This window comes from Sphingomonas sp. 28-62-11 (genome assembly GCF_002278865.1).
In the GTDB taxonomy this organism is placed as follows: Bacteria; Pseudomonadota; Alphaproteobacteria; order Sphingomonadales; family Sphingomonadaceae; genus Sphingomonas.
Genome location: NZ_NCGB01000010.1, coordinates 1 through 55,092, shown reverse-complemented (window position 1 = coordinate 55,092; position 55,092 = coordinate 1). Strand labels below are relative to the sequence as shown.

Annotated in this window: 60 protein-coding genes, 1 tRNA gene and 1 pseudogene (1 of these 62 only partly in view); 29 read left to right on the top strand and 33 right to left on the bottom strand. The window is 63.4% G+C overall.

From position 1 onward, the window contains the following. The 15 genes in view from fliR to B7Y49_RS04640 are tightly spaced (at most 36 nt apart) and all read right to left on the bottom strand, a layout consistent with a single transcriptional unit that may run on beyond the window. A protein-coding gene (gene fliR, locus B7Y49_RS04710) for a flagellar biosynthetic protein FliR (protein ID WP_374126419.1) crosses the window boundary here: on the bottom strand, nucleotides 1-35 show its start. Its footprint begins 739 nt before the window's first position; only the first 35 of its 774 coding nucleotides appear in the window; its start codon is at nucleotides 33-35; the stop codon falls past the left edge of the window. A gap of 4 nt (nucleotides 36-39) precedes the next feature. Then, nucleotides 40-309: a flagellar biosynthetic protein FliQ gene (gene fliQ, locus B7Y49_RS04705; RefSeq protein ID WP_374126418.1), complete on the bottom strand. Its 270-nt coding sequence runs from the start codon at nucleotides 307-309 to the stop codon at nucleotides 40-42. Between the two features lie 7 nt (nucleotides 310-316). Then, nucleotides 317-1,204, bottom strand: coding sequence for a flagellar type III secretion system pore protein FliP (gene fliP, locus B7Y49_RS04700; protein WP_374126417.1), 888 nt, complete (start codon nucleotides 1,202-1,204; stop codon nucleotides 317-319). Further along, a complete protein-coding gene (locus B7Y49_RS04695; RefSeq protein WP_374126416.1) occupies nucleotides 1,201-1,455 on the bottom strand; it encodes a flagellar biosynthetic protein FliO in 255 nt (84 codons plus the stop codon). Before B7Y49_RS04695 ends, fliP begins: the two co-directional genes overlap by 4 nt. Next, a complete protein-coding gene (gene fliN / locus B7Y49_RS04690) occupies nucleotides 1,455-1,751 on the bottom strand; it encodes a flagellar motor switch protein FliN (RefSeq protein WP_374126415.1) in 297 nt (98 codons plus the stop codon). The genes B7Y49_RS04695 and fliN overlap by 1 nt, the downstream gene beginning before the upstream one ends. Further along, the gene (locus B7Y49_RS04685; RefSeq protein ID WP_374126414.1) at nucleotides 1,748-2,704 is read right to left on the bottom strand and encodes a flagellar motor switch protein FliM; all 957 of its coding nucleotides are present in this window, start codon (nucleotides 2,702-2,704) and stop codon (nucleotides 1,748-1,750) included. Before B7Y49_RS04685 ends, fliN begins: the two co-directional genes overlap by 4 nt. Before the next feature lie 3 nt (nucleotides 2,705-2,707). Then, the gene (gene fliL / locus B7Y49_RS04680; protein ID WP_374126413.1) at nucleotides 2,708-3,322 is read right to left on the bottom strand and encodes a flagellar basal body-associated protein FliL; all 615 of its coding nucleotides are present in this window, start codon (nucleotides 3,320-3,322) and stop codon (nucleotides 2,708-2,710) included. A gap of 17 nt (nucleotides 3,323-3,339) precedes the next feature. After that, nucleotides 3,340-5,307 (bottom strand): flagellar hook-length control protein FliK, encoded by a 1,968-nt coding sequence (locus B7Y49_RS04675; RefSeq protein WP_374126412.1) that lies wholly within the window; start codon nucleotides 5,305-5,307, stop codon nucleotides 3,340-3,342. A 36-nt stretch (nucleotides 5,308-5,343) separates the two neighbouring features. After that, nucleotides 5,344-5,766 (bottom strand): hypothetical protein, encoded by a 423-nt coding sequence (locus tag B7Y49_RS04670; protein ID WP_374126411.1) that lies wholly within the window; start codon nucleotides 5,764-5,766, stop codon nucleotides 5,344-5,346. Then, a complete protein-coding gene (locus tag B7Y49_RS04665; RefSeq protein WP_374126410.1) occupies nucleotides 5,759-7,087 on the bottom strand; it encodes a FliI/YscN family ATPase in 1,329 nt (442 codons plus the stop codon). Before B7Y49_RS04665 ends, B7Y49_RS04670 begins: the two co-directional genes overlap by 8 nt. Further along, nucleotides 7,081-7,815 carry a FliH/SctL family protein gene (locus B7Y49_RS04660; RefSeq protein WP_374126409.1) on the bottom strand — a complete coding sequence of 245 codons (735 nt, stop codon included), beginning with the start codon at nucleotides 7,813-7,815 and terminating at the stop codon, nucleotides 7,081-7,083. The genes B7Y49_RS04665 and B7Y49_RS04660 overlap by 7 nt, the downstream gene beginning before the upstream one ends. Further along, on the bottom strand, nucleotides 7,808-8,815 hold the full coding sequence (gene fliG / locus B7Y49_RS04655) for a flagellar motor switch protein FliG (RefSeq protein WP_374126408.1): 1,008 nt from the start codon (nucleotides 8,813-8,815) through the stop codon (nucleotides 7,808-7,810). The genes B7Y49_RS04660 and fliG overlap by 8 nt, the downstream gene beginning before the upstream one ends. Next, nucleotides 8,815-10,524 carry a flagellar M-ring protein FliF gene (gene fliF / locus B7Y49_RS04650; RefSeq protein WP_374126407.1) on the bottom strand — a complete coding sequence of 570 codons (1,710 nt, stop codon included), beginning with the start codon at nucleotides 10,522-10,524 and terminating at the stop codon, nucleotides 8,815-8,817. Before fliF ends, fliG begins: the two co-directional genes overlap by 1 nt. 3 nt (nucleotides 10,525-10,527) lie before the next feature. After that, nucleotides 10,528-10,890, bottom strand: a complete 363-nt coding sequence (fliE, locus tag B7Y49_RS04645) for a flagellar hook-basal body complex protein FliE (protein WP_374126406.1) — start codon at nucleotides 10,888-10,890, stop codon at nucleotides 10,528-10,530. After that, on the bottom strand, nucleotides 10,887-12,182 hold the full coding sequence (locus B7Y49_RS04640; protein WP_374126405.1) for a sigma-54-dependent Fis family transcriptional regulator: 1,296 nt from the start codon (nucleotides 12,180-12,182) through the stop codon (nucleotides 10,887-10,889). Before B7Y49_RS04640 ends, fliE begins: the two co-directional genes overlap by 4 nt. 299 nt (nucleotides 12,183-12,481) lie before the next feature. Between B7Y49_RS04640 and B7Y49_RS04635 the strand changes: the two genes are divergently transcribed. After that, nucleotides 12,482-13,291, top strand: a complete 810-nt coding sequence (locus B7Y49_RS04635; RefSeq protein ID WP_374126404.1) for a flagellin — start codon at nucleotides 12,482-12,484, stop codon at nucleotides 13,289-13,291. 123 nt (nucleotides 13,292-13,414) lie between these two features. Here the strand turns inward: B7Y49_RS04635 and B7Y49_RS04630 are convergent, their stop codons facing one another. Together B7Y49_RS04630 and B7Y49_RS04625 are read right to left on the bottom strand one after the other, a co-directional pair. After that, nucleotides 13,415-14,914 (bottom strand): acetyl-CoA acetyltransferase, encoded by a 1,500-nt coding sequence (locus B7Y49_RS04630; protein ID WP_374126403.1) that lies wholly within the window; start codon nucleotides 14,912-14,914, stop codon nucleotides 13,415-13,417. Nucleotides 14,915-14,925: 11 nt separating this feature from the next. Then, nucleotides 14,926-16,185, bottom strand: a complete 1,260-nt coding sequence (locus B7Y49_RS04625; protein WP_374126402.1) for a CaiB/BaiF CoA transferase family protein — start codon at nucleotides 16,183-16,185, stop codon at nucleotides 14,926-14,928. A 94-nt stretch (nucleotides 16,186-16,279) separates the two neighbouring features. On the opposite strand from B7Y49_RS04625, the gene B7Y49_RS04620 reads away from it, so the two are divergent. Beyond that, nucleotides 16,280-17,218 (top strand): nitronate monooxygenase family protein, encoded by a 939-nt coding sequence (locus tag B7Y49_RS04620; protein WP_374126401.1) that lies wholly within the window; start codon nucleotides 16,280-16,282, stop codon nucleotides 17,216-17,218. Nucleotide 17,219: 1 nt separating this feature from the next. On the opposite strand, the gene B7Y49_RS04615 is transcribed toward B7Y49_RS04620, so the two are convergent. From B7Y49_RS04615 to B7Y49_RS04580, 8 genes are all read right to left on the bottom strand, one after another. Further along, nucleotides 17,220-17,972 (bottom strand): sigma-70 family RNA polymerase sigma factor, encoded by a 753-nt coding sequence (locus B7Y49_RS04615; RefSeq protein WP_374126400.1) that lies wholly within the window; start codon nucleotides 17,970-17,972, stop codon nucleotides 17,220-17,222. Beyond that, nucleotides 17,969-20,053: a flagellar biosynthesis protein FlhA gene (flhA, locus tag B7Y49_RS04610; RefSeq protein WP_374126399.1), complete on the bottom strand. Its 2,085-nt coding sequence runs from the start codon at nucleotides 20,051-20,053 to the stop codon at nucleotides 17,969-17,971. Before flhA ends, B7Y49_RS04615 begins: the two co-directional genes overlap by 4 nt. A gap of 3 nt (nucleotides 20,054-20,056) precedes the next feature. Next, nucleotides 20,057-20,905: a lytic transglycosylase domain-containing protein gene (locus B7Y49_RS04605; protein ID WP_374126398.1), complete on the bottom strand. Its 849-nt coding sequence runs from the start codon at nucleotides 20,903-20,905 to the stop codon at nucleotides 20,057-20,059. A gap of 73 nt (nucleotides 20,906-20,978) precedes the next feature. Further along, on the bottom strand, nucleotides 20,979-21,308 hold the full coding sequence (locus tag B7Y49_RS04600; protein WP_374126397.1) for a flagellar protein FlgN: 330 nt from the start codon (nucleotides 21,306-21,308) through the stop codon (nucleotides 20,979-20,981). Continuing rightward, nucleotides 21,305-21,592, bottom strand: coding sequence for a flagellar biosynthesis anti-sigma factor FlgM (locus tag B7Y49_RS04595; RefSeq protein WP_374126396.1), 288 nt, complete (start codon nucleotides 21,590-21,592; stop codon nucleotides 21,305-21,307). Before B7Y49_RS04595 ends, B7Y49_RS04600 begins: the two co-directional genes overlap by 4 nt. Nucleotides 21,593-21,679: 87 nt before the next feature. Next, complete coding sequence (locus B7Y49_RS04590) at nucleotides 21,680-22,204, bottom strand: flagella basal body P-ring formation protein FlgA (protein WP_374126395.1); 525 nt, start codon at nucleotides 22,202-22,204, stop codon at nucleotides 21,680-21,682. A 56-nt stretch (nucleotides 22,205-22,260) separates the two neighbouring features. Continuing rightward, nucleotides 22,261-22,779 (bottom strand): OmpA family protein, encoded by a 519-nt coding sequence (locus B7Y49_RS04585; RefSeq protein WP_374126394.1) that lies wholly within the window; start codon nucleotides 22,777-22,779, stop codon nucleotides 22,261-22,263. After that, nucleotides 22,776-23,477, bottom strand: a complete 702-nt coding sequence (locus B7Y49_RS04580; protein WP_374126393.1) for a motility protein A — start codon at nucleotides 23,475-23,477, stop codon at nucleotides 22,776-22,778. Before B7Y49_RS04580 ends, B7Y49_RS04585 begins: the two co-directional genes overlap by 4 nt. Nucleotides 23,478-23,724: 247 nt before the next feature. Here B7Y49_RS04580 and flgB point away from each other — a divergent pair, with 247 nt between their 5' ends. From flgB to B7Y49_RS04505, 15 genes are all read left to right on the top strand, one after another. Beyond that, on the top strand, nucleotides 23,725-24,078 hold the full coding sequence (gene flgB / locus B7Y49_RS04575) for a flagellar basal body rod protein FlgB (protein WP_374126392.1): 354 nt from the start codon (nucleotides 23,725-23,727) through the stop codon (nucleotides 24,076-24,078). A gap of 1 nt (nucleotide 24,079) precedes the next feature. Continuing rightward, nucleotides 24,080-24,490 carry a flagellar basal body rod protein FlgC gene (gene flgC / locus B7Y49_RS04570; protein WP_374126391.1) on the top strand — a complete coding sequence of 137 codons (411 nt, stop codon included), beginning with the start codon at nucleotides 24,080-24,082 and terminating at the stop codon, nucleotides 24,488-24,490. A gap of 2 nt (nucleotides 24,491-24,492) precedes the next feature. Beyond that, nucleotides 24,493-25,179, top strand: coding sequence for a flagellar hook assembly protein FlgD (locus tag B7Y49_RS04565; protein WP_374126390.1), 687 nt, complete (start codon nucleotides 24,493-24,495; stop codon nucleotides 25,177-25,179). 39 nt (nucleotides 25,180-25,218) lie between these two features. Continuing rightward, nucleotides 25,219-26,484, top strand: coding sequence for a flagellar hook protein FlgE (locus tag B7Y49_RS04560; RefSeq protein ID WP_374126389.1), 1,266 nt, complete (start codon nucleotides 25,219-25,221; stop codon nucleotides 26,482-26,484). A 24-nt stretch (nucleotides 26,485-26,508) separates the two neighbouring features. Then, on the top strand, nucleotides 26,509-27,255 hold the full coding sequence (locus B7Y49_RS04555; RefSeq protein WP_374126388.1) for a flagellar basal body rod protein FlgF: 747 nt from the start codon (nucleotides 26,509-26,511) through the stop codon (nucleotides 27,253-27,255). Between the two features lie 14 nt (nucleotides 27,256-27,269). Beyond that, nucleotides 27,270-28,058, top strand: a complete 789-nt coding sequence (gene flgG / locus B7Y49_RS04550) for a flagellar basal-body rod protein FlgG (RefSeq protein ID WP_374126387.1) — start codon at nucleotides 27,270-27,272, stop codon at nucleotides 28,056-28,058. Next, nucleotides 28,039-28,782, top strand: coding sequence for a flagellar basal body L-ring protein FlgH (locus B7Y49_RS04545; RefSeq protein ID WP_374126386.1), 744 nt, complete (start codon nucleotides 28,039-28,041; stop codon nucleotides 28,780-28,782). The genes flgG and B7Y49_RS04545 overlap by 20 nt, the downstream gene beginning before the upstream one ends. A gap of 11 nt (nucleotides 28,783-28,793) precedes the next feature. Beyond that, nucleotides 28,794-29,888 (top strand): flagellar basal body P-ring protein FlgI, encoded by a 1,095-nt coding sequence (locus tag B7Y49_RS04540; RefSeq protein ID WP_374126385.1) that lies wholly within the window; start codon nucleotides 28,794-28,796, stop codon nucleotides 29,886-29,888. 7 nt (nucleotides 29,889-29,895) lie between these two features. After that, entirely contained in the window at nucleotides 29,896-30,270 is a 375-nt protein-coding gene (locus B7Y49_RS04535) for a rod-binding protein (protein ID WP_374126384.1), read from the top strand. Beyond that, nucleotides 30,267-31,616, top strand: coding sequence for a flagellar hook-associated protein FlgK (gene flgK, locus B7Y49_RS04530; RefSeq protein ID WP_374126383.1), 1,350 nt, complete (start codon nucleotides 30,267-30,269; stop codon nucleotides 31,614-31,616). Before B7Y49_RS04535 ends, flgK begins: the two co-directional genes overlap by 4 nt. Nucleotides 31,617-31,624: 8 nt before the next feature. Beyond that, a complete protein-coding gene (locus B7Y49_RS04525; protein ID WP_374126382.1) occupies nucleotides 31,625-32,539 on the top strand; it encodes a flagellin in 915 nt (304 codons plus the stop codon). 107 nt (nucleotides 32,540-32,646) lie between these two features. Beyond that, nucleotides 32,647-33,510, top strand: a complete 864-nt coding sequence (gene motA, locus B7Y49_RS04520; protein WP_374126381.1) for a flagellar motor stator protein MotA — start codon at nucleotides 32,647-32,649, stop codon at nucleotides 33,508-33,510. Further along, nucleotides 33,510-34,415, top strand: coding sequence for a flagellar motor protein MotB (locus B7Y49_RS04515; protein ID WP_374126380.1), 906 nt, complete (start codon nucleotides 33,510-33,512; stop codon nucleotides 34,413-34,415). The genes motA and B7Y49_RS04515 overlap by 1 nt, the downstream gene beginning before the upstream one ends. A 118-nt stretch (nucleotides 34,416-34,533) precedes the next feature. Next, nucleotides 34,534-34,935 (top strand): hypothetical protein, encoded by a 402-nt coding sequence (locus B7Y49_RS04510; protein WP_374126379.1) that lies wholly within the window; start codon nucleotides 34,534-34,536, stop codon nucleotides 34,933-34,935. A gap of 30 nt (nucleotides 34,936-34,965) precedes the next feature. Then, on the top strand, nucleotides 34,966-36,195 hold the full coding sequence (locus tag B7Y49_RS04505) for a hypothetical protein (RefSeq protein ID WP_374126378.1): 1,230 nt from the start codon (nucleotides 34,966-34,968) through the stop codon (nucleotides 36,193-36,195). Here B7Y49_RS04505 and B7Y49_RS04500 read toward each other — a convergent pair. Continuing rightward, entirely contained in the window at nucleotides 36,192-36,818 is a 627-nt protein-coding gene (locus B7Y49_RS04500; RefSeq protein ID WP_374126377.1) for a TetR/AcrR family transcriptional regulator, read from the bottom strand. The genes B7Y49_RS04505 and B7Y49_RS04500 overlap by 4 nt on opposite strands. Before the next feature lie 179 nt (nucleotides 36,819-36,997). Here B7Y49_RS04500 and B7Y49_RS04495 point away from each other — a divergent pair, with 179 nt between their 5' ends. Both B7Y49_RS04495 and B7Y49_RS04490 read left to right on the top strand, forming a co-directional pair. After that, nucleotides 36,998-38,317, top strand: a complete 1,320-nt coding sequence (locus B7Y49_RS04495) for a 2-hydroxychromene-2-carboxylate isomerase (RefSeq protein ID WP_374126376.1) — start codon at nucleotides 36,998-37,000, stop codon at nucleotides 38,315-38,317. After that, entirely contained in the window at nucleotides 38,314-39,387 is a 1,074-nt protein-coding gene (locus tag B7Y49_RS04490; protein WP_374126375.1) for an MBL fold metallo-hydrolase, read from the top strand. The genes B7Y49_RS04495 and B7Y49_RS04490 overlap by 4 nt, the downstream gene beginning before the upstream one ends. Nucleotides 39,388-39,507: 120 nt before the next feature. On the opposite strand, the gene B7Y49_RS04485 is transcribed toward B7Y49_RS04490, so the two are convergent. After that, nucleotides 39,508-41,916, bottom strand: coding sequence for an arylsulfatase (locus B7Y49_RS04485; RefSeq protein WP_374126374.1), 2,409 nt, complete (start codon nucleotides 41,914-41,916; stop codon nucleotides 39,508-39,510). 14 nt (nucleotides 41,917-41,930) lie between these two features. Beyond that, nucleotides 41,931-42,233 (bottom strand): SCP2 sterol-binding domain-containing protein, encoded by a 303-nt coding sequence (locus tag B7Y49_RS04480; RefSeq protein WP_374126373.1) that lies wholly within the window; start codon nucleotides 42,231-42,233, stop codon nucleotides 41,931-41,933. Nucleotides 42,234-42,334: 101 nt separating this feature from the next. Between B7Y49_RS04480 and B7Y49_RS04475 the strand changes: the two genes are divergently transcribed. From B7Y49_RS04475 to B7Y49_RS04455, 5 genes are read left to right on the top strand one after another with little or no spacing between them, the layout of a single operon-like run. Then, nucleotides 42,335-43,363 (top strand): glutathione S-transferase N-terminal domain-containing protein, encoded by a 1,029-nt coding sequence (locus tag B7Y49_RS04475; protein ID WP_374126372.1) that lies wholly within the window; start codon nucleotides 42,335-42,337, stop codon nucleotides 43,361-43,363. Beyond that, nucleotides 43,356-44,180 (top strand): formylglycine-generating enzyme family protein, encoded by an 825-nt coding sequence (locus tag B7Y49_RS04470; RefSeq protein ID WP_374126371.1) that lies wholly within the window; start codon nucleotides 43,356-43,358, stop codon nucleotides 44,178-44,180. The genes B7Y49_RS04475 and B7Y49_RS04470 overlap by 8 nt, the downstream gene beginning before the upstream one ends. A gap of 54 nt (nucleotides 44,181-44,234) precedes the next feature. Beyond that, entirely contained in the window at nucleotides 44,235-44,861 is a 627-nt protein-coding gene (locus tag B7Y49_RS04465; protein ID WP_374126370.1) for a hypothetical protein, read from the top strand. Next, nucleotides 44,858-45,292, top strand: a complete 435-nt coding sequence (locus tag B7Y49_RS04460) for a hypothetical protein (RefSeq protein ID WP_374126369.1) — start codon at nucleotides 44,858-44,860, stop codon at nucleotides 45,290-45,292. The genes B7Y49_RS04465 and B7Y49_RS04460 overlap by 4 nt, the downstream gene beginning before the upstream one ends. A 13-nt stretch (nucleotides 45,293-45,305) precedes the next feature. Continuing rightward, a complete protein-coding gene (locus B7Y49_RS04455; RefSeq protein WP_374126368.1) occupies nucleotides 45,306-46,379 on the top strand; it encodes a DUF2855 family protein in 1,074 nt (357 codons plus the stop codon). Here B7Y49_RS04455 and B7Y49_RS04450 read toward each other — a convergent pair. Continuing rightward, complete coding sequence (locus B7Y49_RS04450; RefSeq protein ID WP_374126367.1) at nucleotides 46,376-46,747, bottom strand: hypothetical protein; 372 nt, start codon at nucleotides 46,745-46,747, stop codon at nucleotides 46,376-46,378. The genes B7Y49_RS04455 and B7Y49_RS04450 overlap by 4 nt on opposite strands. Before the next feature lie 100 nt (nucleotides 46,748-46,847). Between B7Y49_RS04450 and B7Y49_RS04445 the strand changes: the two genes are divergently transcribed. Beyond that, nucleotides 46,848-48,503: a sulfatase-like hydrolase/transferase gene (locus tag B7Y49_RS04445; RefSeq protein WP_374126366.1), complete on the top strand. Its 1,656-nt coding sequence runs from the start codon at nucleotides 46,848-46,850 to the stop codon at nucleotides 48,501-48,503. Between the two features lie 103 nt (nucleotides 48,504-48,606). Here the strand turns inward: B7Y49_RS04445 and B7Y49_RS04440 are convergent, their stop codons facing one another. The 4 genes from B7Y49_RS04440 to B7Y49_RS04425 all read right to left on the bottom strand — a co-directional run bounded on the left by B7Y49_RS04440 (nucleotide 48,607) and on the right by B7Y49_RS04425 (nucleotide 51,013). After that, nucleotides 48,607-49,155: a hypothetical protein gene (locus B7Y49_RS04440; RefSeq protein ID WP_374126365.1), complete on the bottom strand. Its 549-nt coding sequence runs from the start codon at nucleotides 49,153-49,155 to the stop codon at nucleotides 48,607-48,609. A 94-nt stretch (nucleotides 49,156-49,249) separates the two neighbouring features. Further along, complete coding sequence (locus B7Y49_RS04435; protein WP_374126364.1) at nucleotides 49,250-50,254, bottom strand: hypothetical protein; 1,005 nt, start codon at nucleotides 50,252-50,254, stop codon at nucleotides 49,250-49,252. Next, nucleotides 50,251-50,805, bottom strand: a complete 555-nt coding sequence (locus tag B7Y49_RS04430) for a sigma-70 family RNA polymerase sigma factor (protein ID WP_374126363.1) — start codon at nucleotides 50,803-50,805, stop codon at nucleotides 50,251-50,253. The genes B7Y49_RS04435 and B7Y49_RS04430 overlap by 4 nt, the downstream gene beginning before the upstream one ends. Nucleotides 50,806-50,926: 121 nt before the next feature. Next, a tRNA-Leu gene (locus B7Y49_RS04425) sits at nucleotides 50,927-51,013 on the bottom strand. 168 nt (nucleotides 51,014-51,181) lie between these two features. Here B7Y49_RS04425 and B7Y49_RS04420 point away from each other — a divergent pair. The 4 genes and pseudogenes from B7Y49_RS04420 to B7Y49_RS04405 form a co-directional block, all read left to right on the top strand. After that, complete coding sequence (locus B7Y49_RS04420; protein ID WP_374126362.1) at nucleotides 51,182-52,117, top strand: complex I NDUFA9 subunit family protein; 936 nt, start codon at nucleotides 51,182-51,184, stop codon at nucleotides 52,115-52,117. 59 nt (nucleotides 52,118-52,176) lie between these two features. Then, nucleotides 52,177-52,986: an undecaprenyl-diphosphate phosphatase gene (locus B7Y49_RS04415; protein ID WP_374126361.1), complete on the top strand. Its 810-nt coding sequence runs from the start codon at nucleotides 52,177-52,179 to the stop codon at nucleotides 52,984-52,986. A gap of 160 nt (nucleotides 52,987-53,146) precedes the next feature. Further along, complete coding sequence (locus tag B7Y49_RS04410) at nucleotides 53,147-54,589, top strand: NAD(P)-dependent oxidoreductase (protein ID WP_374126360.1); 1,443 nt, start codon at nucleotides 53,147-53,149, stop codon at nucleotides 54,587-54,589. Next, nucleotides 54,586-55,092: pseudogene (locus B7Y49_RS04405) on the top strand (glutamate synthase large subunit); the annotation flags it as partial. The gene B7Y49_RS04410 and the pseudogene B7Y49_RS04405, both read left to right, overlap by 4 nt.

Genomic DNA, 55,092 nt, shown 5'->3' with positions numbered 1-55,092 from the left:
AGCTGCGGCTCGATCGACAGGCCAAAGCCCAACATCGCGCTATTTCACCAGATCGGGAATGCGCTCGAAGATCGATACGGTGAAGTCGCTCAGCAACCCCAGGATCAGCCCGCCGAAAATCACCAGCGAAACGGCAACAACCACCAGCTTGGGCACAAACGTTAGCGTCTGTTCGTTGATCGAGGTGGCTGCCTGGACCATGCCGAGGATGAGGCCGGAGAGCAGCGCCGGGATCAGGATCGGGGCGGACGCAAGTGCAAGCACCCACAGCGCCTCGTTCGCGATCGTCAGGAAATATTGCGTGTCCATCGCGACGCTACCTCATGAAACTATTGGCAAGCGACCCCATCGTCAGTGCCCAGCCATCGACCAGCACGAACAGGAGCAGCTTGAAGGGTAACGAGATGATTGTCGGTGAGACCATCATCATGCCGAGTGACATCAGCACCGAGGCGACGATCAGATCGATGACGATAAACGGCAGGAAGATCAGAAAACCGATCTGAAACGCCGTTTTCAGCTCGCTCGTCACATAGGATGGCAGCAGCACCGAATAGGGCACATCGGCAGGCTTTGCATAAGGGCCCGACTTGGCGATCTTGGAGAACATCGTGATGTCCTTCATCCGCGTCTGCTTGAGCATGAAGGCGTGGAGCGGTTTACCTGCGGTTTCGATCATCTGCGTCGCACCGATCTTGCCCGCGGCATAGGGCTGGATCGCGGTGACGTTCATGTCGTTGAGCACCGGGGCCATCACGAAAAAGCTGAGGAACAGCGACAGACCGACCAGCACCTGGTTGGGGGGCGTCTGCTGCAGGCCAAGCGCCTGGCGCAGGATCGACAGCACGATGATGATGCGGGTGAAGCTGGTCATCATCAGCAGGATGCCGGGCAGAACCGACAGCAGCCCCATGATGATGAGCACCTGGAGCGACAGCGACAGCGGCGCGTTGCCGCCCCCCAGATCGCCCAGTGCACGGTCGATCGCGTCGCCCGTTCCCGGCGGGGCGGGCAAGCTCGGCGGTGTTGGGGCGGCCTGGGCGAAGGCCGGTGCCGCCACCATCAGACAGAAGATGAGCGCAAGGACGATCAGCGCGATCCGGCCGGCCCAACCGCCACGGGCGACGCTTTCGCCAGCGGCAGGCGCGGTGCGGAACAGGCTGGGGCCCTTTGCCGTCACACGGCGGACGACAGGCGAGGTCATTTGTCGCCCCGATCGATCAGCGTCACCCCGCCACGCCCGACCGAGACGAGCAACTTACGCCCTTCAAAATCGAGCACGGCAAGCTTCAGGCCCGGCGACAGCATCATCGTTTCTTTAACGGTCAGCATGCGCTCGCCCTGGGTCGCCTGCAGCCGCGTTTCCAGTCGACGCCACAGATACAGGCAGCCGATCATCAGCCCGCAGACCAGCGGCAGCAGCACCGTCACCTTCAGGATATATTCCCACATCATCAGCGTGCGGCCCGCTTGTCGGGGGACACCAGCTCGGTCATCCGTACGCCGAACCGGTCACCCACGGTCACCACTTCGCCGCGCCCGATCAGCGTGCCGTTGACGAACACGTCGAGCAATTCGTTCGCCGCCCGGTCGAGCTCGATCACGCTCGCTTCACCAAGCGCAAGCAGCTCGCGCAAGGTGAGCGAGGTCGATCCGATCTCGACGGTCAGTTTGACGTCGACGTCCTGCAACAGCCGGAAATTGGCCGCCACTGCCCCGTCGACGGGGAAACCCCCGGTCATGTCGTTCATCGGTAATCCTCTTCATCTTTGCGTTCGATCATGGTCAGCCGAATCGCGGCCTTCCCGTTGGAGGTGCCGACGGTGCCCGTTCCGAGCCGATCACCGCCCACCATCACCGGCACATCCGCGCCGAAGCTGATCGGGATCACGTCGCCGGCCTTCAGGTCCATCAGCTTTTCAAGCGAGATCATTGGTTCGGCGAGCACCGAGCGCACCGGAAAGCGCACCCCCATAACGGCACGCGTCAGCCCGTTGCGCCATGCCGGATCAGGCGCGGCGGTGCGGCCGTGCACCTTGCCGGTCAGCGATGGCGCATGCGGCTTCAGCGCGGTGACCGGATAAATGATATCGATAAAGGTCGGCTTGGCCGTGCCGGTCGCGATCCCGAACCGGGTGACGACCACGGCATCCTCGGCATCGACATCGGCCAGCAGCGCGGGGCTGGATTCCATATGGCCGGGCCGGAAGTCGATCCGGGCCAGCGGTTCCCACGCGCTTTTCAGTGGCGCGGCCATCATCGTGCCGAGCCGTTCGACCATCGCAATGGCGGCAGGCGAAAATTCGGCAGGCATCGGATGGGGGGCATCGCCCGTCCCACCAAAAAACTGATCGAGCAGTTCGAGTACGAACTTGCCGTCAAACAACATCAATGCTGTGCCGCCTGCGGGCGCCATGACCATTGGCAGCCAGGCGGTGAGGATTTCAGGACGTTCGGCCCGGTAGTCGGCAAAGCGCTGCACCACCAACGGCTCGGCCCAGATCCGCGCCTCACACCGCAGCAACGGCTCAAACACGACGCGCATCGATCGGGCCAATAGCGCCGACAAATGCTGCAGCGTGTGCAGATCGCCAAAGGGATTAAGGTTGGCTACCCCCAGCGCAGCAGCATGCTCAGCGGGTGGGCGCGATCGTTGCCGATCGCGCCGCTCGCCTGCTGCCGTTGGTGAAGGCTCGTTAACCATGCCTCACTGAACAACAAAATTGGTAAAGTAGACGTTACCAACGCCGCCGAATCCTTCTTTTTGCTTCAAAACAGCGTTAACTGCCTTCACCAGCTGCGCCTGCATCTGGCGTTTGCCCTCCACCGCGAACACCTGCTCCTCGGTTGCCTCGCCCAGCGTGAGCAGCACGGCCGAGCGTACGGCGATCTCATGCGTCTTCAGATTTTCGATGACGCGTTCGTCATAGGGCGTCGAGATGGCGATGCCGACCTGGATGAAATGCACGCTTTCTCGCAGGTTCGACGTGAATTCCTTTTCCATCGCGTAGTAATTGGACGCGTATTTATCGCCGCCCTTACCCATCGGCTTGTGGCTCCCGCCACCACCACCGCCGCCATGGCCGCCTTCATCGTCGCCTCCACGCTTTTCCTCGCTTTTGGGTACCAGATGCGGTTTTTCGATTTCCGCCGCTTCGCCATGCCCGCCGCCGCCGATCAGGCCGGCCTGCATCGCATAAAGGCCGCCACCGACGCCCCCGCCGATCACGATCAGCGTGACGACGATGATGATCACCCATTTCATTGCCCCGCCCTTTTTCTTGGGCGCTTTTTCTGCGTCTTTATCGTCATGCTTAGCCATGATGTTTCCCCTTCATCTCAAGCGATACGGTCTTCGGAATCCGCCCGGGCTTGGGCAGAATTGGTCGAGCTTTTGCCATTGGCCGGATTGGCCGATGACTGCGGTGCTCCGCGCCGATGATCGGCGGACTGGCCAAAGCTGGTCCCCGAACCATTGCTCGCGCTGGTGCTTGCGGCGGTAGGAGCATTGCTGGCGGTGCTAGAGCTTGCCGCTGCGGCGGTCTGATCCGGGGCCGCGGCGATGATCGTATCGCCGAGCCGAAGCCCTCGCGCGTCCGCCAGTTCGGCAAGGCGCGGCTGTGCTTCGGCGAGCATCATGCGCGTCGTGGCGACGTCAGCGGCGAACTGGACATGGATCGTCTCGCCCACCTGGCGCAGCGCCACCTCAATCTTGCCGAGTGCATCGGGCACAAGCGTGATCCGGGTGTCTCGTGCATTGGCGACGTCGTGCACGGCATCGATCCGGTCGATCAGCGCGCGCGTCCAATCCTGGCGACGCATGTCAACAGGGACAGGCAGCGGAGCGGTCGAGTCTGCGCGTAACGCCGCCGGTTCAGAGGCGATTGCACCCGTTATCGGCGCAGTGACGACGGCCTCATCACGCCCGATGCGGTCCGGTCGTTCAGCCGTTGCAGCAATCGCTGCGGCAAAAGCGCGAAGCGCTGGAACGGCAACCCCGATCACCGGCGCTTCTGGCAAGGGCGCGGCGACCGCAACGATTGACGCGGGCGACTTCGGCGTCGGTGCCGCCGATTTAGCGATCACTGAATCGACGCGATTGAAAGCAATCGGTTCGGCCGACGAGACCTGCTCCAGCCGACCGCCTAGCAGAGGAACATGCACGGGCGCTGTCAACGATGCCAGGGGCACCGGCGCGAGCGGGCCTGAGGGTGCGGGTGGCGGCGCGGGAATAGCCTGAGCGACGGTCGATTGACCGGCAAGTGCCGCGATTACCTGCGAGATCGGACGCGGAATCCTGATTTCCGTCACTGCTACCGCACTGATCGGGCCCGAAGAGTCGCGCGATTCAACTGGGGGACCATTTTCCAGCGGAACGCCAACTTCTGGATCGATTGGCGATGGCGGCAATGCTGTCGCCCATTCTGCAGCAACACTCGGTATCGCCGGGAAAGCGGCCTTCGGCGCTGGTGTTGCCGATCGCAGAACTGGATCGCCTAACTCAGTGCGGCCCTCAACGGGTCGTTCAACGCGCTCTGGGATGACTGCCGAGGCGATTGGCGAAGCGATTAATGGCTCAAGCGCAGATCGTTCCGAGGGAGCCGGTGCCACCTGCTTTTCTGCCATCACCAACACAGAGGGTGGCCCGATGACCACATTGGGAACCACAGGCTGTTGCTCGGCAACAGGCGCGTTACCGGCTGGCGCTTCCCGATCAGAACCGGCTTCGGCAATCCTGACGCGTGCCGCTGGCAGGTCCGGCGCAAGCGCCGCGTTCGCATCGGCAGGATGCGCCGATCCGGCCCGCTGAACTGGCACGATCCGCGACTGGCGATCGGACCTTTGTGTCGACAATTGCGCCGAAGGATCGGCATCGACCGATTCAGATCCTGCCGGATCGGCCAGCGCCAACGAAATGATCGCTTGCCGAGGCGCAACGCCGTGATCGGGCACCACCACTGGCAAGGCCAAGGGGACATCATCCGTCGTGCGCAAGGGGCTGGGTTCCAACCGATCCGATAGCGGCGGCTGCAGCACGACAGCATCATCGTGCAACGCCTCATCAAGCAAGGCGGTATCAGGGACGGTGCGACCGGAGACCGGTGGATTGCCGGGGGCGGCAAGCGCTTGCCGGATCAGCGGCAAGGAAATGGCGGGGAGGGTCGGCGCCATCGGGTCGGGTTCTTCTTCCGCGGCCGCCCCGGCCAGCACAAGTGCACGCGCGAAATCACCCGTACCGACGGCAGATACCGTGAGGATCGGGGCGATCGCGGACGCATTGGCTGGGGAGAGCGAAAGCTGAATCATGCACGAATCCCGAGGGCACGATTGCCCAACAGACATTCAGCAAGGATCGTGCCGGTTTCGGCGGGTTGGCGGCGCTTCTTCCAGCGCGCGCATCGCCTTGATGACCGCGGCTTGGTCTTCACGTGCGATCAGCTTTTCGATCGCCGATTGATCGCGTCGCGCTTCGCGGGTTGCCTCGCTGGCCTGATGCAGCCGATCGGTCGCCATCTTCACGCGCTGTTCGGCCGCCGCCGCTGATTGATGCAGGCGATCGCGAAAATGCGCAGCCGCGATGAACGAAAAGGCATGCTCCGCCGCTTCTTCGGGCGCGACGTTGGCCACAAGCTGGGCGATCCGATATCGGAGCGCATCCTCGCTCGCCACTTTTTCGTGCGCTTGCATTTCGGCTGCCTGGACCAGCCCGAGCTGAAGCGTGCGCACGCGCAGAATCCGGTCGAGCGAGATCCCGCGCTTAGCCATCGCCGAACACGCCCGTCAGCTCGGCAATGGCATCATCGAGCGAGACGACATCGTCCGATCCCTGACGAATATATTCGGTGATCGCGCCGTGGCAGGCGATCGCCTGGTCGATTGCTGGGTCAGCCCCAGAACGATAGGCCCCCATCAGCACCAGATCGCGATTTTCCTCATAGGTGGCCAAATGGCCGCGCAGGATGCGTGCGGCGCGCTGGTGCGGTTTAGTGGTGATGTCCGTCATCACCCGGCTGACCGAGGGACCGATATCGATGGCAGGATAAATGCCGCGCTCGGCCAGCTGGCGCGACAGCACGATATGGCCGTCAAGGATCGAGCGGGCGCTGTCGACGACCGGATCATTGCCGTCATCGCCGTCTGCGAGCACGGTATAGATCGCAGTGATCGACCCGCCCGACGACACATCGGTGCCCGCGCGCTCGATCAGGTTTGGCAGCATCGCGATCGCCGACGGTGGGTAACCCCGCGCGCTGGCGGGTTCACCCAGCGCCAGGCCAATCTCGCGCCCGGCATGCGCGACGCGGGTGAGCGAGTCCATGATCAGCAGCACATTTTTGCCCTCGGCGCGAAAGGCCTCCGCAATTGCGGTGGCGCGCAACGCGCCGCGAATCCGCAGCACCGGCGAATGATTGGCAGGTACCGCGACGACCACGGCGCGCTGCCGCGCGTCGCCTGCCACCTTGGTTTCGAGGAAATCGGCGACTTCCCGGCTCCGCTCACCGATCAGACCGATCACGATCACTTCGGCTTCGGCCGCGCGCACGATCATCCCGAGCAGCACCGATTTACCGACGCCGGATCCGGCCATGATGCCGATCCGCTGACCCTGCCCGATCGTCAACAAGCCGTTGATCGCACGCACGCCAACATCCATCGGCTTCAGCACACGCCCGCGATCGAGCGGGTTTTGGTGCTTGCCGGCGATCGGCCAATGGCCAGCGCCGCGAATGGGGCCGAGCCCGTCGATGGGCTTGCCTGCGCCGTCGACAACGCGACCAAGTAATGCCGCGCCAACTTCGGCTTCGCCGGGCGCCCCCAAGGGGCGCACCGGGGCTTGCGGCAACAGCGGCGCAGGACCGCCCAAGTTCATCAGCAGCGTGCGACCGCTGCGAAAACCGATCACCTCGGCCTCGACGCGCGCCTTGCCGGTGCCGATCGAACAGATCGTGCCGACCGGCAGCGACAGCCCGGTTGCCTCCATGAGCAAGCCGTCAAACGAGGCGAGCCTGCCCGACACGCGCGGGCGTGGGGCGAAATCAGCGGCGGCGACGCCTTCGAGATAATCGGCCGTAAAGCGGTTCAGCATGACGGTACGGCCACCCGGTCAATCGCCTGGGTCAGTTGTTCGAGCCAGAGTTCGGGCCCATCCTCCACAATCGTCGATGCCGATTCGAGCACGAAGCTGCCCCGGTCGATCTCGGCATCGCCGACCGCGATGATCGTGGCCGGTAGTTTTTCCTTCAGCAGATCGACATCATCGGGATGCACCCGCAGCATCGCCGATTCGGCGCTGTCAGCGAGCATGTCAGCTGCCGCAGCGATCCGCCCGGCGAGCAGATCGCCTGAAATGCCGACCTCACCGACCAGCTTGGTGACCAGCGATATCACCGCTTCGCGCAATTGCCGAGCAAGCTGTTCGCGGTCGATCCGGTCGCTCGTCTTGAGGGCATGCGACAGCGACTGGAGCAGGGCCAGATCGCGCTCATGCGCTTCGCGTTCGAGCGATCGGCCATGCGCCACGCCTTCGGCAAAGCCTGCATGGCGCGCAGTTTCGATCGGGTCGACAAAGCCGGTCGGCTCGACATGGGGATTGAGCGGATCCCAGCCCTGCGTTGCATCGCGATCAGGATCGGCAGGGCTGAAACTTTTCGGCGCGGATTCCTGGGGCGAAAAGGATTTCGGACGCCCCTTGCCCGCTGCCCGTGCCTTAAGATCGGCAGGCGCAAAACCATCGCTGGCGCCACCGAATGCCTGGTGCAGCGCTTTTGCCGCCGCATCGTGACGCGCCGAGAAACCGGCGGCGAAACTAGACATAATCGTCGTCGCCCCCGCCCATCATGATCGTGCCTTCCTTGGCCAAACTGCGCGCGATCTGGATAATCGATTTCTGCGCTTCGAGCACTTCGGACAAGCGCATCGGCCCGCGCGATTCGAGTTCGTCGCGAATGCCGTCCGCGGCGCGGCTCGACATGCACCCCAGGAAGCGGCCGCGCATCGATTCGTCGACGCCCTTGAGCGCCCGCACCAGAATATCGCCATCGATGTTGCGGATAAGCGTACCGAGATTCTTGTCGTCGAGCTCGAGCAGATTGTCGAAGACGAACATTGCCTCTTCGATCGCCTTGGCGGTTTCGCGGTCGATCTTGAACAATTTGGGCATGACGCGCGCTTCGGTGGTCTTTCGGGCGCTCGACATGATCTTCGCAGCCTCGCGGGTGCCACCCAGGAGCACGCCGGTCGATTGCTGGCTTGCACCGATCCGGCTCGACAACATCGTCTTCAACGTCTCAACGGCTTCAGGCGTGATCGGCCCCAGCCGGGCGATCCGGTGGAGCACATCGGGCTGGACCGAGTCGGGCAGCAGTTCGAGCACTTGCGCACCGATGCCGGGATCAAGATTGGCGATCAGCACGGCGGCGATTTGTGGATGTTCCTTTTCGATCAGCCCGGCGATCTCGCTCGCATCGAGCCAGTCGAGCAGATCGATCTGGCAGGCATCGGCCGGCGGCGTGATGCGCGCCAGCACGCTATCCGCCTTTTCCTGGCCGAGCGCGCGGTTCATCATGGACTCAATACGCGGGCGCGGATCGAAGCCAACGCCGGTGCGTGCGCGCGCCTTGCCGACAAAATCGTCGAGCACGGTCTCCACCTCGATCTCGCTGACATCGGCAACCGCGAACATGGCCTTGCCGAGCTGGCGGACTTCTTCAGGCTCCAGCTTTTGCAGAATGGCGGCGGCTTCGTCATCGCCCACCAGCATCATGAGCACGGCCGCGCGTTCGACGCCGGTATAGCTTTTGCTCGACGGTTCCATCAGCTTGCATCCGCCTTGATCATGTCACGCACGGCGAGCGCCGCGCGGCTGGGATTGTCCCGCGTGAAGCCCCGCACCATGCCGATCCGGTCATCGAAATTCCGGGCATTGTCGATCATCTCAATACTGACCGGAATCGGAACCCCGTCCTGCATTTGCGGTGCCGTACCGCTTGACGACCGGGCGGCGGTTGAGAACGCCGTGCCCGCGCCGATGCGCGGCCCGGAAGCGGGTGTATCATCACGCTTCTTGAGCAGCGCCTTTGACAAAGGCCGCACGCCGAGCATCAGCACCATGATCGCGATCAGAATCGCGGTCACGTTTCGCGCGACGATCGGCAGCCAGCCGGCTTCGTACCAAGGTGTCTCTTCATCGAGCACCGTTGATTTCGCGAATTTGCGCGCGATGACGGTGACCTGATCGTTGCGAGCAGCGTCATAGCCGACCGCCGCGCGCACCAGATCAGTGATCTGCTGGATTTCCACCGGGCTCCGCGGCTTGCCGGTTTCAGGATCGCGCAGCAGCACGGCGACGGACAGGCGCTTGACCGTGCCGGGCATGGCGCGCGTAACCGAGATTTCCTTGCCGAGATCATAGGCTCGCGAATAGTTTTCTGCCGCTTTGACGGGCGTTGCACCAGCAGCGGCGGTTGCCGGTGTTGGCGTCGGCGTAGCACCCGGTGCTGGCGTCTGGCTTTGCGCGGTTACCGTCGGTGGTGGCGTGGCGGTGTTCGACAGCGCACCGGGGATCCCGCCCGGTGCTTGCGGCGTGCCCGCAGCCCCGGCACCTGTCCAATTGCCCTGTTCGGCCCGAAGCGCACCCTGCTTGTCAAAGCTTTCGCGCGTCGCCTGGGTTTCGTCGAGATCGACATCGGCCTGAATCTCGGCGGAAAAATTACCCGGGCCGACGAGCGGCGTCAGCAGCTGGGTCAGCTGGGCGCGATATTTGTCTTCGATCCGGCGCTGGAAATCGATCCGCGCGTCGCCAGCAAGTGTCGTCGAATCCTGCCCCTGCACATGCGTCAGCAGCGCGCCCATCTGGTCGACAACGGTAACAGCATCGGTTTTCATCCCCGGCACTGACGAGGCGACAAGGTTGATGATCGAGCTGACCTGCGCTTCACCAAGGCTTCGGCCGGGCTGAAGCTTCAGGATCACCGATGCCGAAGGCGCGGCATTGTCGCGCACGAACACGCTGGTTTCGGGCATCGCCAGATGCACGCGGGCTTCGGCGACGGCGTCGATTTCCTGGATCGAGCGGGCAAGTTCGGTCTCGCGCGCCTGGCGCAACCGTTCGCCCTCTACTGCGCGGGAAACCCCCATCGGCAGATTGTCGAGGATCTGGTAGCCGCCCGGTGCCGCCTTGGGCAGGCCCTGCCCGGCGAGTAAGATGCGCGCGCGCGAATAATCGTCTTCGTTCACCGTCAGCGCGCCGGTGCCTTCATCGATGCGCGATGCGATGTTCGCCTGCTGCAGCGCCGCCGTCACCGCTGATTTATCGGCATCGGGCAGCCCCGAGAACAATGTCTTCTGCTGCGGGCTCGCCAGCGTCATCCAGGCGATCGCCGCCGCGGCGATCAGGCTGACGAGCAGCACCATTGGCAGGCTGCGGCGCACCGCTGGCTGTTGCAGCAGCGATCCGATCTGGCGCAGCGGATTGGCGAAACGCTCCGGCATAACGGGCGTGGCGGGGGTGAGTTGGTTGCTCATCGATTAAACCGGCATGCTCATGATGTCCTTGTAAGCGGACAGAAGTTTATTTCTGACTTGCAGCGTCGCTTCGAAGCCGATCGCGGCTTCCTGGCGCGCCAGCATCACCTTGGCGATGTCGACATTTTCACCGCGCTCATAGGCGGCGCTGATGTCCCCCGCCTTGGCCTGAGCAGCGTTGACGCCGTTCAGCACCTCCTGCATCGTCGAGGCAAAGCTACCCTTGTCGGTCGACGCAGGCGCAGCCGTGGTGCCTGCACTGGCACCGGCGCGTTGCAACGCTTGGTTCTTTTCCAGAATCTGCGCCCGCAGCGCGAGCACCCGGTCGACCCCCATCGGGCCACCCACTCCACCGATCCCACTCATGCTGAAGCCACCTTGCTAAAGTTGCTCGAATAGGCGGGCGTAATCATCTCGCCCTGTTCACGCGCCTTGGCGAGCCGGTAGCGCAGCGTGCGCTCCGAAATGCCGAGCCGCCTTGCGGTTTCGATCCGGCTGCCGCCACAGGCCGCAAGCGTTTCGCGGATCGCCTGGAATTCGGACATCTGGACGATGTTGCCAAGCGTTGCGGGCACAGCATCGTCCGCAGGCGTTGCTGCGGCAGCGGGCGTTGAGGACGGTGCGCGATCGAACAGGATGTGCGCTGCGCTGATCGTGTCACCCGCCGCAAACAGCAGCGCACGCTGAACGACATTTTCCAGCTCGCGGACATTGCCGGGCCAATCATGGCGCATCAGCACGTCGACCGCCGACGCATCGGGCCAGGGGATCGTCGCGCGGCCAACCGCATGGCGCAGCACCATCGTCGCGGTGAGTGCCGGGATATCCAGGCGACGTTCAGCGAGCGGCTTGGTCGAGAGTGGAAACACACTAAGCCGGTAATAAAGATCGGCGCGGAACCGTCCTTCGGCGACTTCGGTCTGCAGGTCGCGGTTGGCACAGGCAATCACCCGCACATCGATCGGCTCCGGCACCGAAGCGCCGAGTGGCACGACTTCGCGTTCCTGCAGCGCCCGGAGCAGCTTGGCTTGCAGCTGCAGCGGCATTTCGGCGATTTCGTCGAGCAGCAAGGTGCCGCCGTTCGCGGCACGGAAGAAACCTTCACCGCCGGACGATGCACCGGTGAACGACCCCTTCTGATGGCCGAACAGCAATGCTTCGAGCATGGATTCGGGCAGGGCGGCGCAGTTGATGGCCACAAAGGGCCCGTCCTTGCGGTTCGAACCGGCATGAATGGCACGCGCCAGCACTTCCTTGCCGGTGCCGGTCGGGCCGTTGATGAGGACGGTAATCTCGGCGGCGGCGACGCGTTCGGCCAGCGCATAAAGCGCCAGGCTCTCCGGATCAGCAGCGGTCGGCGTGTCAGGGCCCGCCAGCAGCGCGCGCGCAAAACCGTCACCGATGGCGGCATTCTCTGCGGTGTAGCCGATCCGTGAAGGGCTGCCGTCCCGCGCTGGAACCACATATCGGTCTTGATCGCCTATAATGACTGTACGGGCGGGCGCCGACGGCATTTCGCCATCGGCGATAAGAAACATATCACCGGGTTGCGGTTTGGCCTCATCGGCCGTCGCGATCGCAAAACCTTGCGTCCGCAATGACGACACCAAGGCATAGCGTTGGCGCAGTACGGCAGCTGACGGATAGATAGACCGCATTGGTTTTCCCCTTGTGTAAGGGAGACATGCGGCAATTACGGTAAATCAACCGTTAATCATGTCACCGTCCGGCAATTATTTTCCGGCTTGCTGCCGGGGTCGCGACAGGGGGTAATTCCCTTTGCTGCCTCAGTTTTGCGGCATGATCCGGCAAATTTCGGCCCCCTGCCCCCAGCATCGCGATCAACGTGGTTTGTAATTCTGCTTAATGTCGGCACGCAGCGGTCGTTTACCCTGCTGACGGCTCGGCTCTTCCGATGGGGGGCGACAGGGAGCGTCAGGCAAATGGAGATACGACCATGACTGTTATCGGAACCAACGTCGCGGCGCTGAAAGCCAGCAACGCAAACAACCGCGCCAGCCAGGCGCTGACCAACAGCATTGAGCGCCTGTCGACCGGCAAGCGCATCAATTCGGCAAAGGACGACGCCGCCGGCCTCGCCATTGCATCCTCGTTCACGTCGCAGATCCGCGGCACCAACCAGGCGATCCGCAACGCAAACGACGGCATCGCACTGTCGCAGACCGCTGACGGCGCGCTGGGCGAAGTGACCAACATTCTGCAGCGTCTGCGTGAAGTTGCCGTGCAGTCGGCTTCGGGCACCTATTCGGCAGGCGATCGTACCAACCTGCAGGCCGAAGTCACGCAGCTGACCGCACAGCTGACCGACATTCAGGCAAACACCAACTTCAACGGCGTGTCGCTGGTCGGCACGACGGCCGCCACGGTCAACATTCAAACCGGCTCGGCCAACGGCGACACCGTTACGCTGGATGTAGGTGGTCTTGACCTGACGACCGCAATTGCCGCCGACGTTTCGACGGTCGCTGGTGCCAACACGGCACTCACCGCCATCGACACCGCGCTGACGGCGACCAACACCACGCGTGCAACGCTGGGTGCCGGCCAGAGCCGTTTGGCTTCGGTCGTCAACAACCTGACCAACAGCGTCGCCAACCTGACCGACGCACGCAGCCGGATCGAAGACGTCGATTTCTCGACCGAAACGACCGAACTGGCCCGTGCGCAGATCCTCAGCCAGGCATCGACTGCGCTGATCAGCCAGGCGAACCAGTCGCAGCAGGGCGTGCTCCAGCTGCTCCGCTAAGCAAGGATCGGCTCCGGCACCGCCCCCCTTCAAGGGTGTCGGAGCCGCCCGGCCCTCCTTACTTCCAAAGGAGTGCGGAGAAAGAACCCCGGTGGCGAAAGCCACCGGGGTTTTTTTCGTGCGTCAGTTGATGATTAGCCACTCCAGCAGGCCATCTTTCGCCTCAACCGCGATTCCCGACGTCCCGATCGGATCAGCATTGGCATTAGTGAGGAACGCGATGCCCGCGTCGTCATCGCCCGGGACCCGGGCTAGGAAGCGATCGCCGACCGGGTTCCGCGCCACGACCACCCCTGCGCTGGGCGCGCCTTCGCGATCGTAGAACACGGTATAGGTTTCGATCACACCTGGCCCGGCATAATCCTGATCCACTATCGGCACCGGCCCGCGCAGTGCCTCCGCTGCTGCCTGATGATCGAAGTTATGCGGGAAGCTAACACCCGGGATCGGCGCGCGCGACAGCACGATGCTGTGGTTATAAGTCGCAAAGCCGCCATTGCCGAACAGCAGGCCGTGCTGCCCATCCCCGCCACGCAAGCGATCGACCATCGCGGCGATGGCGTGGCTCATGTAATTGCCGATGGGGCCACCACCAAAGGTGAGCCCGCCGACGACGCTCGCCGGTCTATCTTCCGGCCAGCCGATAATCCGCCGCGCCATTTTGGGGACGCAGGGAAAGCAGGAATAGAGCTCGGCGAGATCGATCTGGTCGAATGTCAGGCCGTTGGCGGCGAGAGTCTGTTCGAGCGAGACCCGCATGCCCGCCGATGCCGCATAGCCATCGCGCGCCAGCACATCATCGGGCTCGTGCGCTGCAGCACCGTGGCCGACAAAGATCAGACGATCGTCGCCAAAGCCGCGCGCCCGCGCCTGGGCCAGACTGGTGACGATGAACCCCGCGCCTTGATTGACGGCGCTGTTGGCAACCATCAGCTTGGGATAAGGAAAGGCGATCGGGCGGTTTGCAGGAGACGGGGTGACGATTTCGTCCACGCTTTTGGGCGCGCGCAGCCACGCATTCGGGTTGTCGGTCGCCACCTGCGAAAACAGCGCCCAAATCCGCCCGCTTTCGGCCTGTGCCTCGGCCAGCGTCTGCCCCCAGGCCGATCGCGTGGCATTTTCGTAGAGCGGATAGACATCGACCGGCGCGGTGAGCCCGTAACGCTGGCGATAGATCGGCGCGACACCCTTATGGCGGATGCGCATGGCATTGTGATCGACATCGCCGCCATTTGCCGCAGCGCGCTTGGCCGCCGTGCGCAGCGCTTCGGCCCCGACCACAGCGGCTACGATCGATTCCCCCGAGCCGATCCGGTTTGCCGCCTCATTCAGCAACCGCACCGGGCTGTCGCCCATCGGCTTTGCCGTCTGGAAGCAATGGGCGGGCGCAATGCCCAGCCCCGCCGCGACAGCATCGACGAGCGGGTTCATCTCGCGAAACGAAATCTGGTCGACCACTGCGAGCGAATCGATCGCCTTTATCCAGCCGCCCCCACCATCGCAGTCAGCCGCCTGTAACGCCGCGACCATCAACGCGACCGGGTCCATTGCGGCAAAGGGGTCTTCGGTCCGGTCGTTGATCTGGCCGACGCCGATGATGACGGGAGTGCGTGCAGCGTCCATGCGCTCGATCCTCAGGCGCTGGCTAGCTGGACGACACCGGCTGCGACCATCGCCGCGATCTCGTCTGCGCTATAACCAAGTTCAGCCAGTATCGCGGCACTATGCTCGCCCGATTGCGGCGCGCGCTGCATCGGATCGCGCACGGCGCCGCTCAGCGCGATCGGTGCGCCAACAATCGGCGCGGGCGCGGGCGTGCCTGGATAGCGAACATGCTCGACATAGCCCATCGCCTGCACCTGGGGATGCGCCATGACTTGCGACGGATCGAGCACCGGCCCGGCCGGAATCCGCGCCGCGCCCAAGGTCTCGATCGCCTCTTCGGTCGTGCGGGTCGCACACCACGCCGCCATGCGCGCGCTCAGCGCTTCGCCATTATCGCCGCGTGCCATGTCATCGACGTAGCGTGGATCGTCGATCAACTCGGGCGCGCCGACCAGCTTGGCCCAGCGCGCAAAAATCGGGTTGCTCACCACCTGGGTGATGATCCAGCCGTCACGCGTCGCGAACACATCGGTCGGGCCCGAGCCGAAGCTGCGATTGCCCATGGGCACGCGTTCCACCCCGTTTAGCGCATAATCGATGCTGAGCGCGTTCGACATCGCGGTTGCGGTGCCGAGCAGCGATCCCGATACCTGCTGGCCCAGACCCGTCCGATCGCGTTCGCGCAGCGCGACCATTGCCCCGAACGCGCAATGGATCGCGGTGCCGAAATCGACGTAGTTCACTTGTGCGCGATAAGGCTGATCGGGCGTTCCCGTCAGCCGCACGACGCCCGACATCGCCTGCCCGACCGCGTCAAATCCCACCCGCCCCGCCATCGGCCCTTGCTCACCAAACGCCGACGCAGTCACCAGAATGATATCCGGCTTGGTTGCGCGCAGCGATTCAAGGTCGAGCCCGGCCTTGGCGAGCGCGTCTGCCGGCATGTTCGCCACCACGATATCGGCCGTCGCGACGAGCCGCTTGACGATCGCTTGGCCCTCGACACTGCCCAGAGACAGCGCGAGCGAGCGCTTGTTGCGGTTCATCTGGAGGAACCCCGCCCCTGCCCCATCCTCGGCCACGGGCACCGGAAAACGGTCTTCATTGCCGCCCACGCGCTCCACCCGGATCACGTCGGCCCCGTAATCGGCGAGCAACGCCGCGCAGTAAGGCCCGGCAATGTACCGCCCGAAATCGAGCACGCGAATGCCGCTTAATGGTTTCATCTGGCCCGTGCCCCTCACCTTGCCCGTCGGTACGCTCGTCTGGCGGCGATCGGGTTCGTCCAAGCCTTAGCGCCGATGCAGCGCGGCTGCGACCCGCTTTTCTTTTCGGCCGCCAACCCGCAAAGAGCCTGCAACTAAAGAGGTGGGGGAGGTCTCAATGAACCGTTTTCTGGCGCATACCGGCGCGCGCTATCCGATCGTCCAGGCACCGATGGGCTGGATCGCGCGGTCCGCTTTGGCATCCGCAGTATCGAATGCAGGCGGGTTGGGGATTATCGAGACATCCTCGGGCGAGACCGAGAATTGCCAAGCCGAAATCGTGAAAATGGCGTCGCTCACCAGCGCGCCGTTCGGCGTGAACCTGCCGATCCGGTTCCTGAAAGATGATGCGATGCTGCACTTCATCTGCCAATCCGGCGTGAAGTTCGTCACGACATCGGCGGGCAGTCCCGCCAAGTTCATCGCGCCGCTGAAAGCGGCCGGGATCACCGTCTATCACGCGGTGCCGACGGTGGAGACCGCGATGAAATGCGTGGCGGCGGGCATCGACGGGCTGGTAGTCGAAGGGTCTGAAGGCGGCGGCTTCAAGAATCCGGAGGAAGTCTCCACCCTCGTCCTGCTCCAGGCGATCCGCCGCGTCACTGATGTGCCGCTGGTGGCTGCAGGCGGGATTTGCGACGGCAAGGGCATGGCCGCCGCCTTCGCGCTGGGCGCAGAGGCGGTGCAGATGGGCACGCGGTTCGTCTCGTCCGCCGAAAGCCCGGTGCATCACAATTACAAGCAGGCGATCATCGACGCGAAGGAAACCGGCACGCTCGTGCTCAACCAGAAATCGACGCCCTGCATCCGCGCGCTGAAGACCGAGCGCACCGCCGCGATCCACGAGGCCGGCCTGATGCCCGCCGATACGTTTGCGCGATTGCAGGATCTCTATTTCGGCGGCGATATGGAAGCCGCCGTCGGCTTGGCCGGACAGACATCGGGGCTGATTGACAGCGTGAAACCCGTCGCAGCGATCATCGAGGAAACCATCGCCGAATTCCACGCCATCGCCGCGCGGATGGGAGCAATGGCGGCGCCGGGGAATTTCGGGTAGGTTACATCACCCGCGCCAGCGCTTTTTTCAGCCGGTCATGCGCCGATTTCTTGATCTGACAAATCCGGGCCGGGCCGACGCCCAGCACCAGCCCAATCTCCTCAAGATTCAGTTCCTCGACATAATAAAGCTGGATCACTTGCGCCTCACGCTCTGGCAGCGCCGCGATTGCGGCGACAAGCGTGTCGCGCGTGCCGGCTTCCGCCAGCTGATCGAAGGCATTCGGCTCGTCGCTCGCGAACCAGGGTAGGTCGTCCGAATAGACATCATCGATCGTCTCGAACCGTACCGGCTCGGCGGCGGCATAATCGATCCGCAGTTTTTCAGGCGTCACGCCCAGCCGCTCGGCAACAGCCGCTTCATCGGGGCGCTTGCCGGTTTCGTTCGTCAGCGCGGTAACCGTATCCTGATAGGCGCGCCGCCGCCGCATCGCGCCGCGCGTGAGCGTCGCCTGGCGGCGGAGCTCATCGATCATCGCGCCGCGCACCCGCGTCAACAGATATTGCTCGAAACTCACCTGCCCGCGATCCTCGAATGTAGCGGCCGCCTCGAGCAGGGCGACCATGCCGATCTGGATCAGATCCTCGACCTCGACCGCACTGCTCATGCTGCCATGAATATGCCAAGCGACACGCCGGACCAGCGGCAGATGCTTGCGTGCCAACGCGTTGGCATCGGGCTTGGCGCGGCCATAAACGAGCGGCGGGGCGGCAAGCGCGGCGGCAAAACCGGCAGGATCTGGCAGGGCGCTCATGCGGGCAATGCCCCGGGGGCGCCGATCACCGCGACAACTTCGACCGATTTATCCTCGGGCACCTCGAAAAAGCTCATCACGGGCGTGTCGGGCATACAGGTCTTCACCAGTTTGCGGATCGCAATGCGGATCGCGGGTTGAACAACAAGGGCGAAGGGCTTGGCCTCCGCGACGAGTGGTTGGGCGGCGCGTTGCAGCGCCTCGACGATGCGGCGGCCCAGATCGGGTTCGATCGTGTGGCGGCGCGACGGATCGGCACGTGCGGCATGGCCGAGCAACCCTTCGAGCTGCCCCTCCAGCGTCATCACGCGCAGCGGCTCGCGCACGCCGCACAGTTTCTGGATGATCAGCGGGCCGAGATCGGGACGGATCGCCTCGATAATTTCCTCGGCATCGAGCGTGCGCTGAGCAGCCACTGCGATCGCGGCGGCGATACGGCGGAATTCCTTCAGCGCGATCCCTTCGGCCAGCAATCCGCGCAGCACCTGGGTCAGCGTGGTCAGCGGGACTGGCGTCGGGCTCAATGCGGCGACCAGATTGGCGGCGCGTTCCTTCAGCTGATCGAGCAGGTTCTGCACCTCGTCCGGGCCGAGCAGTTCGGCAGCATTGGTCGAGAGCAGATGATTGAGGTGCGTCGCAATAACCGTGCCGGGATCGACGACCAGGAAGCCAGCGCCCGTCGCCGCATCGGCATCGCCCTGCGAAATCCAGGTCGCGTCGAGCCCGAAGGTCGGATCTTTGACCGGCTTGCCGAGCAGCCCGCCGACCGCTTGCCCGGTATCGAGCGCCAGCATCTCGTCGGGCGAAACGGTATCCTCGCCAATCACGACCCCGCCAACGACGATGCGGTAGGTATAGGGCGACAGATTGATATCGTCGCGCACGCGCACCTGCGGCACGATGAAGCCAAGCTCTTTCGACAATTGCCGCCGGACGCCGGTAATCCGCCCCATCAATGGGCTGCCACGGCGCTCATCGACCAAGGGCACGAGGCCATAGCCGATATCGAGGTTGATCTGGATCGAATCTGCCACTTCTTCCCAACTGATCCGTGACGGATCGACCGGGGCGGCGATGATCTCTTCGACCGGCACCGGGCGTTGGGCAATCTGGCGCAGCTTCCAGGCGGCAAAACCGGCAATCGCGGCGGCCGGCAGGATGATGAAATGCGGCATGCCCGGCAGTACGCCGAGCAGCGCGAGGATGGCGGCCACCGGCGTCCAGGTCTTGGCCGAGCCGAACTGGCTGCCGATCTGGCCGGTCAGATCCTGCGACGAGGTGACGCGGGTGACGATCGTCGCCGCCGCAATCGAGAGCATCAACGACGGGATCTGCGCGACCAGCGCATCGCCGATCGCGAGCAGCACATAGGTTTGCGCGGCATCGCCAATCGTCATGCCGTGGCTGATCGGCCCCAGGATCAGCCCGCCGATGATGTTGGCGGCAAGAATCAGCAGCCCGGCAATCGCATCGCCCTTCACGAATTTGGACGAACCATCCATCGATCCGTAGAAATCGGCCTCGGTCGCCACTTCGATGCGGCGGGCTTTGGCTTCTTCGGGGGTCAGCAGACCGGCGTTGAGATCGGCGTCGATCGCCATCTGCTTGCCAGGCAAGGCATCGAGCGTGAACCGGGCCGACACTTCGGACACGCGACCCGCGCCCTTGGTGACCACGATCATGTTGATGATCACCAGGATCGTGAACACGAACAGCCCGACGACATAATCGCCGCCGATCAGGAAGGTGCCGAACGCCTCGATGACATGGCCGGCTGCCGCTTCGCCTTCATGCCCGTGCACCAGCACGACGCGCGTAGAGGCGACGTTCAATGACAGGCGGAACAAGGTTGCGAAGAGAAGCACGCTGGGGAAAGCCGAGAAATCGAGCGGCTTTTGCGCGTTGAGCGCGACCATCAGCACGGCCAGGCTGATCGTGATGTTCATGATGAAAAAGATGTCGAGCAAGGCCGCCGGGATCGGCACGACCATCAGCAGCACGAGCAACAGGATCGCAACCGGCAAGGCGCCGCCACGGGCAATCGCGCCGATGCCGCGACCGGGACTGGAGGTTCGGGCCATCGCTTAGCCGCCCAACCGGGCGAGCATCAGATAGGCGAGCCGGGCAGTATCCGGCGTCGGCCGCAGCAGCGACGCCGCACGATCCGTGGTGCCCTTCAACTGGGTGATCGTTGCCTGCGCCCAACGGGTCGCCCCGGTCTGGCTCTCGCCATTGCCGGGGATCACTTCCATGCCGTCGCTCGCTTCGGTCGGCGTCAGGCTGCGCGATGCAAGGCCCACCGCTCCCACCGATGCAGCCCCGCGATCGAGCTTGGCGGAGAAACGGTCATAGATTTCGCTGAGCGTGCGCGGTTGCCCGCCAGCGCCGTAGAAGATGTTGTGATTGGCGCGCGCCGCAGCCGGAAACAGTGCCGCGCCGATCTTGCCGGGATTGGCTTCCATATTCTTCAGAAAGTTGCGGGCGCCCCCCAGACCCAGGAAATGCGCCATGTAGAGATCGGTGCCGGTCGCGGTGCGACCCAGGCTGCCTTCGATCGATGCCTTGTTGTCAGCGGCATGTTCGGCGGCCATCAGCGATGCCGTGCTGGGATCGTTGCGCAGCGCCAGGATCGCGCGCCGCGTGGCAGGATCGCTGACCGTCATCCGGCCATTGGCGCCTTCGCCGATGCTATCAGCCGCCCAGCCAAGCCCGTGTTCGGCGCCGTGTTTCTTGATAACCGCGAGCCAACTTTGTTCGATGAACTGGTACAGCCCAGACGCACTCGACGTGCCGGCTCGGGCATCGGCGCGCATGCCGCTTTCGACCTGCGCCTGGCCGAGCAGATAATTGAAATCCACACCCGTCTTGGCCGATGCCAGCGCAATCGCTGACTGGATCGTCCCGGTGTTTCTGTCGATTGGATTGACGGTCATCGACTTGGTACGCCCCCTGTTGCAGGAGCTTACACAGCAAAGACCGTGCCAATTTCTTGGCAGTTAGACTGATTTAGGCGTAGCCGCCTGCCAGCGCAGGGCCACGATAGCCCGTCGGGCCTTCGCCGGTCAGCTGCTGCAACCGGCGGCGCACATTGGCGCTCATCAGGTTCACATAGATGCGGCAGGTTTCGTTCAAGCGGTGCGCTTCTTCGGCAAGCGCACGGATATCCGGGGTGGGGACGCCATCAGGCGTGGCGGAGATGGTATCGATCGCGATCAGCTTGGTGCGCGTTGCACGCTCAAGCCCGGCGACATCGTTGGATTTCAGCGCAGCAATCTCGGCATGGAGCGCATCGATCACGCGGATCAGGGCGTCACGCCGCGTCGTTCCGGGTGTCATTGCGGCTTCCAGTTCATCTTGATCGCGATCAGCCGGTCGGCAATCGTCTCAGCAACAATCGGATAGCTGTTGGTGGCAATCGCGCGGCGGATTTGCGCGACGCGTTCCTCATCGATGGGTGGCTTAGCAGCATAATCGGCGACCAGCGAAGCAACACCACCGGCAACAACCGTGTCGGCATCGTCCTGAACGGCCGATCGTGAGCGGGCGATTGGCGCGGTTTGCGCAACGCGCGCTAGCGAACGCTCCTGCGTAACCGGCTTTGTCCCAACAGGATCCACCATGTCTCCACCCTCGTGATCGTGCCTACACCCAGTAGAACGACCGCGAACGGCAAAGTTTTAGGAAAAATTATCACCTCGGGTCCGGTGTTACAGCGCATAACCCGGCAATGTCGCGCGGCCCGCACTCACCGCAATTGCCTGGACCGGCTTTTTTGGATCATCGACATTGACGAGCAAGCGGCCTCCGGGGGCAGCATCGCTCATCGCCACGCCGTCACGGCTGATCGAAAAGCCGTTGGTGCCCGCCTCGATCGTCACCGGATCACCGCGCTTGATGATGATCTGCGGTTTGACGGCAACCGCAACTGGCGCTGCGACGGGCGCTTGCACCGGCGTTGGCGGTACGATTACGGGCACATAGAGGCGCCAATCGGGGCCGGTGCACGTCACCACCACCGAATCATGATTGTCCGCCCGCCATGCCATCGAGACCATCGGGCATGCCGCCAGCTTCAATCGGGTATCGACAGGCGCACGCGCACCGCCCTCGGCGCCCATCGGCTTGCCAGTAAAGGCAGCAACCCCGCGATCGATCGCCTGCGTATCCTGAAAGCCGGTCTGTGCCGCCGCCGGGCTGGCGATCAGCAAGGTGGTTGCGAGCAAGCGGTACATCGTCTTCTCCCTAAAAAGCAGCCGAAACCGGCAAAATAGTGTTGCCGGGCGGCAAATCATGGCCGTTCCCCGCCAAAGCCAATCGTCAGCGTCACGGTGCGACGGCCGGGTGTCGAGTCGTTGGCGATGGTCAGCCGATCGGCCGGCACCGCCCCGGCGCTGGCAAGCGCTGCCGCCACCGCGCGGGCGCGATCGGCGGCGAGCACGCTCGCGCTGCGGGTGACGGGTTCGACATCGGCGGGGGTGCCATCAGTTGCCCCGGTAATTTTGATCTGGACGCGGGGATCGGTGGCGGCGCTCCGCGCCCAAGCGATGATGCTGGCGGGCGACGAAGGCAGTACGCTCGATCCGGGTGCGAAATCGGCCATCGCAGCGACCGCAACCGGCATCGGATCGGCGACGCGCGTCGTCACGCCGAAACCCTCGCGCAAGCCCTGCGCGAGCGCTTTCCCGTCGAGCGTCTGGTTCGCCTGAATCAGCACGAAAAACCCGACGAGCAGTAATGCAAGATCGGCCAGGGTCACCAGCCAGATCGGCCGCGCCGACGGGGTTTCAGGAAAGAAATCATCGGTCATGCAGCAGACCTGTCTGTCAGCGCACGATCGATGGGGCGCGGATGATCGCGCAGGCGCGGCGCCTCGCGCGCGGCCATGGCGGCCAGCGGGGCTTCGATCCGAGTGCGTTCAAATGCTTCTTCGCGTGCGCAGCGGCGCAGCCGGGCAGCAATCGGCATGGCGACAAGATTGGCAATCAGGGCACCATATAATGTCGCGAGCAGCGCGACCGCCATCGCCCCGCCAATCGCGGTCGGATCGTTCATCGACAGGAACATCTTCACCAGCCCGATTAGCGTGCCGACCATCCCCAGAGCGGGGGCGACCTCCGCAGCGGAGGCCCAAACCTCTGCCGCAGCCAGATGCCGCTCGATCCGCGCCTGGCGGGCATGACGGATGATCGCCTGGACCTGATCGGGATCGGCACCGTCGACGATCGCGGCAACGGCCGCTGACACATCCGCATCGGCAATCACCGACCGATCGAGGGACATCACGCCGTGGCGCGCGGCGATGCGGCCAAGCGCGGCAATCTGATCGACCAGCGGATCGGCGCGGAATCGGCGCCGCGCCAGCACCGGCAATGCGGCGACCGCGCGGGCCAGATCATGCGCCTGCGTGCGAAGAACGACGGCCAGCAATGTGCCACCGCCGACAATCGCCGCCGCAACCGGATCGAGATAAGGCCCAAGCGCCTGGGCAAGATCGATGCTGTTCATGCCGCGCCGCGTAGCAAGGGTCGCGCCAAATTGCCGATCGGTCGCCATCAATCATCATTGCCGTCCGGCACGATCGATATCCGACGCAAGCTTGCCGCCGCGTTGCCGCTTCCCGGCAACATCTTGCCGCTTTGGGCGATCTGGGTCGGCAAACGGGCATTTCCGAACCGGCAAGGCAAATTGGCACGGTGATTGCTTGATTGGCCACGCAGAATTTTTTGCGCAGATCAATACGAGGACTAGACCCGTGTCAGACGACCTTCTTTTCGGTGTGCATGCAGCAGCGCTTGAACTGCGCTCGCGGCGCATGGGGATGATTGCGTCCAACATCGCCAACGCCTCCACGCCCGGCTTCAAGGCCAAGGACATCGATTTCCAGGCAGCGCTCGCGCAATCGGGCAGCAACCGCAACATGACTGATATGGCGATCGGCAGCGCCACCCGCTTCCGCGTGCCCGTCCAGGCATCGCTCGACGGCAACACCGTCGAGCTCGCGACCGAGCAGACCGCCTTCGCCGAAAACGCGGTCGCCTATCAGACGACACTTTCGTTCCTGAATGGCCGCATCGGCCAGATCACCCGTGCCCTGAGAGGCGAATAAGATGGCCGATCAACCCCTCACCATTTTTCAGGTCGCCGGCCGGGCAATGTCCGCCCAGCTCGTGCGGATGAACACCACCGCGTCGAACCTGGCCAATGCAGGCGTCGTCTCGGGGTCGGCAGCGGCCGCCTACAAGACGATGAAGCCGGTGTTCCGCACCCAGTTCGATCAGGCATCGGGACTTGCGACCGTCAACGTCGAAAGCATCGTTCAGGCCGGCAACGCGCCGACCAAACGCTACGACCCGACCAACCCTGTCGCCGATGCGGATGGCAACGTGTTCGAAGCCGCCGTCGATGAGACGCGCGAGCTGGTCGACATGATGGAAACCGCCCGAAACTTTCAAAACAATGTCGAGGTACTGCAGACCGCCAAGTCGCTGATCCTCGATACCCTCAAGCTGGGACGCTGATCATGGCGAGTTCTTTCGATAGCACATTGGCCAATCTGGGGATTAGCCGTTCCGGCAATACCGCCGCGAAGGTGACGACCGCGGCGCAAGCCGATTCGCTGAGCCAGAATGATTTCCTGAAGCTGCTGACCGCGCAGCTGAAGAACCAGGATCCGACCGATCCGGTCGATGCCGCCGCGCAGCTGACGCAGCTTGCGCAGTTCTCCAGCGTGGCCGGCATTGCCGAGATGAACACAACGCTGAAGGCGATCCAGGAAAAGCTCGCCGGCAGCACGACGAGCGATGCGCTGAGCTATGTCGGCCGCACCGTTCTGGCGCCGGGCGACACCGCGTTTCCGCGCACCGATGGCGGGTTGACGGGCGCGGTCGAACTGGCGGGGGATGCCAGCGACCTCCGCGTATCGATCCAGGGCCCGAACGGCGCGGTCCTCAAAACCCTGTCGCTGGGTGCGCAGACCAAGGGCACCGTTACCTTCGATTGGGATGGAAGCACCAATAGCGGCGATCCCGCAGGACCCGGCCCATTCAAGATCACCGCCGTTGCCAACAACAATAATGCCAGCGTCGCGACCACCTCGCTCGTCTGGGCACCGGTCAGTTCGGTATCGATCCCGTCAACAGGCGCCCCGATTCTCACCGTGGCCGGCATTGGCCAAATCCCGACAACCCAGGTTCGCCAGATCGGCTGATCCGCCACCACCGACCAGTTTCGCCAAGGAGATACAACCATGTCTTTCTACACTTCGCTCAGCGGCCTACGCGCAGCCCAGACCGATCTCGCGGTCATTTCGCACAACCTGGCCAATGTCAGCACCAGCGGCTTCAAGAAGAGCCGTTCGGAATTCGCCGACGTGATCGCCTCCAGCGTGGGCACCAATCCCACCCAGGCGATCGGGTCGGGCACCGTCGTCAAGGCCAATCGCCAGCAGTTCAGCCAGGGCAATCTGGTGCAGACATCGTCGGCGCTGGATATTGCGATTTCAGGCGACGGGTTTTTTGCCGTGAAACCGCAGCTTGATGGCGGTCCGGTCAACTTCACGCGCAATGGATCGTTCCTCGTCAATGCCGACCGCTATGTCGTCGACGGCGCAGGATCGCACCTGCAGGCCTATCCAGTGGATGGCAGCGGCGCCATAGTGGCATCGGGGCTGTCCTCGGCGGTCTCTGTCCGTCTGCCCGCCACCAGCGGCACGCCGGTACCGACGCAGAATGTCGCCCTATCGCTCAATCTGCCAGGCGGCGGAGCGATTCCAACGACGACGACGTTCGATCGCTTCGATCCGACGAGCTACAATGAATCGACCCAGACGACGATCTATGACTCAGAGGGCAATGCCCAGGTTCTGACCACCTATTTCAAGCGCGAAACCGTCCCCACGGGCGGGACGCCGACCAGCGTATGGTCTGCCTATAATTTTGTCGGCGATCAGGCACTGACCGTGGCGGGCGTCGATGAAATCACGCTGACCTTCGACATTGCAGGCACGCTCACCTCGCCGACAACGCCAAACACGTTCGACGCGTTCACCCCGGCAAGCAGCCCCAACCCGCAGGTGATTGCGCTCGATTTCGGGACCGCAACCACGCAGCTGGGCTCGCCATTTGATGTCGCCGCCGCCAGCCAGGACGGTGTTGCGGTGGGTCAACTACAGGGTGTGACCGTCGACAATGAAGGCATGATCCGCGCCAGCTTCTCGAACGGTGAAACGCGCACGCTCGGCAAGGTACTGCTGGCGAACTTCGCCAATCCATCGGGCCTGCGCCAGCTTGGCACCAGCACCTGGGCGCCGACCGGCCTGTCCGGCACGCCCGCGCTTGGCGAGCCTGGCAGCAACGGCTTTGGCGGCCTGCTGTCGGGCACGATCGAGCGTTCGAATGTCGACCAGACCGAGGAACTCGTTGGCCTGATTGCCGCGCAGCGCAATTTCCAGGCCAATGCCAAGGCGCTCGAGACGGACAACCAGCTCTCGCAGACCATCTTCAACATCCGCTAATTTCTGACGATCGGGGCCAGTTGAATGGACAAGCTGATTTACACCGCGGCGTCGGGCCTGAAGGGGCACATGGCGGCGCAGGCGGCAATCGCCAACAACATGGCGAACGCCTCTACGATCGGCTTTCGCGCCGAGCGGGTGGTGTTCGATCAGCTGACCCTCAAGGGCGAAGGACTGTTATCGCGTCAGCCGGCATCGGAAGAAATCACCGATGTCGACCGTCGACCCGGCGCGATTTTTTCCACCGGCAAACCGCTCGACGTAGCGGTAGGCGGGGATGCCTGGATCGCCGTGCAGTCAAAGGATGGCAGCGAAGCCTATACCCGGCGTGGCGATCTTTCGATCGCGGCATCGGGCGTGCTGGAAACCGGTGACGGTTTCCCGGTGATCGGATCGGGGGGTCCGATCACCGTGCCACCCGCGCAGAGTGTGACGATCGGCCCCGATGGCAGCATCGCCATCATCCCGTTCGGCGCCGAACCTGGCGCTGCGCCTGTGATTGTCGATCAGATCAAGCTGGCAAGCCTGAAGGGATCGGACACCGTCAAGGGGCTGGACAATCTGCTCCATGTACGCGGCGGCGGCGCGCTGCCTGGCGATCCGACAGCCAAGCTGATTTCGGGATCGCTCGAAGGATCGAACGTCAATCTCACCGAGGCGCTGGTCGACATGATCGAGAACCAGCGCAGCTACGAAGTGCAGGCCAATCTGATCAAATCGGCCAAGGAACTCGATGAAGGCGGCGCATCTCTGATGCGCCTGCCCGGTTAAAGGGGAATAAGGACATGGGCAGCGCAGCAATGCACATCGCACGGACCGGGCTTGATGCCCAGGACATGCGCATGCGGGTCATCTCGAACAACCTCGCAAACGTTAATACGACGGGCTACAAGCGCGATCGGGCAGCGTTCGAAACGCTTGCCTATCAGACGATCACGGCGCCCGGCGCGCCGAGCACATCCGAAACCAAATATGCCACCGGCCTGAACCTGGGCACCGGCGTGCGTATCCAGGGTACGTCGCGGATCGACACCCAGGGCTCGCTCGCCACCACCGGCAACTCGCTCGATCTCGCGCTCGATGGCGATGGCTATTTCCAGGTGACGCTGCCAGGCGGCACGCTCGGTTACACACGCGCGGGCAATTTCTCGCGATCTGCCGAGGGGCAGCTGGTGACGGCCGAAGGCTATACCGTGCAGCCCGGCATCACCGTTCCAGAAGGCGCTACGTCAATCACGATCGGCACTGACGGCACCGTTTCGGCAACGATCGCCGGGCAGACCGAACCGAGCCAGATCGGCCAGATCCAGCTGGCGACCTTCCCTAACAGCGCCGGGCTTCAGGCCGCGGGCGACAATTACCTGAGCGAAACCGCCGCCAGCGGTGCCGCCAGTCTTGGCACGGCCGGGCAGGATGGCCGCGGCAGTATTCGCCAGGGGATGCTCGAAGGATCGAACGTCAACGTGGTCGAAGAACTGGTTAACATGATCGAAACCCAGCGTGCCTACGAAGTGAATTCGAAGATGATCACCGCCACCAATGAAATGCTGCAATATGTCAACCAGAACGTCTGATCCTGCCCCGGCCCTCGTGCCGACCGCGCACAGTGCGCTCGTCAAATTTGCAGGCGGGCTGGTCGCGGGCGCGGTGCTGGTCGCAGCCTTTGCACCGGGCGCCGCCGACGCGCGCCTGTTTGGCAAGAAGGCGCCCAAGACAGATTTCTCGATGACCCTGCCGCCGCCGCCGGCGCCGCCGGCACCTGCCGATGGCGCGATCTTCAAGGCATCGGCTGGCTATGCACCGCTCTACGAAGGCTGGCGCGCGCGCCGGGTTGGCGATCCGCTCACCATCGTGCTGGTCGAGCGCACGCTCGCCAGCAAATCGGCGAGTTCGAAGCTCGACAGCAAGGCCAATCTGGGCATCACGCCACCCGCCGTTGGGCCGCTTTCCTTCGTGCCTCCCAATTCGCTGCAGGCATCGGGCGACCGGGGCTTCAACGGCACCGGCCAGGCCGATCAGTCCAACTCGCTATCAGGCGAAGTCAGCGTGACGGTGTCGGAAGTTTTCCCCAACGGCACGATGATGGTGCAGGGCGGCAAGCGCGTCACGCTCAACCGCGGCGACGAATTCGTTCAGATCAAGGGTCTGGTGCGTTGGGCTGACGTCGATGCCGATAACCGCGTGCTCAGCACCCGGGTAGCCGATGCGCAGATCGCTTACACCGGCAAGGGCGATGTCGCCCGCGCCAGCCGCCAGGGCTGGTTCAGCCGCTTCTTCTCCGCCGTCAGCCCGTTTTGATCGGACCCAGCATGATCCGTCTGTTCCTCGCCCTTTTGCTTTCGATGCTGGTGGCAACACCGGCACTGGCTGACCGCGTCAAGGATCTCGGCGCGTTCCAGGGCATTCGTACCAACCAGCTGACGGGCTATGGCATCGTCGTCGGTTTGCCGGGCACGGGGGACGACAATCTCGAATATACCGTCCAGTCGCTGAAGAGCGTCGCTTCGCGCTTTGGCTTGCAGCTGCCCGCCGGGGTTAATCCCGGCCTGAAGAACTCGGCCGCCGTGCTGATCACTGCCGAACTGCCTGCCTTTGCCAAGCCCGGCCAGCGGATCGACATCACCGTTGCCGCCCTCGGCAAGGCCAAGTCGCTGCGCGGCGGCAGCCTGATCCTCACCCCGCTGATCGGTGCCGATGGCCAGGTCTATGCGATGGCGCAGGGCAATCTGGCGGTTGGCGGGCTCGGGGCGGACGGTGCCGATGGCTCGAAGATCGTCGTCAACGTGCCTTCCACCGGACGTATCCCTGAAGGGGCCACGGTTGAACGTGCGGTCGATACCGGCTTTGCGAGTTCACCGCTGCTAACCTTCAACCTGTCGCGTGCCGATTTTACCACGGCACAGAGCATCGCGGCTGCGATCAACGGGCGGCTCGGCCCGGGCCGGGCACAAGCCATCGACGGTGTGTCGATTGCGATCAGCGCCCCCGAGGGCGCCGATTCACGGGCCACGCTGATGAGCCAGATCGAGAATCTGACGGTTACCGCCGCCGAACCTGCCGCGCGTGTGATCGTCAATGCGCGTACCGGCACCGTCGTGATCAACTCCGCCGTTCGGCTCGGGCCAGCCGCCGTGACCCAAGGCAAGCTAACCGTGCGCGTCGATGAATCGCAGCGCGTCAGCCAGCCCGCGCCCTTCAGCCAGGGCCAGACCACCGTCGAACAGAAAAGCGGCGTCAACATCGCCGAAGAGGTGAAGCCCATCTTCCTGCTCGATCCTGGCCCGCGCCTGTCTGACGTCGTCAAGGCGATGAACGCGATCGGTGCTTCGCCAGCCGATCTTGTCGCGATCCTCGAAGCCCTGAAGGAAGCCGGCGCGCTGAAGGCCGACTTGATCATCCTGTGATGCCCGCATGACCAGCATCCCCGCCATCCCGGCCCTGCCGACCACCGGCATCGATGCCCCCAATGTCTCGACCGACACGAGCAGGCTCGCGTCGCGTGCCAATCTGGAAAAAGCGGGCAAACAGTTCGAGGCCGTGTTCACGCAGATGATGCTAAAATCGATGCGTAATACGCATCTGGCCGAGGAACTCTTCTCGTCCAAGGCGATCGACACCTTCCGCGACATGCAGGACCAGAAATTGTCGATCGTGATGGCCGATGCCAAGCCACTCGGCATTGGCAAGGCAATGGTTGAATTTCTGGCAAAGAACCAGGAAGCGTTGCAGGCAGCGGCACCCGTCACACCGGCCGATAGCGGCCCTGCCATCGGGAAGGCGCCATGAGCGACCTGCTCTCAATCGGCGCCAGTGGCGTCCGCGCCTATCAGTCGGCGCTGACCACCACGTCGGATAATATCGCCAATGCGGCCACCCCCGGCTATGCCCGGCGGACCGCGACGCTGACCGAAGTCACCGCGTCGAGCGGACGCTATTCGCAGAGCAATGTCGCGAACGGCAACGGTGTGGCAGTGTTCGGCATCAACCGCGCTGCCGATGAACTGCGATCCAATGCGGTACGCGCATCGGGTGCCGATCTGGCGCGAACCGAAACCAGCATCGTCTGGCTGACCGGCATCGAAAGCGCCCTGACCGGCAATGATCTGACAAATCGGCTGACGAGTTTTTTCAACACCGCCAAATCGGTTGCTGCAGATCCCGCCGCCAGCACCCCGCGCGCCGCGCTGCTCGAAGCGAGCTCGGGCGTCGCAAACGCTTTCGCAGCAACGGCGCGCTCGCTCGATCAGATCACGGCCGATCTCGACAGCACCGCCGAAAGTGCAGTGACCTCGCTCGAAACGCTGGGTGCGGCCCTGGCCAAGGTCAACAAGGGGCTGGGTAGCGCAACGCCCAATTCGAGCGCGCAGGCACAATTGCTCGATCAGCGCGACCAGATCCTCGATCAATTGAGCGCGCTGAGCGATGTCGGTGTCACGCTTGATTCGGCAGGGCGGGCCAGCCTCACTCTGGGCGGCGCATCCGGGCCGAGCTTTGTCACCACCGGCGGCGATGTTGGCTTTGTTACCTATGTGCGGGCGGCATCGGGCAATGTTTCCTTCGCCGTCCATCTGAACGGCACCTCCTCCAGCCTGTCACCACAGGGCGGCACGCTGGCCGGCATCGCCGAAGGTGGCCAGCGAATTGGCGCTGCGCGCACCGAACTCAATCGGATTGCCACTGATTTCGTCGACGGCGTCAATGCCGTGCAGGCGGGTGGCCGCGATCTCGATGGCAATCCGGGCGCGGCGCTGTTCAGCGTCGGCGCCAGCCCGACCAACATCAGCGTGGCGCTTACCAGCGGACGCGGGATCGCTGCGGCCGCAGTTGGTGGAGGCCCGCGCGACAACACTAATTTCGCCGCTCTTGAAGCGCTGCGTACCACAGGCGCGTTCGAAGCCGACACCGCCGGGCTGGTCGCGAACAACGCCACCGCGCTCGACCAGCGCAAGACCGTGTCCGATGCGCAAAACGCGATCCGCGAAGGCGCGATTACGGCACGCGACCAGCTGACCGGGGTCAATCTCGATAGCGAGGCGGTCGATCTGCTTCGGTTCCAGCAAGCCTATCAGGCGTCGAGCCGCGTGATTCAGGTGGCGCGCGAAACCTTCCAGTCCATCCTCGATATTCGCTGAGACCGATCATGACGATTACCAGCACCAATTTGTTCTTCGATCGATCGGCAGCATCGCTGGCGAGCCTTAATGGCCGCAATCAGACGCTGCAGGAGCAGATTTCGTCGGGGGCAAAGCTCACCGCTCCGTCCGATGACGCGATCGGCTATCGGCGGCTGCAAGTGATCGCGCGCACAAGCGCCGATGATGTCGCTTGGGGCAAGAACATCGATCTCGCCCAGACGGTCCTGAATCAAGCCGATGGCGCGCTGGAATCGGTGTCGAGCCAACTGCAAAAGGCGCAGGAACTCGCGATCCAGGCGAGCAGCGGGACGCTGTCTGACGGCAATCGCGCGGTCATCGCCGCGCAGCTGCGCGGTATCGTCGACGACCTCGTATCCCTTGCCAACAGCAAGGATGCACGCGGCGGACCATTGTTCGGCGCTGCTACCGGCGACAGCGCCGTGACGCGCGATGTCGCGGGCGTTGTCAGCTTTACCGGCACCGGCAATCCGGTCGCGATTCCCGTCGGCGACGGCACTAACGTACAGCCGAGCGAATCGGCGGAACGCATTTTCGGCAACCTGCCCGCTGGCGCCGGCGCTGGCGATATTTTCGCCGTACTCAGCAGCTTTGCTGATGCGTTGGAGGCCGGCGGCAGCGTTTCGGCCGTTGCGGGCCAGGCGCTGACCGGCGTCACGGCGTCGCTCGATCAGGTGAGCAGCGCTCGCGGCTCGATCGGTGCGCGCGGCGCGCGGCTCGACCTTGAAACCGCACGGCTCGAATCAACGGCGCTCACCCGTGAGGCCGAACGATCGGGCATCGAGGATACCGATCTGACGACCGCAATTATCGAGCTGCAGAAGACCACGACGATCCTTCAGGCCACGCAAGCCAGCCTCGGCCGCCTCAGCTCGCTCTCCCTTTTCGATTATCTGCGCTGATTTCGCGGTTTGGTTAACGGATTGGCGACGAAATTGGGTGAATAAGGGGTTTCATCGCCACCCACCATATCGTCGGGCGGCATCAACGTCGGGAGGCGGCTGAGTTCATGTTTCCGATTATCGGCTTTGTCGTCCTGATCGTGATGGTATTTGGCGGCTTCGCGCTCACCGGCGGTGCGCTCGAACCCGTGATGGAAGCCATTCCGCATGAAATGCTCATCATCGGCGGTGCCGCGATCGGCGCGCTCATCATCGGCAATTCGATGAAGGAGCTGAAGGCAATCGGCACCGGGCTGATGAAAGTGTTCAAGGGTCCGCGCTACAAAAAGCAGGATTATCTCGATACCATCTTCCTCGTCTCGAAGCTGATGAAGATGCTGCGGACCGAAGGGCCGATCGCGCTCGAACCGCATGTCGAAGACCCGTCGTCGAGCGCGATCTTCAGCGAATATCCCCGGCTGCTCGCCGATCACACCTTGATCGCGCTGATCGCCGATACGCTCCGCCTTGTCGTCGTGTCCTCGGGCACGCTCGATGTGCACGCGGTCGAAGAGGTGATGGATAACACGATCAAGACCCACCACCACGAAGTCCAAGGGCCACAAACCACCCTGCAGGGGCTTGCCGACGCGCTGCCCGCGCTCGGTATCGTCGCGGCCGTGCTCGGCGTGGTGAAAACGATGGGCTCGATCGACAAGCCACCCGCGATTCTGGGCGCCATGATCGGCTCGGCGCTGGTCGGCACCTTCATGGGCGTGTTGCTGGCATACGGCCTGGTCGCGCCACTGGCGGGCCGGTTGCAGCAGATCATCGATGCCGACGCCGCGATTTATCACACCGTCAAGCAGATCATCATTGCCTCGCTCCACGGTCACCCGCAGCCGCTGGTGATCGAAGCCGCACGCTCGGGCATCGCGCATGACAATCAGCCCGGCTTTGCCGAGGTGTTTGATGGGTTGCGGGGCCGGTAATGGCTGCGCGTGCGCCGCACGGGGCAAACCAGCCGCCCCGCGTCATCGTCAAGAAAATCTATATCGAGGGGCATGGCGGCCATCACGGCGGCGCCTGGAAAGTCGCCTATGCCGATTTCGTGACGGCGATGATGGCGTTCTTCCTCCTGATGTGGCTGCTGGGCGCGACAACGGAAAAGCAGCGCAAGGGCATTGCCGATTATTTTGCGCCGACGATTCTCGATTCGCGGTCAGAAGGTATTGGCGGCAGTGGCCTGTTTGGCGGCGATGTCGTGAGCAGCTCCTCACGCGTCGGCAAGGACGCCGGCACCTCGAGCACCCTCAGTCTTGTCCAGCCGCAAATGTCCGATGCGGGCGGCCCGCGGATCGGCACAGGCGACAAGGGATCGCTGCGTAACCGCGAGTTCGAAATTCAGGATCGCAAGAATTTCGATCGCATCAAAGAGCGGGTGTCCAAACAGATGACCGCCAGCCCCAAAATGCAGAAGCTGGCCACGCATGTGCGGTTTGTTCGGACACTTGAGGGCATGCGGATCGATCTGGTCGATAACGCCGATTATTCGATGTTCGGCCTGGGCACGACCGCACTCGAACCCGAAGCCGACAAACTGATCGGGTTGATCGCCCAATCGGTGAAGACACTCGATAACGCGATCATGATTCGCGGCCATACCGACAGCCTTGGCTTCAAAAATGCGGCCGGAATCAACAACTGGCTGCTGTCGAGCAGCCGCGCCGAGGCGACCCGGCGTCGGTTGGCTCAGGATGGATTGCCCGATAGCCGGTTCGAGCGGATCGAGGGTGTTGCCGACCGTGAACCGATGATCAAGGAGGACCCGGCCGATCCGCGCAATCGTCGGGTATCCATCACGATGTTGTACCGAAAAAGCGCATTCGGCCGATAAGGCCGGTGGTGCGGCGTTCGTCTTGGGGGTATCGTTAACCATCGATCCCCGCCCGAAAGGCAAGCCGATGCACCCCCGCACGTTGCGCCGCATACGCCAGTTTCACTTGTGGTGCGGGATGTTTTTTGCGCCGGCGATCCTGTTCTTCGCGTTCAGCGGCGCCCTGCAGACCTTCGATTTTCACGAAACCGAAAATGGAATCGCACCGCCCAAATGGATCGCGACGATTGCGGCCATTCACAAGAAGCAGGATTTTCCCAAACCACGTAAGCCAAGACCACCCGCCGCCTCCACCGGCGCGAGCGAGAGCAAAGCTGCCCCAACCGCAGCAGTCCCCGCAAAGGCATCGACCCATTCGCCCTGGCCGCTCAAGGTTTTCGTCGGATTCATGTCGATCGGGCTGATGATATCGACCGGGCTTGGCATCTCCATCGCGCTGACCAATCGACTGACCCGGCGGACGTCGCAGATCATGCTCGCGGCGGGCACCGTGCTGCCGATCCTGATGCTGCTGATCTGACGATCTGACGACACGACCGGGCGCGGGACATTGAGCGCATATCTCGATAGCCCCTGGCCGGGCGAGGACGGTTCCCCCGATCGCCGGCAAGTTGCGCGCCATGGCCCTGAAATGAGGATCGGCGATCGGTTGCGCGCCACAACGCGGCGAACGCTGATGTCGACAATGACCGTGCTGGGCGCGCCGGGCGAGGTGTTTCTGCTGACGCATTCGGTGCTGCGTTCGCATCTGAAGCTGCCGACCAGCGCGCGGGTTGAACGAATCGACCCGGAAACGCTGGCACCGCTTGCGCGATCGCCGCAACTGCCAGGCGGGCCGATGTGGCCAGGTGGCATGGCGATCCACGCCAATGGCGACCTATATGTCGTTTATGGCCGATACGCACACCGTCTCGATCGGCAATGCAGGCTCAAAGCGTCGCTGCGCCTGCCTTTGAACCTTGCACACAACAGCTTCGTCATTCTCGACAATGGCTTGATCGTCACCAAAAACCTGTCTGACAGCGTGCCCGCGCGGTTGCTGGTGATCGATCCTGATACCTTGTCGATCATTTCCACGATCGATTGCCCCGAACCGTCCATTGCCCGGCTGAGTGCGGTTGGCTCAACGGTGTACCTCGTTGGGGTGCGCTCCATCTTCCGCTATCACTGGGCGCGCGGTACGCTGGTTCGCGATGAGGACTGGTGCCACGACTATGTTGGCTCAACGACACAAAGCTATGGCTGGGATGTCGTGCTGGCGCTTGGCCAAGCCTGGTTCATGGACAATGGTCGGCACCGTTATCAGACCAGCATGATCGGGCGGGGCGTGGTGCAGACCCCCAATCGACTGATCCGGGTCGCGCTTGATGACGCGCAGGATCATGATGCAATGGCCATCAGCGGTGTCGATGGGGGCAGCATCACCAACCCGCCGCTCATCGATTCCGATCGGGGCATCGTGATCGGTTTCGATTCAGCCAATCGCGTCATGCGGGCCTGGAGCTTTGATCCGGCAACGCGCGCGCTAACCGAACGGTGGCGCAAAACCGGGATTGGCTGTGCGAGCCACATGATCCTGCTCCCCCGATCAGGCCAGATGATCACCAATGATTATCGCCGTGGCGGCGAAGAAGTGGTGTTCCTCAATATCGAAACGGGTGCCGAAACAGGCCGCGTCCGGATTGGCGGCATCACGCAGGGCGTGGTGTTTCCATCGGTAGGGTGGAATAACGATGTCTATTGGTGCTCGATGCGGCGCGTGGCCCGGATATTTTGCTAATCGGTGATGCTGGCCAGCACCGCTTCGAGCAGCCGGTGGATAACGGCACGGGCATCCTCGATCACCAGGCCCTGATCGTGCCGCAGGCGACGCCAGCACTGGAAACTGATCGTGACCTCGATCGCGCTGGCGGCTGGCGCATCGGCAATCACCGCCTCCGGCAGGATGGCGTGCAGCGAGGTGCGTTCGAGCTGGAGTTGCTTGTGATAGCCCTGCATCAGGAAGTCCGACTGGAACCGCTTGATGCTCGATGAAATGCGGTACGGCATGATCGTTTCATAAATGCCGATCCGGCGATCCGCCATTTCGCGCACCCGATCCCGCCACAGCCGCGCTTCGAATGGCTTGAGCATGATTGGCATGACCTGCGCTTCGATCACCTCGGCCATTTCGCGATAAAGCGACTCCATCTCGTCGAAGTGCCGAAACACCGTGCGTAATCCGACCCCGGCCATTTCGGCCACCTGAGCCGCGCCGGGCGCCACTTCACCGTCACGCACCAGCGTCAACAGCGCTTCGACGATCTTGGCGCGGGTCGTGCGGCTGCGTAGATGGCGACCATCGGTCGCCTGACCGAGAACGGGCTGTGGGCGGGCGCGGGAGGAAATTGATGATGTTTTCATGACTGTTATCCCCCTCGCATAAACACTCCGCACCCTACCGTCCAGCAAGGGGGCAATGTTCTTCTATTGGCATAAAACGCGCCAATGGATTGATGGAAGTGGGTTAGCGCAACGCACTTAGCGATCAAGCAATGATAACTTCTTCTGGCGTTAGCCATGCTATAACGTATAGCTGCGCCATGAGCGCCCTCCGCCGCCTGGTGACTGCCGGTTTGACCAGCGATGGCCTGCGTAATGTGCGGCGTGCGCGACACCGGCTAGTACGCCGAATGGGAAACGGAACGATGGTGGCCGATTTCTTCTTCCAGGTCGATGACCCTTATGGCTCCGTATCGCTGCCCTTTCTCGCCGCGTTGGCCGAGCGCCTCCGGCTGACGCTTCGACTCCATCTTGTTCCCGCCCCCGATGCTGCGGCCGCACCTGAGATCGACCGGCTGGCGGACTATGGCAGGCGTGATGCGCGCATGCTGGCGCAGACGCTGGGGCTGGAACCGATCGGCAGCGGACACCCGACGCCTGCGCAGATCACCCGCGCGCAAGCGATCGCCGCGGCTGCGCTCGCCAGCGAAAAGCCGGTCGATGTATTGATCGCCGTTGCACGCGCCTGCCTGGCCGATAACGCTGACCAAGCGCTGGATGCACTCGCCAGAAAATATGGCGCGATCGACGAAGCAGCAACGGCGGCACGCGTCGCGCAAGGGGCATCCATCCGCCAAAAGCTGGGGCATTATCTTGGATCGACGACCCACTTTGAGGGCGAGTTTTACTGGGGGGTAGACCGGCTGCATTATCTGGAAGCGCGGCTGCGCGCGGAACAGCCGACCGGCGAGGCATCATTATGCCCGATCCTTGATCTCCGCTCCCTTCCCGTTGGTGTGGCGGGAATCGCCAAGCCCAGGCTCGATTTTTATCTGTCGTTCCGCTCGCCCTATACGATGGTTGCCGCTGAACGGATCGGTGCACTTGCCGAGGCGTATGGCGCTGATCTGCGGTTGAAATTCGTGCTGCCGATGGTGATGCGCGGCCTGCCCGTGCCGGGGGCGAAACGGATGTACATCACGCTCGACACCAAGCGTGAGGCCGCCCGCAACGGAATCGCCTTCGGCAAGATCGTCGACCCCGTCGGACTCGGCGTCGAGCGTGGGCTCGCCGTGCTGCACCATGCGATCGCGCGCGGGCGCGGGCTCGAATTTGCCCGGTCCTTTTTGCGTGCAGCCTTTGCCGAAGGCACCGACATGACGACCGACGCCGGTCTGCTTCCCATCGCCGCGCGCGCGGGGATCGATGCAGACACGGTTCGTACCGCGCTCGCCGATCCGTCATGGCGCGACGTCGCCGAGGCCAATCGTGCTGATCTGTTTGCGCTTGGCCTGTGGGGCGTGCCCTCTTTCCAGGTCGATGATCGGCCCGGCTGGTTGGGGCAGGACCGGCTGTGGCGGATCGAGGACGATCTGCGCAATGCGCTTCACCTTCCACCCATCGATCGGATAACGCCATGAAACGCTTGATCGGGATTGTCGCCCTGCTGCTTGGGCTGTTGGCTGGCGGCGCCTATCTGATGCGCGACCGGATCGCGCTGGCGCTGTTCGAGCGCGGGATGGCGCAGGTGCTCGCGACCGATCCCTTTGCCGGGCGTCCCGACGGTCTGGGAGTCGCGCTATGCGGGGCGGGATCGCCGATGCCATCCCCCGATCGCGCCGGGCCGTGCACGGTGATTACCGCGGGACGCCATGTCTATCTGGTCGATATCGGCGAAGGCGGCGTGCGGAACCTTGGGCGGATGGGCTATGGCGCGGGCCGTGTGGAGGCGGTGTTCCTCACCCATTTCCATTCCGATCACATCGATTCGCTTGGCGCACTGATGCTGCAGCATTGGGGGACGAGCGGATCGCCGGTGCCGCTGCCGGTCTATGGCCCGATCGGCGTCGAGACCGTCGTCGGCGGGTTTAACGCCGCCTATAGCCTCGATCGCGGCTACCGGATCGCGCATCATGGCACCAAGGTGATGCAGCCTGCCGCGTTCGGCATGCAGGCCTTTCCACAAGACACCCCCGCCAATGGGGACCCCAGGCTGGTGTTTGCCAAGGACGGCCTTCAGGTCTTCGCCTTCCGGGTGGATCACAGCCCGGTCGAACCGGCGTATGGCTATATCTTTGCCTATAAGGGCCGACGGATCGTCGTCAGCGGCGATACCAAGCCGACCGCCTCGGTCGAGCGCGCGGCCAAGGGTGCTGATGTGCTGGTGCATGAGGCGCTATCGGACAAGCTGGTTGGGCTGCAGCAGGCGGCGGCGACCAAGGCCGATCGGCCGATGCTCGCCAGGATCTTCCACGACATCCCGACCTATCACACCACGCCCACCCAGGCCGCCGACATCGCCCAGCGCGCAGGGGTGAAGATGCTGTTGCTGACGCACATCGTGCCGCCTTTACCCTATTCGATCCTGGAGGGGCCATTTCTGAGCGACGCCCGCAGCCGTTTCAAAGGCCCGCTGGTGATCGGCCATGACGGGACCGAGATACTGCTCCCCGCGGGCAGCACGGCAATCGAGCAGCGGCGGCGATTCTAGACTCGATGTCGCGTTGACCAACACCCCCGTCATTGCGAGCGTAGCGAAGCAATCCCGTCGCGTACTAGATTGCTTCGCTGCGCTCGCAATGACGATTTAGCTGGTTTTAGACGCACGACGCTAAATCTTGATCTGCATCGCCTTGATGAAGCTGCGGATTTCCTGGAGTGTCGGACGGCGATTATCGACCTTGATCGTCACCCGATCAATCGTGCCCCCAAATGGATTCGCCCCCTGATAGGCCGTCGATACCGGTGCACCGAAATCGCGGCCGATCGACATGCCATCATAACTGGGGGCGGCGATGATCTTTTCAAATTTATGCGTCGCGCGTTGCTTGCCATTGACGAACAAGGTGCCACCACCCTCGAATGGCCGCACCGTCATTTTCTGGACGTACCGGATGACGGACTTGCCAACCGGCACCGGCCCACCCGATATCCGTTCGGACCAGGGGATCAGGCTGCTGTCGTAGAAAAGCTGTCCGCCCTTCAGATAGATCACATAGCCTGCAGGCGCCGAGCCATGGGCGAGCAGCACGCCATCCTGCACGTTGGCCGGGCGGTCGATCGCGATCTCGATGCTGTGATCGAGCCCACAGACAAGCGGCGCGGCTTCCACCGGCAGATACGGCACAGGCGGGCGGAATTCCCATAACGGCCGGATATCGGCCATGCGCTGCTGGCTCATCTTGACGATCAGGTTGCGATCATCGAGCGGATAGACATTGTTAGCGCGCGCCGCTTTGTCCCATTTCGCCTTGAGCGAGGCGGCGATATCCGGGTGGCGATCCGCGAGATCGGTCATCTCGGTGGGATCGGTCGACAGGTCGTAGAGCGCCCAGGCATCGGCATCGAAGCTGTTGCCGCGTTCGTGCAGCGTCACCAGCCGCCATTTGCCCTCTTCATAGGCGCGGTAGCCGCCCAGCTCATAATATTGCTCGCGTCGGGTCGCAGCGGCGGGCGAGGCGAAAGTGGCGGCAAAGCTTGCCCCGTCGACCGGCTTTTGGCGGCGGCCCTGATAGAGCTCGGGGCGCTTGAGTTTGGCCGCCTCAAGCAGCGTCGGGAACAGATCGATTACATGGACGAACTGCTTGCGGATCTCACCCTTGGCGGCGATCTCTTTGGGCCAGCTGACGATCAGCGGATCGGCGACGCCACCCAGATTGGTGAACTGCTTGTAGAGCCTGAACGGCGTGTTCGAGGCATTCGCCCAGCCCATCGGGTAATGCGGGAAGGTACTTGCCTCGCCCATTTCCGGCCCCAGCCGCGCGGCATCCGCGAGCGGCACCGCACGTCCGAGCGCGGAGGCGAAGATGTTCGGCGTGCCCGCCGGGGTGCCTTCGGGCGAGCCACCATTGTCGGAGAACAGGACGATCATCGTATCATCACGCACGCCCAGCGCATCGAGCTCGGCGGTCAGCCGCCCGATATTCTCGTCGATCGACGCGATGACCCCGGCATAGACTTCCATATAGCGCGCATAAACTTGGCGCTGCTCGGGCGAGAGGCTGTCCCACGCATCGGCGCCTTTCGACAGCGGCGGCAATTGCGTGGTCGGCGAAATGATACCGAGCTTGTGCTGCTTGGCGAGCCGTTCGCGGCGCAGCACATCCCAGCCCTTGTCGTACCGGCCCTTATACTTGTCGCGGAGCGCCGGTTTGGCGTGCAGCGGCGAATGCGCGCCCGAATAAGCGAGCTGCACGAAGAACGGACGATCGGGCGTAAGCGCACGGTGGGTGCGGACATAGCCGATCGCGTGGTCGGTCAGATCATCAGTGGCATAATAGTCATCGGCATCGGGCCGGGCCATCACATCGACCAGGGTCGTCCCGTCGAACATCGCGCCGGGGCGAAAATAGTCGGTCGAATGGCCCTGAAACCAATAGGCGTGATCGAACCCGCGATTGGTCGGCCAGTTGTGGAACGGGCCTGCCGGGCCGTTGCTGGCGGACAGGTTCACATGCCATTTGCCGCACAAATAGGTGCCGTATCCAGCCTGGCTCAACACTTCGGGCAGGGTCGCCGCATCGCGGGTCAGGTCACCGCGATAACCGGGATAACCACTGTCGATATCGGCAAGCCAACCCATCCCGGCATTGTGGTGGTTGAGCCCGGTCAGGAACGCCGCGCGGGTGGGGCTGCACATCGCGGTGGTGCGGAAATTGGCATAACGCAACCCGCGTGCGGCGATGGCATCGATCGCTGTCGTTTCGATATCGCTGCCATAACAGCCGAGATCGGCGAAGCCGACATCGTCAAGGATGATGACGACGATGTTGGGCGCACCCGCTGGCGGCTTCACCGGACCGCCGCGTGCCGGGTGCGAATCGGCATAGGATTGCGCGATCTGCGGCGGATCGCCCTCTGCCACGGGGGCCTGCGCAATATAGGGGGTCAACTGCCCCTTCACATACACACCGCCCGCCGCGAGCGCCGCCGCGCCGCCGGCGCCCACCGCGCCGCCGATCAGCAACGACCGGCGATCAATGCCCTTTTTGGTCCCCGCGCTGTCGTTCGAATCCGCCATGCCCCCCGGCCCTTTCAGAGCTTGATTTTACTCGTCACCGCTTGCAGCTGCATCGCCAGCGCCATATCGCCGTCGATCTTGATCTTGCCCATCATCACCGCCATCACCGGGTTCAGCTTGCCCTTGGCGAGCGCCTTGAAGTTATCCAGGCTCATCCGCAGCGTCGTCTCTGCCGGCACATCATCATTGGAAACTGCCGCTGCCACGCCATCCAGCAGGATCACGCCATCCTTGCCGAAATCGAACTTGATGCTGTGCCCCGGAACAAAGGCTTCGTTTGCTGCCATGATCGCGGTAATGTCAGCCAACTCAGCCATGATTGATCCTTTCATCTTTCGGCATTATCAATGCCAATAACATCGGCGACGGCGAACAAGCAAGCCGCGACCGGTTGGCGCGAGCAGCCAGGAGAGCATGCGTGACCGACCCGAAGCTGCCCATTCTGATCGCGGGTTCTCCCGGCTCTCCCTATACACGCAAGATGCTGGCGGTGCTGCGCTATCGGCGGCTGCCCTATCGCTTCGTCCATGCCAGCAAGGTGCGCGATAAATTGCCTGCGCCCAAGGTGGCGTTGCTCCCCACTTTCTACTTCCCCGATGAAACCGGCGCGCTTGCCCCGATGACCGATTCGTCGCCGATCATCCGTCGGCTCGAGCGCGAGCATGCGGGGCGAAGCGTGATTCCCGCCGATCCCGCGCTCGCGCTGATCGATGCGCTGATCGAGGATTATGGCGATGAATGGCTGACCAAGGCGATGTTCCATTATCGCTGGTCGTTCGCGGACGACATCGCCAAATCGGCCACCGTTTTGCCCAACTGGTTCGGCAAGCCGCTCACCGATGCGGAGCTGAAGGCGATGGGCGACAATTTCGCCGCACGCCAGATCGGTCGGCTCGGCTATGTCGGCTCGAACAGCGTTACCGCCACGACGATTGAGGCAAGCTACAAACGGCTGTTGGCAATCCTTGACCGGCATTTCGCGCACCATCCCTTCCTGTTGGGGAATCAGCCCGGCGCGGGGGATTTTGCCCTGTATGGCCAGCTGACCCAGCTTGCCCTGTTCGATCCAACCCCCATGGCCGAAGCGGCGGCAATGGCCCCGCGCGTGATTGCGTGGAGCCATGTGATCGAGGATCTGTCGGGCGAAGACACCACCGGCTGGGTCGATCTACGCGCGCTGCCCACAACCGTGACGAGTTTGCTCGGCGAGATTGGGCGCACCTATGTGCCGTTACTGCTGGCGAATGCCTTTGCCGTCCAGGGCCGGGCCGACCGTGTGAGTACCGTGATTGACGGGCGGGTATGGGAGCAGGCGCCTTTCCCTTATCAGGCAAAATGCCTTGCGGCCCTGCGCGCGCAATATGAAGCGCTGACGCCGGGTGAGCGTGCGCGCGTCAACCACGCGCTCTCTGGCACTGGTTGCGGCGCGCTGTTCACCGATGACTGACGGCTTTGTCGGGATCCCAGGCGGCGCTTACCGCTTGGGATCGGACCGGCATTATCCGGAGGAGCGACCTGCCCGGACGGTGACAATAGCGGCATTTGCGATTGCGGCCGCCCCCGTGACCAACAATGATTTTGCGCGATTTGTAGCAGCGACGAACTATGTGACTGTGGCGGAACGGGCCGGCGTGTCTGCCGTGTTCATCGCAACGGCAGGACCGGTCGACCTCGACACACCGTCACGCTGGTGGCACGCAATTGCAGGCGCCTGCTGGCATCGCCCCGAGGGGCCTGGTTCAACCATCGCCACCCGGCCGGATCATCCCGTTGTTCATTTGGCGCTCGCCGATGCGATTGCCTATGCCGAATGGGTCAGCGCGCGGCTGCCGACCGAAGCCGAATGGGAAGCCGCGGCACGCGGCGGGTTGCGCGATGCCGATTATGCCTGGGGGGATGACTTGCTGCCCGGCGACACGCAGCCTGCCAATTTCTGGACCGGCAGCTTCCCGTGGTATCACGCCAGGATGGCGCAGCCCGGGACAACGCCAGTGGGCCATTTTCCTCGCAACGGCTATGGCCTTGCCGACATGATCGGCAATGTCTGGGAATGGACGACCACCGCTGCGCCGAGCGACGCGACCGCACTCGAGCGACGCTGTTGCGCGCCTGAGGAAACGGCCAACACCCTCATCATCCTGAAGGGTGGGTCGTTTCTCTGCGCGGCCGAATATTGCCAGCGTTACCGCCCTGCCGCGCGCATCGCCGTGGGTGCAGAAATGACCAGCGCGCATATCGGTTTTCGGATCGCGCGCGACAGCTGACTCGACTATTGACACCGTAAATGCCAATGTTCTGCCCAGCAATCAGGGGGGCTTATGAACGGCTGGATCATCTGGGGAAGCGCATTGGCGCTCTATATGCTGTTTCGGCTCTGGTATGATAATTGGCGCGGTCCGCTGACCCGGGGCGAGATCGCCACCTATCTTCAAAAGCTCGACGGACGCAGCGACACCACGCCCGAGGCGGTTGAGGCCGTGCGCCGTTTCATCGAAGCCGATGACGGGCGCGATTTCCTGATGTTCAACATCGTGAAGGCAACGCTGACCCCGGTCGCTGACCCGCAGACCGGAGAGATGGTACCCGGCGTTAACTTGCTGAAACGTTATGCTCGCCAATTCACGCCGGTCTTGATCGCGAATGGCGGACACCCCGCGATGATCCGCCGCAAAATTGGGGGGTATATGGATAGCTGGGCGACGGAGCCCGATCCCGGTTGGACGATTATCGGGCTGATGCGCTACCGCAGCCGCCGCGACATGATGAACCTGATCATCGATCCGCGCTTTGAAGCCGCCCATCCCGACAAGCTGGCCGGCACGCTTGCCACCTTTTCCTTTCCAACCGCGCCGATGGGCGGCCTTTATGTCGGTCCACGCGTCTGGCTGGCGCTGGTCTGCACGCTGGGCGCGGCACTTACCCACCTCGCGACCGTCACCTTGTGAGCCTGCTGCCGCCTTCGACCAATGACAGTTATCGGGGGAATGTGTGGGCAGCCCATTTTCTGTTGCTGCTGGGCATCGGCTGGGTGATCCCCGGGCTGATCCATGTCTTTTTGCCTGATGGCGGCGCCGGAACCATTGCCGGGATCGATCTACGGGGCAATGCATCGGCGCTGATCGGTGCATTTGCCTGGGCCGGCGCCACGCAGATCGCCCATGGTCTGACGATGATCGCGGTTGCGGCGCGCTATCGCCCCCTGGTCCCGTTGCTGCTCGCCGTCAGCCTGATTGAACGCGGGTTGCTTACCTTGACCGGATGGATAACCAAGGCCCCTGCCACGGGACACCATCCCCCAGAGCATTATTCCAGCGCATTGTTAATTGCGCCGATCCTGCTTTTCCTTTGGCTATCGCTTCGGCAAAGAGCGTCTTGAGGGAGATGTTGCGATGACCACCAAGCTGCTCGTCAACCGAAGCCAGATCGGCGAAGCCAAACTCGTCGAACGCCCAGAAGAAGCCCTTGCCGATGGTGAGGTACGCGTTCGGGTTAACCAGTTCGCACTGACCGCCAACAATATCACCTATGCGCTCACGGGCGGACAGATCGGCTATTGGCGCTTCTTTCCCGATACAGAAGAGGGCTGGGGCGTCGTGCCAATCTGGGGGTTCGGTACGGTGACCGAGTCATTGTCCGATCCGGTGCCAGTGGGCACGACCATTTGGGGCTTCCTGCCGATGGCGTCCGATCTGGTGATGCGGCCCGAACGCGTGACAATCGGCGGTTTTACCGACGGCGCCCTGCATCGCCAGGAATTGCCTTATGTCTATAATCTTTATGCCCGCACCAACGACGATCCGACCGAACTCGCAACGATCGCCGATTTGCGCAGCCTCGTTTTCCCGCTGTTCACCACCGCCTATGTGCTTGATGATTACATCGCCGATAATGACGGGTTCGGCGCCGCGCAGGTGATCCTGGGCAGCGCATCGTCCAAAACCGCCTTTGGCGTGGCGCATTTCCTGAAGGAACGGGGGGCTCAGAGCGTGATCGGGCTGACCTCGCCCGGCAATATAGGCTTTGCCGAAGGGCTAGGCTATTATGATCAGGTGATCGGCTATGACGCGATCGACACGCTCGATCCGGCGGTCGCCACGATATTCGTCGATATGTCCGGCAATGGTGATGTCGTGGCATCGGTCCACCACCATTTTGGCGACCAGTTGAAGGCGAGTATCGGGGTTGGCGCGACGCATTGGTCGGCCGCGCGCGCCGGGCAGGCGCTGCCGGGGCCCCGCCCCGCTTTTTTCTTCGCCCCCGGCCAAATTGCCAAGCGCGATACCGAATGGGGTCGTGGCGAGATCATGCGACGTGCCAGCGCCGCGAATATTGCGTTCTGCCAGTTGCTGGGGGAGCGGGTGGCGATCACGCATCAGGAAGGCGCAGAGGCCGTCGCCTCGGCCTATCGCGAGATGGCAGCAGGCCAGGTCCCGCCCGATCGCGGCCTGATTGTGCAGTTCTAGCGCAACTGGCTGCGTGCCAGGCCGATCAGCACCACCAAGACGGCCTCGATCGCCATCGGTTGGATGATCGCCGCATCGCCGGTCAGCGCATAACTATAAAGCCGCCCGGCAAAGGCGAGCGCTAGCAATAGCATCGGCAACAAGGCGATCTGCTTGTCGTTGCGCCACGCCGCCAGCAGCGCGCCGATTGCCCAGGTTGCAAAAAAGCCACCAACGTCAGCCCGCAGCGTTGCCGCCGCGAGCGGCGTTGCCGCTGTTGGGCCCAATTGCGCGGCAAAGCGCGGCTGATCAAACCAGACCAGCGCAAAAAGGCCGATCGCCAACAATCCGGCCAATGCCAGAAATCCGCGTGCCACCATGTTCGCCATCAACCCGCCCCCACCCTGTTCACAAAACTATTGGCGTTTTAAGTGTCATTTTGCAATATAGTTCGAACCGCGGCGAAGCGGCACCCGCAGGAGAGTGACGATGAAGCGAGTCTGGATCGGACTAATCATCCTGGCAGTGCTCGGCGTGGGCGGATATGCGGTATTCCAGGAGTATAAATACGCGATCCCCGGCATCATCGCCCGCTGGCGCGATCCGATTGCCCCCAACCACTCGGTGCAATGGGCGAGCGCAGCCGCAGCGCCCGTTGCCGCAAAGGCCAAGCGCCCACCCAACATCATTGTGATTGTCGCTGACGATTTGGGGCACAACGACATCAGCTTTTTCGGCGGTGGCATTGCCGGAGGCATCGTCAAGACCCCGAACATCGATTCGATTGGGCAGCAGGGCGCCAGCTACGACATCGCCTATGCCGCCAATGCCACATGCAGTCCGTCGCGCGCGGCGATGATGACGGGGCGGTACCCGACCCGGTTCGGGTTCGAATTCACCGCCGTGCCAGTGGTGTTCGCGCGCGCCGTATCAGCCGGGCATCGTGACGGCCCATTGCCGGTGATTTTCCACGAAGAATATACCAAGGACCTGATCGATTACCCCGATATGGGCATGCCCCAGGCCGAAATCACGATCGCCGATCTGCTGAAGCAGGGCGGTTATCACACGATGCAGATCGGCAAATGGCACCTGGGCGAGGCCAAGGCGCTGCAGCCGAACGGCCAGGGTTTTGACGAATCGCTCGGTTTTCTGGCCGGGGGCGGGATGTTCATGCCGCCCGAATCGCCGGATGTCGTCAACGCCAAGCTGCCCTGGGATCCGATCGATCGGTTCCTGTGGCCCAACCTGCCCTATGCGGTGCAGTGGAATGGTGGCCAGCGGTTCGCTCCCAAGGGTCATCTGACCGATTACTTTACCGACAATGCCGTCGCTGCGATCAAGGCCAATGCCAACCGGCCCTTCTTCCTGTATCTCGCCTATAACGCGCCGCACACGCCGCTGCAGGCGACCAAGGCGGATTACGACGCGCTCCCCCAGATCAAGGATCACACATCGCGCGTCTATGGCGCGATGGTCCGCCAGCTCGATCGCGGCATCGGGCGGGTGCTGCAGACGCTGAAGGACCAGGGGATCGACGACAATACGCTCGTCATCTTCACCAGCGACAATGGTGGCGCATGGTACACCGGCATCAAGGACAGCAACGCGCCTTTTCGCGGCTATAAGGCGACTTTTTTCGAAGGCGGCTTGCGGATACCCTTCTTTCTGCGCTGGCCGGGGCGGATCGCGCCGGGCACCAAATTGCCGGGGCCGGCGCATCATCTGGATATCTATGCCACCGCCGCCGCTGCCGCTGGGCTGCCCATTCCCGCCGATCGGGCGATGGACACGATCAACCTGCTTGGCCCCGCCACAGCAAGCCTGACCACAGCACCGCATGATCTGTTGTTCTGGCGATCGGGTGAGACCAAGGCAGTCCGCCAGGGCAACTGGAAGCTGCAGGTGGCGAAGCGCCCGAACAAGGCCTGGCTCTATGATCTTGCCGCCGATCCAACCGAACACCGCAACCTTGCCGCTGCCGATCCCGGTCGCGTTCAGGCGATGCGAGCGCTCCTGGTGGCGCATGATCGACAAATGCCCAAACCGCTTTGGCCCGCCTTGGTGGATGCGCCGGTGCGGATCGACGTGCCGCAGAACGCGCCGTGGAAAAAGGGCCAGGAATATGTCTACTGGTCAAATTGATAGGTAGGCTGGGCCAAGAAAAAGGGCGCGGCCGGAGGGGCTGGCCGCGCCCTTTCGAGCAGGAACGTCAACGGGAGGGGGCGATGGACGCCCTGCTCTATTCTCAGCGGCGGCGCTGACGGCCGGCGCCAGCACGCCGCGGAAATCCGGGCGCCCGAGTGGTGTTGACTGATCGCGTTATACCCGCATCAGTACGGGCCGAGTTGGCCGTGCGCGCATAGAGCGATTGGCCATTGGCCCCTGTAACATTCTGCTGCGCTGTAAAGCTGCCGTCGCCGCGCGTGGTACTGCCGGTATAGGTGACGGCCTCTCCATTACGGCGGGTGAACGTGCCCGTGGCAGTCGACCCCGTGTCGGTGCGGGTGCGGTTATAGTCGAGATTGCGGGTCTCGCCGGCGAAATTGGCCGAGTTGCCCTGAATAGTGACACCATTTTCGGTGCGGGTGCGATCAAATTCGCGGGTGGCCACCGCGCCATCGGCTTTGCGCGTAAGCGTACCGTCTCGGCTGGCCGTACCCGTTGCAGGGTCGATTACCGTAGTACGCGTGCCGCTATAATTAGGTCGATCGACAGTTACCGTGTTAGTTGACTGTGCATTAACCGCGCTGGCAGCGAAAATGATCAAAGTCGGCAAGATCAATGTCGATTTCATGGCTTTACTCCTACACGAATGATTGAACACTCAACGAAGAAAGGCAGCGCTTTCTTGTTCGGATCAACGTGTATTCGGGCAAAACCCTTCGCGCTCAGGGTTCGGGTGTCGAAGAATTATCATTAATGCTTGGTAACGCTGCTTGTGCGGACATACCAGCCAGTGCTTGCTCGGCCCGCCGCGCCTGCCAGCGACGCCGCTGTTCGCGGCGCATCTCGCGCCACGCGCGCAACGCCTGAACGTCCTGCAGCGTCAGACTAGCGGCCGATCCTTCCGGGGCGTTGCCAGACGATGCGCCTGGCAATGCGGCCCCTGGGTTCTGCTGCGCATTGGGGGCCTGCGCCAATAGCTGCGCCCGGCGTTGCTCAAGCCGGGGCGGCAGCGAGCCGGGCGGTGCGGCGAGCAAAGCGGCACGCCATTGGGCGCGACGATCGGCGGGGGTGCCTTGCGGCAGATCGGTCTGGCCCGTGCGCGCGGCGACCTGGGCATGCACGACGTTGCGGGGAACAAAAACGCCCCGCGCGGCCAGCCGCCGCTGGGTCCGCGTCACCATGCGTTCGGTCACCACTGCTCGGACCGGCAGCGGCAACGCGCGAAACCGCTCGAGCCGCTCGGCACGGGTGAGCGGCAGCGCAGGAGTCGCCACGATGTCGGTCGTCGGCTTGGCCTCCCCCACCGAATCCTTCGGCGCCGCCCGACGGGGTTCGCGCCGAGCTGCTTTGCGCTCCGCTGCGACTGGGGCTTGGGGCGACAGCAGGCGCGCGATGACTGGTATCTCGAAATGAACAGCCTCGAACATGCCCGCCGCTGCCGCCGTCGCGCTCGCCAACCCGAAGGCGATCAGGCCGACCGCCGATCGCCGCACCCAGGGACCACGACTGCCGCCGCGCGCATTGATGCGCCCGTCATGTCGCCGAAGCGCGGCGCGCCATGCCGGGAGGGCAGGCGCACCAAGCGATGCCGCCGCGCCGGGCCCAGCGACACTTGCCATCCGTGCGGCAAAACTTTCACCAGGCGGCGGGACATCGAACAGATCGAGCGCCTGTGCCACTGCCTGGTCGAAACCGCGACCATTGTTGATGAAGGACGGTGTGCTCATGCGGACATTCCTTCGCCGACAATGCCGGCACGGCGCAGCGAATCCTGCAGGGTCTTGCGCGCCCGGTGCAGCAGCGATTCGAACGCCTTGATGTTCATCTCGAGGGCGTCGGCGGCCATGATGTTCGATAATCCTTCGTAATATGTCAGCACGATTGCGGCGCGTTGCCGATCGGCCAGGGCAGCCACACAGGCAACCACGGCGGCTCGATGTTGCTCGCGTTCAATCAACGTGTCGGCGAGCGGCGCATCATCGGCGCGGTCGGGCGCCTCGCCTTCGCCAACAAACCGACGCTTGCGCAGCCGATCGAGACAGGCGTTGACCGATACCCGGTGCAACCACGCCCCAATGCCCGGCCCGCCTGGGCGCCAGCGCGCGGCGTGTTCCCACAAACGCGCCAGCGCTTCCTGGGCAACATCCTCCGCTTCGGTCACCTCGCCCAGCATGCGATAGCCAATCCGGCGCACCATCGCCGCATGCCGATCGACCACCAGCCGAAAGGCCGCAGCATCGCGCGCCGACAGCCGCGCCATCAGCGCGTCATCGTCCAAAGGCGCTTCGTCTGTTCGGGCTGTCGTTGCGTTCAAACCAATCCCCATCCCGATTCCGGGCTGCATCATCCGACTACGCGGGACGCGGGCAAACCCTTTGCGGGAATGGTTATAGGGGAAATGGTGCCCAGAAGAGGACTCGAACCTCCACGCCCTTGCGAGCGCCAGCACCTGAAGCTGGTGCGTCTACCAATTCCGCCATCTGGGCCCCAGAGACTTACATATCAGGTAGGGGCGGGGCTCTAGGGGAGGGGGGACGGGCTTGTCAATCGCATCATACGGACTTTCGGACACTCTTGCCGTTTGGCCGTGCCCCCGGCATGGAGCCGGTGACGCCGATGGGGCGATCAAGGACGTGGCAATGGGCGAAACGGCGATGAGGGACAAGCTTGTAACGCTGATCGGCGGCGGCGGCTTTCTGGGGCGTTATGCGGCCCAAGCGCTGCTCGGGATGGGTGCCCGCGTTCGGATTGCGCAGCGCGACGTACGCGGGGCGGAGTTTCTGCGCCCGCTTGGCGGGCTGGGCCAGACCCAGTTCGTGGCGGTCGATGTGCGCAAGCCCGATTCCCTGGCCCGGGCGCTGCAGGGCAGCGATGCCGTGGTCAATCTGGTCGGCATTTTGAAAGGCGATTTCAAGGCATTTCAGGCCGATGGCGCCCGCCATGTGGCAGAGGCGGCAAAGGCCGCCGGTGCCAGCGCGCTGGTGCATATATCCGCGATTGGCGCTGATCCCGCATCCGCCTCCAGCTATGGCCGGACCAAGGGGGAAGGCGAAGCGGCGGTGCGTGCGGCTTTCCCGCAGGCAACCATCCTGCGCCCCTCAATCGTGTTCGGGCGCGAGGATCAGTTCGTCAATCGCTTCGCCGGCCTGATCGTGTCGGCCCCTGTTGTGCCCGTTTTGCGCAGCGCCACGCGATTCCAGCCAATCTATGTCGCCGATGTCGCCAGCGCGATCGTCGCTGCGATCGCCGATCCGGCGCGCTATGGCGGCAAAACCTTCGAACTGGGCGGGCCTGACATCATCTCGATGGGCGAACTGGTCCGGTGGATAGCCACCGCCATCGATCGGCACCCCGCGATCATCGATTTTCCCGATTCCGTGGGGGCGATGATTGCATCAATGGGGTTCCTGCCGGGCGCCCCGATCACGCTTGATCAGTGGCGCATGCTACAGACCGACAATATTGTCGGTAGCGGGGCGGAGGGGATCAGTGCATTTGGCATCGAGCCCACCCCGTTGGTGAGCGTCGCGCCAGGCTGGCTGGTGCGGTATCGCCGCCATGGACGTTTTTCGAGCGACGCCGCCGCCTGATCCGCGCTACGGAGGTCGCTTGCCCGGGCAACCGGGGTGAAGCGGCCGCAGGGGGACATGTGTCAGACCTATTCACGATTATTCTGCTCGCCATTGTCGAGGGGATTACCGAATTCCTGCCGGTATCGTCGACCGGGCACCTGATACTGGCGGGCGCACTTCTCGGCTATGATGACCAGCGCTGGCAGCTGTTCAACATCGTGATTCAGCTGGGATCGATTCTGGCGGTGGTCGTGCTCTATTGGCGCACTTTCTGGGCGGTGATGCTTGGGCTGATCGATCTCAATCCGGTATCGATCCGGTTCGTCCGCAACCTGTTGATCGCCTTTGTGCCGGCCGTTGTGGTCGGGCTGTTGTTTCTGAAGCAAATCGAGGCCTTGCTGCTGCAGCCAATCGTGGTCGCGATTGCGCTGATCGTCGGTGGGGTCGCCATCCTGATCATTGAACGCCTGATCAAGCCCGGCGACACGGTGGGCATCGCCGAAGTGCCGGTGCGCACCGCCATCGGCATCGGGCTGATGCAGTGCCTCGCGATGATCCCCGGCGTTAGCCGATCGGGTGCGACGATCATGGGCGCGCTTTCGCTGAGCGTCGATCGGCGGACAGCAGCCGAATTCAGCTTTTTCCTGGCCGTGCCGACGATGCTGGGCGCGACGACGCTGGAACTGATCCGCCATCATGACGAACTGAGCGCCGCCAACAGTATTGGCATCACCGGCATCGCGATCGGCTTTGTCGTCGCGTTCGTCGTCGCGCTGCTCGTGGTGCGATGGTTTGTCGGGATCGTCAGCAAATATGGTTTCGGCCCCTTCGCCTGGTACCGGATCATCGCCGGGACAGCGGCACTGATCTGGTTACTCAATAAATAAGTCCGATACGGCCACATTTTGGATCGACACATCGCCGACCTGGAGCAATTCATCGCGTTCAACGCTATATTAGGTAATGGCTACTTACATAAAGTCACAAAAATGCGTGACTCGCGCGCTGCGCTGACGTAATCGACCCTGCGATAACCGGGGAAGTTCGATGGCTGGCGAGACGATGCTGCAATTTGTGGGGACCGAGCAGGCCTATCCGGCCAAGCGCGCGCCGCAATTGCGCGCCGAGGATTTTCAGGAAATCGCCAATCGTTATGCTGCACCCGAGGGAGAAGAGCAGGCTGGGCGGTGTTCACAGTGCGGCGTTCCTTATTGCGCAGTGCATTGTCCCCTGCACAACCACATCCCCGATTGGCTGCGCCTGACCGCCGAGGGGCGCCTGCGCGAGGCCTATGAACTAAGCAGCGCGACCTCGACCATGCCCGAGATTTGCGGCCGCATCTGCCCGCAGGACCGGCTGTGTGAGGGCAATTGCGTGATCGAGTTTTCAGGGCATGGCGCAGTCACGATCGGCTCTGTCGAGAAGTTCATCACCGATACCGCGTGGGACAATGGCTGGGTCGAACCGATCGTGGCAGGCCCGGCGCGGGGACAATCGGTGGGGATCATTGGCGCGGGGCCAGCCGGGCTGAGCGCAGCGGAGTATCTCAGAATGCTCGGCTATGACGTGACGATCTACGATCGGCATGATCGTGCGGGTGGCTTGCTGACCTATGGCATTCCCGGCTTCAAGCTCGAAAAGCCGGTGGTGATGCGCCGGATCGATCGGCTCGCCGCCGCCGGGATCGTGTTCGAACAGAATTTTGAAGTCGGCCGCGATGCCAGCCTGGACGATCTGCGCGCGCGCCATGATGCCGTGCTGATCGCGACTGGCGTTTATAAGGCCCGCGCCATTAAAGCGCCGGGCGTCGGCAGTGACGGAATCGTCGAGGCGCTCGATTATCTGATCGCGTCGAACCGCAAGGGCTTTGGCGATGATGTTCCGGCGTTCGATAATGGCCAGCTGAATGCGGCGGGCAAACATGTCGTCGTGATCGGCGGCGGCGATACCGCGATGGACTGTGTGCGCACCGCCGTCCGCCAGGGTGCGACCTCGGTCAAATGCCTGTATCGCCGCGATCGGGCGAACATGCCGGGGTCGCAACGCGAAGTTGCCAATGCCGAGGAGGAGGGCGTCGAATTCGTCTGGCTCGCCTCGCCTCAAGGTTTCGACGCGGAGGACGCGGTGACCGCCGTTCGCGTCAGCCGGATGCGGTTGGGGGCGCCCGATGCCAGTGGCCGCCGTTCGCCCGAACCCGAGCCGGGCAGCGATGCACTGCTGCCTGCCACGCTGGTGATCAAAGCTTTGGGGTTCGATCCGGAGCCCCTGCCGGTGCTGTTCGGGGCGACCGATCTGGGCGTCACGCGCTGGGGGACGATTCGCACCGACAGCAAGACGATGATGACCAATCTCGATGGCGTGTTCGCGGCGGGAGACATTGTGCGCGGCGCGAGCCTGGTCGTCTGGGCGATCCGGGACGCACGCGATGTGAGCGAACGGATGCACCATTGGTTGAAGGCGAAGGCCGCCGCCAGGAGGAAAGCCGCATGAGCGCCACCGAACACGAACGCGCCCGCATCGCGCGTGAAGGCATGTACCGTCCGGACATGGAATCGGACGCCTGTGGTGTCGGCCTGGTCGCGGCGACCGATGGCAAGCCCAATCGCCGCGTCGTCCAGTCAGCGATCGATGCGCTGAAGGCGGTGTGGCACCGGGGTGCCGTTGATGCCGATGGCAAGACCGGCGACGGCGCCGGCCTGCATGTCGATTTGCCGATCGCGTTCTTCGAGGATGCCGTGGCGCTTTCCGGTCACCGGCCGATGCCGAACCGGCTGGCGGTGGGGATGATCTTCCTGCCGCGCACTGATCTCGGCGCGCAGGAAGCGTGCCGGACGATCGTCGAAAGCGCGATTATCGAGGAAGGCTATACGATCTATGGTTGGCGGCAGGTGCCCGTCGATGTCTCAGTGATCGGGCAAAAGGCGCAGGCGACCCGGCCCGAGATCGAGCAGATCATGATCGCCGGGCCGCTACCCAACGAACAGACCACCGCC

Bases quoted from the DNA above. Each gene is read 5' to 3' on its own strand.
- B7Y49_RS04410 (WP_374126360.1), top strand. From the start codon at position 53,147: ATGGCTGGCGAGACGATGCTGCAATTTGTGGGGACCGAGCAGGCCTAT.
- B7Y49_RS04455 (WP_374126368.1), top strand. From the start codon at position 45,306: ATGACCACCAAGCTGCTCGTCAACCGAAGCCAGATCGGCGAAGCCAAA.
- motA (WP_374126381.1), top strand. From the start codon at position 32,647: ATGTTTCCGATTATCGGCTTTGTCGTCCTGATCGTGATGGTATTTGGC.
- B7Y49_RS04635 (WP_374126404.1), top strand. From the start codon at position 12,482: ATGACTGTTATCGGAACCAACGTCGCGGCGCTGAAAGCCAGCAACGCA.
- B7Y49_RS04630 (WP_374126403.1), bottom strand. From the start codon at position 14,914: ATGGACGCTGCACGCACTCCCGTCATCATCGGCGTCGGCCAGATCAAC.
- B7Y49_RS04675 (WP_374126412.1), bottom strand. From the start codon at position 5,307: ATGATTCAGCTTTCGCTCTCCCCAGCCAATGCGTCCGCGATCGCCCCG.
- B7Y49_RS04500 (WP_374126377.1), bottom strand. From the start codon at position 36,818: ATGAAAACATCATCAATTTCCTCCCGCGCCCGCCCACAGCCCGTTCTC.
- fliQ (WP_374126418.1), bottom strand. From the start codon at position 309: ATGGACACGCAATATTTCCTGACGATCGCGAACGAGGCGCTGTGGGTG.
- B7Y49_RS04515 (WP_374126380.1), top strand. From the start codon at position 33,510: ATGGCTGCGCGTGCGCCGCACGGGGCAAACCAGCCGCCCCGCGTCATC.
- fliL (WP_374126413.1), bottom strand. From the start codon at position 3,322: ATGGCTAAGCATGACGATAAAGACGCAGAAAAAGCGCCCAAGAAAAAG.
- fliP (WP_374126417.1), bottom strand. From the start codon at position 1,204: ATGACCTCGCCTGTCGTCCGCCGTGTGACGGCAAAGGGCCCCAGCCTG.
- B7Y49_RS04670 (WP_374126411.1), bottom strand. From the start codon at position 5,766: ATGGCTAAGCGCGGGATCTCGCTCGACCGGATTCTGCGCGTGCGCACG.
- B7Y49_RS04615 (WP_374126400.1), bottom strand. From the start codon at position 17,972: ATGAGCGCCCTGCCAGATCCTGCCGGTTTTGCCGCCGCGCTTGCCGCC.
- fliN (WP_374126415.1), bottom strand. From the start codon at position 1,751: ATGAACGACATGACCGGGGGTTTCCCCGTCGACGGGGCAGTGGCGGCC.
- B7Y49_RS04580 (WP_374126393.1), bottom strand. From the start codon at position 23,477: ATGAACAGCATCGATCTTGCCCAGGCGCTTGGGCCTTATCTCGATCCG.
- B7Y49_RS04640 (WP_374126405.1), bottom strand. From the start codon at position 12,182: ATGCGGTCTATCTATCCGTCAGCTGCCGTACTGCGCCAACGCTATGCC.
- B7Y49_RS04590 (WP_374126395.1), bottom strand. From the start codon at position 22,204: ATGTACCGCTTGCTCGCAACCACCTTGCTGATCGCCAGCCCGGCGGCG.
- B7Y49_RS04525 (WP_374126382.1), top strand. From the start codon at position 31,625: ATGACGATTACCAGCACCAATTTGTTCTTCGATCGATCGGCAGCATCG.
- B7Y49_RS04600 (WP_374126397.1), bottom strand. From the start codon at position 21,308: ATGACACCCGGAACGACGCGGCGTGACGCCCTGATCCGCGTGATCGAT.
- flhA (WP_374126399.1), bottom strand. From the start codon at position 20,053: ATGGCCCGAACCTCCAGTCCCGGTCGCGGCATCGGCGCGATTGCCCGT.
- B7Y49_RS04565 (WP_374126390.1), top strand. From the start codon at position 24,493: ATGGCGAGTTCTTTCGATAGCACATTGGCCAATCTGGGGATTAGCCGT.
- B7Y49_RS04480 (WP_374126373.1), bottom strand. From the start codon at position 42,233: ATGGCTGAGTTGGCTGACATTACCGCGATCATGGCAGCAAACGAAGCC.
- B7Y49_RS04485 (WP_374126374.1), bottom strand. From the start codon at position 41,916: ATGGCGGATTCGAACGACAGCGCGGGGACCAAAAAGGGCATTGATCGC.
- fliF (WP_374126407.1), bottom strand. From the start codon at position 10,524: ATGAGCAACCAACTCACCCCCGCCACGCCCGTTATGCCGGAGCGTTTC.
- B7Y49_RS04535 (WP_374126384.1), top strand. From the start codon at position 29,896: ATGACCAGCATCCCCGCCATCCCGGCCCTGCCGACCACCGGCATCGAT.
- B7Y49_RS04560 (WP_374126389.1), top strand. From the start codon at position 25,219: ATGTCTTTCTACACTTCGCTCAGCGGCCTACGCGCAGCCCAGACCGAT.
- B7Y49_RS04685 (WP_374126414.1), bottom strand. From the start codon at position 2,704: ATGGTTAACGAGCCTTCACCAACGGCAGCAGGCGAGCGGCGCGATCGG.
- B7Y49_RS04495 (WP_374126376.1), top strand. From the start codon at position 36,998: ATGAGCGCCCTCCGCCGCCTGGTGACTGCCGGTTTGACCAGCGATGGC.
- B7Y49_RS04465 (WP_374126370.1), top strand. From the start codon at position 44,235: ATGAACGGCTGGATCATCTGGGGAAGCGCATTGGCGCTCTATATGCTG.
- flgK (WP_374126383.1), top strand. From the start codon at position 30,267: ATGAGCGACCTGCTCTCAATCGGCGCCAGTGGCGTCCGCGCCTATCAG.
- B7Y49_RS04555 (WP_374126388.1), top strand. From the start codon at position 26,509: ATGGACAAGCTGATTTACACCGCGGCGTCGGGCCTGAAGGGGCACATG.
- B7Y49_RS04545 (WP_374126386.1), top strand. From the start codon at position 28,039: ATGTCAACCAGAACGTCTGATCCTGCCCCGGCCCTCGTGCCGACCGCG.
- B7Y49_RS04440 (WP_374126365.1), bottom strand. From the start codon at position 49,155: ATGAAATCGACATTGATCTTGCCGACTTTGATCATTTTCGCTGCCAGC.
- B7Y49_RS04435 (WP_374126364.1), bottom strand. From the start codon at position 50,254: ATGAGCACACCGTCCTTCATCAACAATGGTCGCGGTTTCGACCAGGCA.
- B7Y49_RS04605 (WP_374126398.1), bottom strand. From the start codon at position 20,905: ATGACCGTCAATCCAATCGACAGAAACACCGGGACGATCCAGTCAGCG.
- B7Y49_RS04595 (WP_374126396.1), bottom strand. From the start codon at position 21,592: ATGGTGGATCCTGTTGGGACAAAGCCGGTTACGCAGGAGCGTTCGCTA.
- B7Y49_RS04695 (WP_374126416.1), bottom strand. From the start codon at position 1,455: ATGATGTGGGAATATATCCTGAAGGTGACGGTGCTGCTGCCGCTGGTC.
- B7Y49_RS04665 (WP_374126410.1), bottom strand. From the start codon at position 7,087: ATGCTGAACCGCTTTACGGCCGATTATCTCGAAGGCGTCGCCGCCGCT.
- B7Y49_RS04420 (WP_374126362.1), top strand. From the start codon at position 51,182: ATGAGGGACAAGCTTGTAACGCTGATCGGCGGCGGCGGCTTTCTGGGG.
- B7Y49_RS04490 (WP_374126375.1), top strand. From the start codon at position 38,314: ATGAAACGCTTGATCGGGATTGTCGCCCTGCTGCTTGGGCTGTTGGCT.
- B7Y49_RS04450 (WP_374126367.1), bottom strand. From the start codon at position 46,747: ATGGCGAACATGGTGGCACGCGGATTTCTGGCATTGGCCGGATTGTTG.
- B7Y49_RS04585 (WP_374126394.1), bottom strand. From the start codon at position 22,779: ATGACCGATGATTTCTTTCCTGAAACCCCGTCGGCGCGGCCGATCTGG.
- B7Y49_RS04445 (WP_374126366.1), top strand. From the start codon at position 46,848: ATGAAGCGAGTCTGGATCGGACTAATCATCCTGGCAGTGCTCGGCGTG.
- B7Y49_RS04510 (WP_374126379.1), top strand. From the start codon at position 34,534: ATGTTTTTTGCGCCGGCGATCCTGTTCTTCGCGTTCAGCGGCGCCCTG.
- B7Y49_RS04620 (WP_374126401.1), top strand. From the start codon at position 16,280: ATGAACCGTTTTCTGGCGCATACCGGCGCGCGCTATCCGATCGTCCAG.
- B7Y49_RS04660 (WP_374126409.1), bottom strand. From the start codon at position 7,815: ATGTCTAGTTTCGCCGCCGGTTTCTCGGCGCGTCACGATGCGGCGGCA.
- B7Y49_RS04470 (WP_374126371.1), top strand. From the start codon at position 43,356: ATGACTGACGGCTTTGTCGGGATCCCAGGCGGCGCTTACCGCTTGGGA.
- fliE (WP_374126406.1), bottom strand. From the start codon at position 10,890: ATGAGTGGGATCGGTGGAGTGGGTGGCCCGATGGGGGTCGACCGGGTG.
- flgG (WP_374126387.1), top strand. From the start codon at position 27,270: ATGGGCAGCGCAGCAATGCACATCGCACGGACCGGGCTTGATGCCCAG.
- B7Y49_RS04540 (WP_374126385.1), top strand. From the start codon at position 28,794: ATGATCCGTCTGTTCCTCGCCCTTTTGCTTTCGATGCTGGTGGCAACA.
- flgC (WP_374126391.1), top strand. From the start codon at position 24,080: ATGGCCGATCAACCCCTCACCATTTTTCAGGTCGCCGGCCGGGCAATG.
- fliG (WP_374126408.1), bottom strand. From the start codon at position 8,815: ATGGAACCGTCGAGCAAAAGCTATACCGGCGTCGAACGCGCGGCCGTG.